General features: G+C 68.4%; 45 protein-coding genes, 1 other RNA gene and 1 pseudogene (1 of these 47 only partly in view). 31 read left to right on the top strand and 16 right to left on the bottom strand.

The features are described from left to right. The 5 genes and pseudogenes from K336_RS19275 to K336_RS18945 all read left to right on the top strand — a co-directional run. Nucleotides 1–537, top strand: a pseudogene (locus K336_RS19275) (hypothetical protein); the annotation flags it as partial. After that, nucleotides 525–941 carry a DUF6188 family protein gene (locus tag K336_RS18435; RefSeq protein WP_123825893.1) on the top strand — a complete coding sequence of 139 codons (417 nt, stop codon included), beginning with the start codon at nt 525–527 and terminating at the stop codon, nt 939–941. The pseudogene K336_RS19275 and the gene K336_RS18435, both read left to right, overlap by 13 nt. A 147-nt stretch (nt 942–1,088) precedes the next feature. Continuing rightward, nucleotides 1,089–1,439 carry a hypothetical protein gene (locus K336_RS0104870; protein ID WP_028706434.1) on the top strand — a complete coding sequence of 117 codons (351 nt, stop codon included), beginning with the start codon at nt 1,089–1,091 and terminating at the stop codon, nt 1,437–1,439. A 4-nt stretch (nt 1,440–1,443) separates the two neighbouring features. After that, nucleotides 1,444–2,160: a transposase gene (locus tag K336_RS17550; protein WP_162142564.1), complete on the top strand. Its 717-nt coding sequence runs from the start codon at nt 1,444–1,446 to the stop codon at nt 2,158–2,160. Further along, the gene (locus K336_RS18945; protein ID WP_162142563.1) at nt 2,150–2,494 is read left to right on the top strand and encodes an Imm51 family immunity protein; all 345 of its coding nucleotides are present in this window, start codon (nt 2,150–2,152) and stop codon (nt 2,492–2,494) included. The genes K336_RS17550 and K336_RS18945 overlap by 11 nt, the downstream gene beginning before the upstream one ends. Nucleotides 2,495–3,196: 702 nt before the next feature. Here the strand turns inward: K336_RS18945 and K336_RS14530 are convergent. Both K336_RS14530 and dapD read right to left on the bottom strand, forming a co-directional pair. Further along, on the bottom strand, nt 3,197–4,030 hold the full coding sequence (locus tag K336_RS14530; protein WP_043150309.1) for a hypothetical protein: 834 nt from the start codon (nt 4,028–4,030) through the stop codon (nt 3,197–3,199). 1 nt (nt 4,031) lies between these two features. After that, nucleotides 4,032–4,958: a 2,3,4,5-tetrahydropyridine-2,6-dicarboxylate N-succinyltransferase gene (gene dapD, locus K336_RS0104850; RefSeq protein ID WP_021798508.1), complete on the bottom strand. Its 927-nt coding sequence runs from the start codon at nt 4,956–4,958 to the stop codon at nt 4,032–4,034. Nucleotides 4,959–5,186: 228 nt separating this feature from the next. Here dapD and dapE point away from each other — a divergent pair, with 228 nt between their 5' ends. The 5 genes from dapE to K336_RS17540 are packed head-to-tail and all read left to right on the top strand — an operon-like array spanning nt 5,187 to nt 9,133. Next, nucleotides 5,187–6,296: a succinyl-diaminopimelate desuccinylase gene (gene dapE, locus K336_RS0104845; protein ID WP_028706433.1), complete on the top strand. Its 1,110-nt coding sequence runs from the start codon at nt 5,187–5,189 to the stop codon at nt 6,294–6,296. After that, entirely contained in the window at nt 6,289–7,035 is a 747-nt protein-coding gene (locus tag K336_RS0104840; protein ID WP_021798501.1) for an LOG family protein, read from the top strand. Before dapE ends, K336_RS0104840 begins: the two co-directional genes overlap by 8 nt. 34 nt (nt 7,036–7,069) lie before the next feature. After that, a complete protein-coding gene (locus K336_RS14525; RefSeq protein ID WP_081660597.1) occupies nt 7,070–8,533 on the top strand; it encodes a chloride channel protein in 1,464 nt (487 codons plus the stop codon). A gap of 49 nt (nt 8,534–8,582) precedes the next feature. Further along, nucleotides 8,583–8,978, top strand: a complete 396-nt coding sequence (locus tag K336_RS14520; protein ID WP_021798671.1) for a DivIVA domain-containing protein — start codon at nt 8,583–8,585, stop codon at nt 8,976–8,978. Continuing rightward, nucleotides 8,966–9,133 (top strand): DUF3117 domain-containing protein, encoded by a 168-nt coding sequence (locus K336_RS17540; RefSeq protein ID WP_081660596.1) that lies wholly within the window; start codon nt 8,966–8,968, stop codon nt 9,131–9,133. Before K336_RS14520 ends, K336_RS17540 begins: the two co-directional genes overlap by 13 nt. A gap of 109 nt (nt 9,134–9,242) precedes the next feature. On the opposite strand, the gene glgA is transcribed toward K336_RS17540, so the two are convergent. Next, entirely contained in the window at nt 9,243–10,433 is a 1,191-nt protein-coding gene (gene glgA / locus K336_RS0104820) for a glycogen synthase (protein ID WP_028706432.1), read from the bottom strand. A 136-nt stretch (nt 10,434–10,569) separates the two neighbouring features. On the opposite strand from glgA, the gene glgC reads away from it, so the two are divergent. Beyond that, the gene (gene glgC, locus K336_RS0104815) at nt 10,570–11,814 is read left to right on the top strand and encodes a glucose-1-phosphate adenylyltransferase (RefSeq protein WP_028706431.1); all 1,245 of its coding nucleotides are present in this window, start codon (nt 10,570–10,572) and stop codon (nt 11,812–11,814) included. A gap of 82 nt (nt 11,815–11,896) precedes the next feature. Here the strand turns inward: glgC and K336_RS0104810 are convergent, their stop codons facing one another. Next, nucleotides 11,897–12,565: an O-methyltransferase gene (locus K336_RS0104810; protein ID WP_081660602.1), complete on the bottom strand. Its 669-nt coding sequence runs from the start codon at nt 12,563–12,565 to the stop codon at nt 11,897–11,899. Between the two features lie 69 nt (nt 12,566–12,634). Here K336_RS0104810 and dapA point away from each other — a divergent pair, with 69 nt between their 5' ends. Together dapA and K336_RS16840 are read left to right on the top strand one after the other, a co-directional pair. Beyond that, nucleotides 12,635–13,516 (top strand): 4-hydroxy-tetrahydrodipicolinate synthase, encoded by an 882-nt coding sequence (gene dapA / locus K336_RS0104805; protein ID WP_028706429.1) that lies wholly within the window; start codon nt 12,635–12,637, stop codon nt 13,514–13,516. Nucleotides 13,517–13,626: 110 nt separating this feature from the next. Further along, nucleotides 13,627–14,142, top strand: coding sequence for a sec-independent translocase (locus K336_RS16840; protein ID WP_226906067.1), 516 nt, complete (start codon nt 13,627–13,629; stop codon nt 14,140–14,142). Nucleotides 14,143–14,213: 71 nt separating this feature from the next. On the opposite strand, the gene K336_RS0104795 is transcribed toward K336_RS16840, so the two are convergent. The 3 genes from K336_RS0104795 to K336_RS14510 form a co-directional block, all read right to left on the bottom strand. Continuing rightward, entirely contained in the window at nt 14,214–15,371 is a 1,158-nt protein-coding gene (locus K336_RS0104795; protein WP_028706428.1) for an Mrp/NBP35 family ATP-binding protein, read from the bottom strand. A gap of 155 nt (nt 15,372–15,526) precedes the next feature. After that, nucleotides 15,527–16,069 carry a DUF1003 domain-containing protein gene (locus tag K336_RS0104790; RefSeq protein ID WP_021796779.1) on the bottom strand — a complete coding sequence of 181 codons (543 nt, stop codon included), beginning with the start codon at nt 16,067–16,069 and terminating at the stop codon, nt 15,527–15,529. Continuing rightward, on the bottom strand, nt 16,069–17,394 hold the full coding sequence (locus K336_RS14510) for a magnesium transporter MgtE N-terminal domain-containing protein (RefSeq protein ID WP_021796776.1): 1,326 nt from the start codon (nt 17,392–17,394) through the stop codon (nt 16,069–16,071). The genes K336_RS0104790 and K336_RS14510 overlap by 1 nt, the downstream gene beginning before the upstream one ends. Nucleotides 17,395–17,530: 136 nt before the next feature. On the opposite strand from K336_RS14510, the gene K336_RS0104780 reads away from it, so the two are divergent. Beyond that, nucleotides 17,531–18,394 carry an HpcH/HpaI aldolase/citrate lyase family protein gene (locus K336_RS0104780; RefSeq protein ID WP_028706427.1) on the top strand — a complete coding sequence of 288 codons (864 nt, stop codon included), beginning with the start codon at nt 17,531–17,533 and terminating at the stop codon, nt 18,392–18,394. A 149-nt stretch (nt 18,395–18,543) separates the two neighbouring features. Beyond that, nucleotides 18,544–19,308 carry a YflT domain-containing protein gene (locus K336_RS16835; RefSeq protein ID WP_051245413.1) on the top strand — a complete coding sequence of 255 codons (765 nt, stop codon included), beginning with the start codon at nt 18,544–18,546 and terminating at the stop codon, nt 19,306–19,308. Between the two features lie 13 nt (nt 19,309–19,321). Here the strand turns inward: K336_RS16835 and K336_RS0104770 are convergent, their stop codons facing one another. Together K336_RS0104770 and K336_RS16830 are read right to left on the bottom strand one after the other, a co-directional pair. Next, on the bottom strand, nt 19,322–20,764 hold the full coding sequence (locus tag K336_RS0104770) for an aminopeptidase P family protein (protein ID WP_051245419.1): 1,443 nt from the start codon (nt 20,762–20,764) through the stop codon (nt 19,322–19,324). A gap of 91 nt (nt 20,765–20,855) precedes the next feature. After that, the gene (locus tag K336_RS16830; RefSeq protein ID WP_021797247.1) at nt 20,856–21,542 is read right to left on the bottom strand and encodes a 4'-phosphopantetheinyl transferase family protein; all 687 of its coding nucleotides are present in this window, start codon (nt 21,540–21,542) and stop codon (nt 20,856–20,858) included. A 104-nt stretch (nt 21,543–21,646) separates the two neighbouring features. Between K336_RS16830 and K336_RS0104760 the strand changes: the two genes are divergently transcribed. From K336_RS0104760 to K336_RS14495, 4 genes are all read left to right on the top strand, one after another. After that, complete coding sequence (locus K336_RS0104760) at nt 21,647–22,390, top strand: zinc ribbon domain-containing protein (protein WP_028706425.1); 744 nt, start codon at nt 21,647–21,649, stop codon at nt 22,388–22,390. 50 nt (nt 22,391–22,440) lie between these two features. Further along, an RNA gene (rnpB, locus tag K336_RS16845) (RNase P RNA component class A) lies at nt 22,441–22,832 on the top strand. 238 nt (nt 22,833–23,070) lie between these two features. Then, entirely contained in the window at nt 23,071–23,508 is a 438-nt protein-coding gene (locus K336_RS0104755) for a hypothetical protein (protein WP_021797246.1), read from the top strand. A gap of 217 nt (nt 23,509–23,725) precedes the next feature. Further along, nucleotides 23,726–24,517, top strand: coding sequence for a hypothetical protein (locus K336_RS14495; RefSeq protein WP_043150307.1), 792 nt, complete (start codon nt 23,726–23,728; stop codon nt 24,515–24,517). Between the two features lie 59 nt (nt 24,518–24,576). On the opposite strand, the gene map is transcribed toward K336_RS14495, so the two are convergent. Continuing rightward, complete coding sequence (map, locus tag K336_RS14490) at nt 24,577–25,485, bottom strand: type I methionyl aminopeptidase (RefSeq protein ID WP_043150306.1); 909 nt, start codon at nt 25,483–25,485, stop codon at nt 24,577–24,579. 53 nt (nt 25,486–25,538) lie between these two features. Next, on the bottom strand, nt 25,539–26,426 hold the full coding sequence (locus K336_RS17535) for a DUF2510 domain-containing protein (protein WP_081660594.1): 888 nt from the start codon (nt 26,424–26,426) through the stop codon (nt 25,539–25,541). 147 nt (nt 26,427–26,573) lie between these two features. Between K336_RS17535 and glnA (K336_RS0104730) the strand changes: the two genes are divergently transcribed. Continuing rightward, entirely contained in the window at nt 26,574–27,908 is a 1,335-nt protein-coding gene (gene glnA, locus K336_RS0104730) for a type I glutamate--ammonia ligase (RefSeq protein ID WP_028706423.1), read from the top strand. Nucleotides 27,909–27,928: 20 nt separating this feature from the next. Continuing rightward, entirely contained in the window at nt 27,929–29,026 is a 1,098-nt protein-coding gene (locus K336_RS0104725; RefSeq protein ID WP_028706422.1) for a threonine synthase, read from the top strand. 36 nt (nt 29,027–29,062) lie between these two features. Here K336_RS0104725 and K336_RS0104720 read toward each other — a convergent pair whose 3' ends face one another. Together K336_RS0104720 and K336_RS14480 are read right to left on the bottom strand one after the other, a co-directional pair. Then, entirely contained in the window at nt 29,063–29,797 is a 735-nt protein-coding gene (locus tag K336_RS0104720; RefSeq protein WP_028706421.1) for a sterol carrier family protein, read from the bottom strand. A gap of 101 nt (nt 29,798–29,898) precedes the next feature. Next, nucleotides 29,899–31,227 (bottom strand): aminotransferase class I/II-fold pyridoxal phosphate-dependent enzyme, encoded by a 1,329-nt coding sequence (locus K336_RS14480; RefSeq protein ID WP_021798591.1) that lies wholly within the window; start codon nt 31,225–31,227, stop codon nt 29,899–29,901. Between the two features lie 49 nt (nt 31,228–31,276). On the opposite strand from K336_RS14480, the gene K336_RS18940 reads away from it, so the two are divergent. The 9 genes from K336_RS18940 (at nt 31,277) to K336_RS14465 (ending at nt 42,730) form a co-directional block, all read left to right on the top strand. Further along, nucleotides 31,277–32,461 carry a hypothetical protein gene (locus K336_RS18940; RefSeq protein WP_162142562.1) on the top strand — a complete coding sequence of 395 codons (1,185 nt, stop codon included), beginning with the start codon at nt 31,277–31,279 and terminating at the stop codon, nt 32,459–32,461. After that, nucleotides 32,374–32,733 (top strand): hypothetical protein, encoded by a 360-nt coding sequence (locus K336_RS20105; RefSeq protein WP_411431118.1) that lies wholly within the window; start codon nt 32,374–32,376, stop codon nt 32,731–32,733. Before K336_RS18940 ends, K336_RS20105 begins: the two co-directional genes overlap by 88 nt. Further along, complete coding sequence (locus K336_RS17525; RefSeq protein WP_081660591.1) at nt 32,726–33,418, top strand: HpcH/HpaI aldolase/citrate lyase family protein; 693 nt, start codon at nt 32,726–32,728, stop codon at nt 33,416–33,418. Before K336_RS20105 ends, K336_RS17525 begins: the two co-directional genes overlap by 8 nt. A 439-nt stretch (nt 33,419–33,857) precedes the next feature. Next, a complete protein-coding gene (locus K336_RS20100; protein ID WP_081660590.1) occupies nt 33,858–34,334 on the top strand; it encodes a citrate lyase holo-[acyl-carrier protein] synthase in 477 nt (158 codons plus the stop codon). After that, nucleotides 34,324–35,757 (top strand): L-threonylcarbamoyladenylate synthase, encoded by a 1,434-nt coding sequence (locus K336_RS17515; RefSeq protein ID WP_162142559.1) that lies wholly within the window; start codon nt 34,324–34,326, stop codon nt 35,755–35,757. The genes K336_RS20100 and K336_RS17515 overlap by 11 nt, the downstream gene beginning before the upstream one ends. Nucleotides 35,758–35,771: 14 nt before the next feature. Continuing rightward, complete coding sequence (locus tag K336_RS17510; protein ID WP_162142558.1) at nt 35,772–36,728, top strand: triphosphoribosyl-dephospho-CoA synthase; 957 nt, start codon at nt 35,772–35,774, stop codon at nt 36,726–36,728. Between the two features lie 323 nt (nt 36,729–37,051). Next, nucleotides 37,052–38,449: an MFS transporter gene (locus K336_RS14470; RefSeq protein WP_081660587.1), complete on the top strand. Its 1,398-nt coding sequence runs from the start codon at nt 37,052–37,054 to the stop codon at nt 38,447–38,449. Nucleotides 38,450–38,891: 442 nt separating this feature from the next. Beyond that, nucleotides 38,892–41,858 (top strand): bifunctional [glutamine synthetase] adenylyltransferase/[glutamine synthetase]-adenylyl-L-tyrosine phosphorylase, encoded by a 2,967-nt coding sequence (locus tag K336_RS0104705; protein ID WP_028706420.1) that lies wholly within the window; start codon nt 38,892–38,894, stop codon nt 41,856–41,858. Beyond that, nucleotides 41,855–42,730: a decaprenylphospho-beta-D-erythro-pentofuranosid-2-ulose 2-reductase gene (locus K336_RS14465; RefSeq protein WP_226906044.1), complete on the top strand. Its 876-nt coding sequence runs from the start codon at nt 41,855–41,857 to the stop codon at nt 42,728–42,730. Before K336_RS0104705 ends, K336_RS14465 begins: the two co-directional genes overlap by 4 nt. Nucleotides 42,731–42,811: 81 nt before the next feature. Here K336_RS14465 and K336_RS14460 read toward each other — a convergent pair whose 3' ends face one another. Then, nucleotides 42,812–43,363: a TetR/AcrR family transcriptional regulator C-terminal domain-containing protein gene (locus tag K336_RS14460; RefSeq protein ID WP_043150301.1), complete on the bottom strand. Its 552-nt coding sequence runs from the start codon at nt 43,361–43,363 to the stop codon at nt 42,812–42,814. 4 nt (nt 43,364–43,367) lie between these two features. Beyond that, complete coding sequence (locus tag K336_RS0104690; RefSeq protein ID WP_021796720.1) at nt 43,368–43,895, bottom strand: hypothetical protein; 528 nt, start codon at nt 43,893–43,895, stop codon at nt 43,368–43,370. Nucleotides 43,896–44,049: 154 nt separating this feature from the next. Here K336_RS0104690 and K336_RS14455 point away from each other — a divergent pair, with 154 nt between their 5' ends. Continuing rightward, complete coding sequence (locus K336_RS14455) at nt 44,050–44,448, top strand: helix-turn-helix domain-containing protein (protein WP_043120491.1); 399 nt, start codon at nt 44,050–44,052, stop codon at nt 44,446–44,448. A gap of 192 nt (nt 44,449–44,640) precedes the next feature. Here K336_RS14455 and glnA (K336_RS0104680) read toward each other — a convergent pair whose 3' ends face one another. Beyond that, nucleotides 44,641–44,798 carry the 3' end of a type I glutamate--ammonia ligase gene (gene glnA / locus K336_RS0104680; RefSeq protein WP_021796716.1) on the bottom strand. Its footprint extends 1,264 nt past the window's final position, so the window shows 158 of its 1,422 coding nt (coding positions 1,265–1,422); its start codon lies beyond the right edge, outside the window — the gene reads right to left on this strand; it ends in the stop codon at nt 44,641–44,643.

The following is a 44,798-nucleotide window of genomic DNA, read 5'->3' as shown; positions in this document are numbered from 1 at the left end:
TATGTTGAGGATCGTGGCTACATCCCGGCCGAGCAGTTGCATGAGGGCGACATCCTCCACACCCCGGACGGGCGAGTCACCGAGGTGGTGTCGGTCCAGGCCACCGGACACGCCCAAACCGTCCACAACCTAGCCATCGGTGGCCTTCACAACTACCACGTGGTCACCGACACCGGACAGGCTATCCTCGTCCACAATGACCAAAACCCACTCACCGGCGAAAACGGAGCCTGCGGGTCCAGTGGAAAGACTTTTGTTGTAGCCCCTAGGGGCACAACATTTGATGTGCCAAGCGGTTGGGCTGGCAGAACGGCCGATAATGGTCGAGGAATTGTTTTTCAAAAACCAGGATCACTAAAAAATCAGAACTCAATTAGGATAATGGAGCCAACTCCCCAGTATCCTAATGGATACGTAAGAGTTTATAACGGCAAGGGTGGGGGGCAGTCTATCGATGTAAATGGTAAGCCAGGGGGCCAGGTGGAAACGCATATTGACGAGTTTTATAAAGGGAGGCGGCCAGGGTGGCCCAGCTAATCTTGGACAAGACGCTTGAGGGGTCATGGTCTCTCGTGGCGGTTAATTCAGTACAGACTTCTTTATCGTTTGATTGGGCTGTAACTTTTACGCTTGACGCAGATACTGCTATTCGCATCGAATGTCCTTTTACACTACTCAATCGAGTCTCGGCTCCCATTGAACTTGACCCCCAATCAAACCCAGAGTCTTTAGCTCCTGTGCTAGCCCTTGTGCGTAGATACTTTACAGAGCTGAAAATATCAAGTTTTGGTGAAATGCATATTAGTTTTGATGGGGGATATCAAGTTGCAATAAAGCCATCGCCGATGTACGAGGCTTGGGATCTATGGTATGAGAACTCGATTCATTTGATATGTCTTCCGGGTGGTGGAATGGCTGAATGGACTAGTAAAGATAAATAAGATTTGCTTGCAAAAAAATTTATTAAACCCCGTTGCTTTTTAATCTCCAGCGCAGGAGGATTATTCGAAAATCTTTTTGTATGGCTGGCGTGAAACGAAACCGTATTTTCCATGGATTTCCTGTGCCGTTTCGGATGTGTTCGGGGCATGCAGGTCGAGGTCATCCCGGAAGAAACAGCCGTCCTGATCAGATGGAAGAAGCGTTCCGACAATCATGTGCTGGTTCGGATGAAAGCAGAAGCTGTCCTGTACGCCTCCCGTGGGGTCGACGTGGGCATCTTCGCTGAACTGGTTGAGCGCACGGAGCGGGCCGTGCAGGAATGGCTGGCCGAGTGGCAGGCCACCAGGATGTGCTCGGTCCTGACTGGGCATGCCGGGAACCAGAACGCGGCGAAACTCACCCGCACCCGGAAGGAAGAACTCAAGGCCATCCTGGCCCGGCCGCCCTCCCGGACGGGCATCCGCGCCGAGTTCTGGGATGTCCCGGCCCTGCGGTGACGTCGTGAAGATCCTGTCCGACGGCCGGTACCAGTCGGGCCCCTCCCACCAGCTGCTCCCGCCCCTGTGCGGGCCGAGCCTCGAGCCGCCCGACCCGTTCGACGAGCACCGCAACGAGAAAGCCGTCACCAGACGCATGACCGAAGTGAAAACCCAAGTCAATGCCCTGTTGGACGCCGGCTGGGAGGTCTACACCGCAGACGAGGCCCGCCCCGAGCACGAGGCCTGGACCCGCCGCATGCAGCCCCCAAAAGGGGGCAGCGCACCAGGCCGGTCCGTGGACCGGAAGAAGACGTCCCAGTCCTTCTTCGGCGCCCTCTCCCCGACCAGCAAAAAAGTCAAACTGTACCCGATCGAGGGGAACCAGAACACCGAGCAGACGATCCTCGCCCTGGAACGACTCCAACGCGAAACCGAGGCCGGCAAGATCGTGGTCGTCCTGGACGACGCCCGATTCCACCATGCGAGAGCGTTGACCGGCCTCCACGAGCCGGGCCGGCTGTTGGAGCGCATCACGCCGATTCATCTGCCGCCGTACGCGCCCGACCACAACCCGGCCGGGCACGTCCGGAACACGGCCAAGAGCAACATCGCGAACATCCAGCGCGAGACCCCCGAAGAAACCTTCGGCGCATTCGTCTCACACGTCACCGGACGCACCGTCGACCACGGCTTCGAACACCTCCCACTCCGCGAAACCAGAAACGATTTTGTTTCATGACGGCCATGCTTTGTCTGAGCCGGATCCCGAGGCTGGTGATGATCAGGGGTGCCTGACGATCCAGGCCGGCACCTGTTTGAAGGAGGTCTTCGCGTCCCGGGCTGATGAAGGTGCCGAGGGAAGTGGTGACGATTGGGCGGCCTTGACCCGTGTCCTGATCGATGAACGTGCTCCCGAGCTGGCCGACCGGGTCGAGCTCGACCCTGATGCGCAGGAGCTTTTTGCCTTCAGCGCCGACACGAAGGCGCTCCGACGAATCCGGGCCCTGCTCGAGCGGCTCGTCGACGACCCCGAGGATGCGCGAACCCTTTTCAGCAGGGCGGAATTGGCATAGACGGACGTTCCCGGAGGATTGTCCAAAGTCTGTTCGTGGAGCTGTGATGCGATGGCTGTGGTGATGGTCTGGGTGAATGTGTGGAAGGAGGATTGTTCAAAACTGGCGCGTCGACAAGGGAAATACCTGGTCGGAGAAGCTTGTTCACTGCCTCGATGAACCAGGTCATGGCTAGAGGCTGCGCCTCTCGCCTGACCTCCTGTGAATAAGCCTCAGAGCCTGCTTCGCCGAGAATTTTGAATGGGCTTCCAGGATCGTGAGCCTTCCCCCGGGCCTGTCAAGAGTGGGGCACCGACCGGCGATCCGCTCGTAGCGGGCGTCTGCGACCACGACCGGGAGTCCCGTTGCAGTCTACATGTGAGGGCCTGTTCGCGACGACTGTTTCGACAATTCATTCGTCGCGCGAACAGGCCCTCCCCGCTGTCCCCACAAGAAAATCGGACGAAAGTCCCCTGAAGAGTCAAAAATGACTTTTGAACAATCCTCCCGGAGGAAAGAATTCGTGAACCGCAAGGTCCACCCGAGCAGGGTCCACGCGACCCGGGACGTGCCATCCTGGACCGAACCGGGGCACAATCCCGGACGACCCCCACTCGGCGATCGACCACCGCACACCCGACGAAATCGACACCGAACCCGGACGTCGCAAAGGCAACCTGAACCAGACGCTCACCGCCGCCCGAGAACCCGCTTCACCCCAGTTCAGGAGTGCAGGGTGGCGGTGACGATGCTGGCGTCCTCGTCCGTCCCGCCGGTCCAGTCGGTCCGCACGGTGCGGCTGGCCGTCCAGCTCGCCTGCCCGGCCTGCAGTCCCGTGAGGCCGGCGGCCGAGCCGCGGCACAGGAGCAGCTGGGCCAGCGACCAGCCCTGACGCGAGTCGGGGACCGTGAAGGTGATCGTTGTCCCGTCGATTACCGAGCCGACAGCCTCGCCCCAGACGGTGCCGACGAAACCGGTGAGCGCCTCCGCGTCGGCAGCCGCCTCCGCCCGGTCGACGAGGGTGACGGCCGCCGGGTCGTAGCCGTACAGGGCGCTCGCCCAGGTGCGGCTGACGTCCTCGTGCTCGGCGTAGCCGTCGGGCACCCCGGAGCGCTGCACGGCCTGGGCCACGTCGTTGATGCTCCCGCTGTCCCAGCCGTCGATCTTCACCAGGGCGTCGTAGAAGGCGCCCGAGGAGTACCAGGGGTCCATGATCTGCTCCTCGGTGCCCCAGCCCTGGCTGGTGCGCTGCTGGAACAGGCCGAGCGAGTCGCGATCCCCGTACTCGATGTTGTACAGCTTCGACTCCTGGAGCGCCGTGGCGAGGGCGATCGTCGCCGCCCGGGCCCGCAGGCCGCGACGGATCGCCTCGCCGACGATGATCGCCGCGTTCGCCGCCTGGTCGAGGTCGAGCAGATGGGTGAGCCCGTCGGCGCTCACCAGCGCGCCCTGCTCCGGCAGGCTCTCCACGGCCCCGCCGGAGCAGGCGGCGAGCGGCAGGGCGAGCGCCCCGGCGCCGAGACCGGCGAGCAGTCCCCGTCGGGTCAGGGCCGCCATGTCAGTTCTCGTGAAGGGCCGTGTTGAGCTCGATGCGCCGCCCGGCGCGGGCGATGACGCGCACGGCGCCGGTGACGGAGTCGCGGAGGAACAGCATGTTGGAGCCGCCGGACAGCTCGCGAGCCGGCACCACGGAGCCGTCGGGCATCGTCACCTTGGTGCCGGCGGTGACGTAGAGGCCGGCCTCGATGACGCAGTTGTCGCCCAGCGCGATGCCGCAGCCGGACTCCGCGCCCAGCAGGCAGCCCCTGCCGATGCGCACCCGCTGCGTCCCGCCGCCCGACAGGGTGCCCATGGTGGAGGCGCCGCCGCCGATGTCGGAGCCCGCCTCGACGATGACCCCCTGCGAGATGCGGCCCTCGATCATCGAGTCGCCGAGGGTGCCGGCGTTGAAGTTCACGAAGCCCTCGTGCATGACCGTCGTGCCCTCGGCCAGGTGGGCGCCCAGGCGGATGCGGTCGGCGTCGCCGATGCGCACCCCCGAGGGGATGACGTAGTCCACCATGCGGGGGAACTTGTCGACGCTCGTGATGACGAGCGAGCCGCGGTCGGCCGCCAGGGCGCGGCGGAGCTGGTCGAAGTCGCCCGGCGAGCAGGGCCCGGCGCTCGTCCACACGACGGTGGGCAGGATCCCGAAGATGCCGTCGAGGTTGATGCTGTTGGGGATGACCAGGCGCGCGCTCAGCAGGTGCAGGCGCAGATAGGCGTCGCCCACCTCCTCGGGCGGGGCGTCGAGGTCGATGACGACGCGGCGCACCTCGGTGCTCACGCGGCGCAGCTCGTCGCGGCCGGCGGCGAGCCGGGCGGGCGCGGGCCCGTCGTCGGGCTCGCCGAGGGCGGGGGAGGGGAACCAGGTGTCGAGCGTCCGGCCCGAGTCGTGCACGGTGGCCAGGCCCCAGCCCCAGGCGGTGCGGGTTGCGTCAGTCATGGCGCCCAGCCTACTGACGGGCGCCGCCGTTTCCCCGTGACGCGCGAGTCCGACCGGCGCCCCGACCGGTCCGTCCGGGCGTCCGCGGTGGTTCTCCGTGACGCGGGGCCACGGACGAGCGCCCGCGCAGGTCCGGTCCCCGGACGGTCCCATCCCACGACGACAGCCCCCGGGCGGCTCGCCGGTCGCCCGCGCCGGGCCGGCGCGGCTAGGCTTCGGTCCATGGCAATGCGCAACGAGGAGGCCGAGGGCCTGGAGCCGGGCGATCTGCACGGCCTGTTCGCCCGGATCGTCGACATCGAGTCGGTCAGCCGGGACGAGGCCCGCCTCGCCGATCTGGTCGAGCGGGCGCTGTCCGGCTGCCCGCACCTGGAGGTGCTGCGCCACGGCAACAGCATCGTGGCCCGCACCCGGCTCGGCCGCGACCAGCGCGTCATCATCGCGGGCCACCTCGACACCGTGCCGGTCGCCGACAACCTGCCCAGCCGCGTCGGGGTGCGCGACGGGCGCGAGGTCCTCGTCGGGCGCGGCGCCGCCGACATGAAGGGAGGCGTGGCCGTGGCCCTCCACCTGGCGCAGGCGCTCGACGAGCCCGTCCACGACGTCACCTGGGTCTTCTACGAGTGCGAGGAGATCGAGGCCTCGGCGAACGGCCTGGGACGCATCGCCGAAGACCACCCCGACTGGCTCGCCGGGGACTTCGCCGTCCTCATGGAGCCCACCAGCGACCGCATCGAGGGCGGCTGCCAGGGCACGACCCGCTTCAAGCTGACTACCCACGGTACCGCCGCCCACTCGGCGCGCAGCTGGCTCGGCCGCAACGCCATCCACGAGCTCACCGGCCTGCTCGAGGCCATCCGCGACTACCCGGTGCGCGAGGCCGTCGGGGTCGAGGGCCTCGTCTTCCGAGAGGGGCTCAACGCCACCATCGTGAGCGGCGGCACCGCCGGCAATGTCATTCCCGACACCGCCGAGCTGTACGTCAACTTCCGTTTCGCGCCCGACGTGTCCGCCGAGGGCGCCCTCGCCGCGATGCGCCGCACCTTCGAGCGCCCGGGCGTCGACTTCGAGGTGCTCGACCTGTCGCCGGCCGCGCGCCCCGGTCTGGACCGTCCGGCCGCCCGTCAGTTCTGCGCCGCCGTCGGCGGCGAGCCCGGCCCCAAGTACGGCTGGACCGACGTGGCCCGCTTCTCGGCCCTCGGTGTGCCGGCCGTCAACTACGGCCCCGGTGACGCCGGCAAGGCCCATGCCGTCGACGAGTGCTGCCCGCTGGACGACCTCGACGCCGCCCGCGACGCCCTCCTCGCCTGGCTCCGGCCCGGAGGCGGCCATGAGTGAGGCGGGCCGTCCCCCGGACCGGCAGGCGACGGCGGGCCCGGTCATCCGCCGGGGCGACCAGATCGACGGCCGCACCACAGACCAGCGCCTGCTCGAGGGCGGCCACAGCTGGATGCACGACGACCCGTGGCGCGTGCTGCGGATCCAGGCCGAGTTCGTCGAGGGCTTCGGCGCCCTCGACGAACTGGGCCCGGCCATCTCGATGTTCGGCTCCGCCCGCGCCGGGCGCGGCACCCCCGAGTACGCGCAGGCCGAGTACATGGCGCGGGAGCTGGTGAGCCGGGGGCTCGCCGTCATCACCGGCGGGGGCCCCGGCATCATGGAGGCCGCCAACCGGGGCGCCCACGAGGCCGGCGGCTGCTCGGTCGGCCTGGGCATCGAGCTGCCCTTCGAGCAGACGATGAACCGGTACGTGAACCTCGGCGTCAACTTCCGCTACTTCTTCGCCCGCAAGGTGATGTTCCTCAAGTACGCCCAAGGCTTCATCGCCATGCCCGGCGGTTTCGGCACCCTCGACGAGCTCTTCGAGGCCCTGACCCTCATCCAGACGCGCAAGGTGATGGACTTCCCGGTCGTCCTGTTCGGCTCCGGCTACTGGCGGGGGCTGGTCGACTGGCTGCGCACGAGCGTCACCGGCAGCGGCTGCATCAACCCCGAGGACGTCGACATCTTCCACGTCACCGACGACCCGGACGAGGCCGTGCGGATCGTCACGCGGGCCGGGGCCGGGCCGGACTGAACCCGCCGCCCCGCACCGGCCTCTCGGTGCCATAATGGCCGCCGTGTCGAAGCTCGAGCCGGTGCGGGGGAACCCGCGGTCCCGTCGCCGCGGCGCCCGGCTCAGGGGCCTCCTGCGGCTCCTCGTCCCGCGCCGCCCCAAGGCGCTGCGCGACTCCCTGACCCGGTGGCTGCTGTTCGGCGTCGCCATCGGCCTCGTCGCCGGCGCGGGCGCCGTCGTCTTCTACTGGTGCCTCGGCCGCGCCACCGGGTGGTTGCTCGTCGGTCTCGGCGGCTACCAGCCCCCGACGACCGTCGGGGAGGGTGGCGGCCTGACGGGCGGCGGCTTTACCCGCCCCTGGGCCGTGCCGCTCGTCACCTGCGGCGGCGCGCTCGTCGCCGGCCTGCTCGTTGCGGCGTTCGCCCCCGAGGCGAAGGGCCACGGCACCGACGCGGCGATCCACGCCGTCCACCACGAGCCCACCGCGCTGCGCGGACGGGTGGCGCTGGTCAAGATCGTCGCCTCCTCCCTCGTCATCGGCTCGGGAGGCTCCGGCGGGCGCGAAGGGCCCGCCGCCCAGATCAGCGCGACGGTCGTGTCGATGCTCTGCGGCCGGTTCCGGGTGCCGCGCCGGGATGCGCGGATCGCCGTCTCGGCCGGCATGGCGGCAGGCATCGGCGCGATCTTCCGCGCCCCGCTCGGCGGCGCGCTGCTCGGCGCCGAGCTGCTCTACCGCAACGACCTCGAGGCCGACGCGATCATGCCGAGCCTCGTCTCCTCGATCACCGCCTACGCCGTCTTCGGGGCGGTCAACGGCTTCCAGCCGATCTTCGGGACGATGAGCGCCCTCACCTTCACGCACCCGGTGACCCTCGTCTGGTTCGCGCTCCTCGGCGTCGCCGCCGGGCTCGCCGGACGCGTCTACGCGGGCCTGTTCCAGCGCGGCGGCGCGGCCCTGCGGCGCCTGCCGGTGCCGGCCGCCCTCCTGCCAGCCCTCGGTGGCCTGGCCGTCGGCCTGCTCGGCCTGGCCGTGCCGGCGGCCCTCGGCACCGGCTACGGCTGGGTGCAGCTCGAGATGCGCGCCGACCGGCTCCTGGCCGCGCCGCTGTGGCTCGTCCTGGTGATTCCGCTGGTCAAGGTCCTCGCCACGACCCTGTCGATCGGCTCGGGCGGTTCCGGCGGGGTCTTCGGGCCCGGCATGGTCGTCGGGGGCTGCACCGGCGGGGCGCTCTGGCGCGTCCTGGCGGCCCTGCCCTGGACCGGCGCCAGCCCCGCCCCGTACGTCATCGTCGGGATGATCGCCTGCTTCGGCGCGATCGCCCACGCCCCGCTCGGCGTCATGCTCATGGTCGCCGAGATGACCGGCAATCTGTCGCTGCTGGCCCCAGCCATGATCGCGGTGGCCATCGCCACGCTCGTCGTCGGCGAACGCACCATCTACGTCAACCAGCTCGAGGACCGGCTCGAGTCCCGCGCCCTGTACGCCGAGCAGGCCCGCTCGGGCGCCCGGTCCGAGTGAGCAGTCCGGCGGCGGGCCCGCCCCGGGCGGGCGACCTAGGATGGTGGGCATGGTCTGGGCCCTCGGAATCCTCGTCGTCGGCGTCATTGCGCTCGGTCTGTGGGCCGCGCGCGGGCACCTCGGGCAGCTCGGGCCCCAACTCCCCGAGCGTCCCGGGCCCGATCTGCCTGACGGCCCGGTGAGCGCCGAGGACCTCCGCGCGGTGCGCTTCGCCGTCGTCACCCGCGGCTACGACATGGAGCAGGTCGACGCCGTCCTGGCCCGTCTCGGCGAGCAGCTGGCGGCGGCCGGGCCCGACGCCGCGGCCAGCGCCGACCGGCCCGCCCCGGGTGCTCCCGCGCCGGCGGGTTCGGTTCCGGACGGAGCCATAGGGGATAATGGTGGCATCCGCACGGCCGATGGCGTGCAGCACGACTCAGAAACGAGGAACCAATGGCAGCAATGAAGCCACGTACTGGCGATGGCCCCATGGAGGTAACGAAAGAGGGCCGCGGCATCGTGATGCGCGTTCCGGTCGACGGCGGCGGCCGTCTGGTCGTCGAGCTCAACGCCGAAGAGGCCGCCGAACTTCTCGGATGTCTCAAGGGCGTTGTCGGCTGACCATCATCGGTCCGCACGACGGGACGGGTCGGGTCCGGCACCGCCGCGGTGCCGGACCCGACCCGTCCCGTCGTGGGGCCGCACGTGCCGCGCGTGCGGTCCCGTCCGGTCAGCGGGCGGCGCGGTAGTCGACGGCCGCCCGGTAGACCTCGACGGTCTGGGCCGCGATGGCCTCCCAGCTGAAGTGGTCGATGCAGCGCTGACGGCCGGCCTTGCCGAAGACCCGGACCTTGTCGGGGTTGCCGACGAGGTCGTTCATCGCGACCGCGAAACGGTGCTCGAAGTCGGCCACGTACTCGGCGTCCTCGGCGCGCTCGGGGTCGTAGGCGACGAGCGTCCCGGTCGTGCCGTCGTCGACGACCTCGGGGATGCCGCCGACGGCCGAGGCCACGACGGCCGCCTCGCAGGCCATCGCCTCGAGGTTGACGATGCCCAGCGGCTCGTAGACCGAGGGGCAGGCGAAGAGCGTGGCGTGCGAGTAGACCTGACGGACCCCCTCGCGGGGGGCCATCTCCTGCACCCAGATGACGTCGTCGCCGTGCACCCCCTTGAGGGCCTCGAGGCTCTCGCCGAACTCGGCGGCGATCTCGGGGGTGTCGGGCGAGCTGGCCAGCAGGACGACCTGGGTGCCGGGCTGGAGCTCGCGGGCCGCGCGCACGAGATGGACGAGGCCCTTCTGACGGGTGATGCGCCCGACGAAGACGACCGACGGGCGGCTCGTGTCCATGCCGATGCGGTCGCAGAAGTCGTGGTCCTCGGTGGGGTAGAATTCTGTGACGTCCACGCCGTTGCGCACGACGTGGATCTTGTCGGGGTCGAGGTCGGGGTAGCAGCGCAGGATGTCCCCGGCCATCGCGGTGCTCACGCCGATGATCGCCGAGGCGCCCTCGTAGGCGGTGCGCTCGGCCCAGCTGGACAGCTCGTAGCCGCCGCCGAGCTGCTCGCGCTTCCAGGGCCGCAGGGGCTCCAGCGAGTGGGCCGTGACGACGTGGGGGATCGAGCGGAACAGGCCGCCGAGATGGCCGGCCATGTTCGCGTACCAGGTGTGGGAGTGGACCAGATCGGTGTCGTCGGGCAGTGCCGAGACCATGGACAGATCGGCTCCGAGCACGCGCAGGGCCGCATTCGCCCCGGGCGGGAAGTCCTCGGCATGGGCGACCACACCGTCGCGGGGCTCACCCATGCACTGCACATCGACGTCGATGAGATCACGAAGACGCGGCACCAGCTGGGCCACGTGCACGCCCGCGCCGCCGTAGACGGACGGGGGGTACTCGCGAGTGAGAATGGATGCATGCATGCCCCGATCGTCTCACACGCCGCCTGGGGGGGATCGCCCGCCCCATGCGACCGGGGCCGCTCCGGTGGATGCTGAACGGCCCCTGATCGTCCGGACCGTCTTGCCGCCCGCCCGCCCCGGGCCGTAGGTTGAGTCCATGGCTACACCCAGCGTTCTCTCCCTCGTGCTGGCGGGAGGCGAAGGAAAACGGCTCATGCCCCTCACCGCTGATCGGGCGAAGCCCGCCGTGCCCTTCGCCGGCACCTGCCGTCTCATCGACTTCGTCCTGTCGAATCTCGCGAACTCCAACCTGCTGAAGATCGCCGTTCTGACGCAGTACAAGTCGCACTCGCTCGACCGGCACATCTCGGTCAAGTGGCGCATGTCGACGATGCTCGGCAACTACGTCACCCCCGTCCCGGCTCAGCAGCGCCGCGGCCCCCACTGGTACCAGGGCAGCGCCGACGCCATCTACCAGTCGATGAACCTCATCAAGGACGCCGACCCCGACTACATCGTCGTCTTCGGCGCCGACAACATCTACCGCATGGACGTCATGCAGATGCTCGAGGCGCACATCGACTCGGGCTTGGACGCCACCGTCGCCGGCATTCGCGTGCCGCGCTCGGAGGCCTCGGCCTTCGGCGTCATCGACTCGGACCCCGAAGGCCGCATCAAAGGCTTCCTCGAGAAGCCCAAGGACCCCCCCGGCCTGCCCGACTCGCCCGACGAGGTGCTGGCCTCGATGGGCAACTACATCTTCAGTCGCAGGGCCTTCGTCGAGATGCTCGAGGCCGACGGCGAGAACTCCGAGTCCAAGCACGACATGGGCGGCGACATCGTCCCCGCCTTCGTCGAGGCCGGCCAGTGCGGGGTCTACGACTTCAAGGACAACGTCGTGCCCGGCGCCACCGAGCACGACAAGGACTACTGGCGCGACGTCGGCACCATCGACGCCTTCCACGCCGCGCACATGGATCTCGTCTCGGTCGTGCCGCAGTTCAACCTGTACAACGAGCAGTGGCCCATCTGGGCCGACGCGATCCAGGCGCCAGCGGCGAAGTTCACCCTGCACGGCACCGCCGAGTCCTCGCTCGTCTCGGCCGGCTGCGTCATCTCCGGCGGCGACGTCGACCACTCGGTGCTCAGCCCGAAGGTCCGCGTCGAGAAGGGCGCCTCACTCGACCGCTGCGTCCTCATGGACGGGTCCCACGTCGGCGAGCAATGCATCCTGCGTAACGCCATCCTCGACAAGGGCGTCGTCCTGCCCCCCGGCACGCACGTGGGCCTGGACCGCGAGGACGACGAGGCCCGCGGCCTGACGGTCTCCTCCGGCGGTATCACGGTCGTGCCGAAGGGCTTCACGGTGACCAGGGAGGCGGCCTTCCGCGCCGACGACTGAGCGGGCCGGGCGTCGACGCCACGACGCACGTGCCGCGCGTGGCGGCCCCGCGCCCGCACGTCCGGGCCCCTCGCAGGCGGCCTCAGCGCGCCGTGACCGCGACGAACAGGCCCTCGCCCACCGGCAGCAGCGCGCTCATGAGGCCCTCGTTCTCGATGGCCGCCGTGAGCGTCTCGCGGATGATGAGGGCCTCGTCCTCCTCGTCGGAGGGGTCGGCCACCTTGTTCCGCCAGAGCACCTCGTTGAGGATCACCAGTCCGCCGGGGCGCAGCAGGCGCAGCGCCTGGTCGAGGTACTCGGCGTACTCGAGCTTGTCGCCGTTGATGAAGACGATGTCGTAGGCTCCGTCGCGCAGATTGTTCAGCACGTCCAGCGGGCTGCCGGGGATGAGGCGGAAGCGGCGCGTGGGGATCCGCTCGGCGATGAAGGCCTGGCGGGCCTGCACCTGCCACTGGGCCTGCGCGTCGATCGAGGTGAGGACCCCGCGCTCGTTCATGCCGGCGAAGAAGGCCAGCCCGGACGCCCCGGTGCTCGTCCCGATCTCGACGACGGCCTGCGCGTCGAGCGCCCGGGCCAGCATCGTGAGGGTCGCGCATGCGCCATTGCTGAGCGCCGGCGCGCCGCTCAGGACGGCCTGCTCGCGAGCGGTGCGGACCGCCTCGACGGCGGGGATGAGATCATCGGCGTAGGACAGGGAACGGGAATCCAGCCCGTCCCGGGCGGAGTTCTTGCTGCTGCGAGAGGACGACACGTGCACAGCCTAGCCGCCCGGGTCTCTACCATGGGTTGAGGCATATCGCACTGACGGAAGGCGACGACGATGAGCGAACCGATTTTCGGGCGACTGTTGACCGCGATGGTCACACCCTTCGACGACGAGGGGAAGCTCGACCTCGACAAGGCCAAGGAGCTCGCCGCCCATCTGGTCGACGACCTGCGCAACGACGGCCTCGTCATCTCCGGCACGACGGGCGAGGCGCCCACGACGACCCCCCGGGAGAAGTTCGACCTGCTGTCGGCGGTGAAGGCCGAGGTGGGCGACCGGGCGAGGCTCGTCGCCGGCGTCGGGACGAATGACACGGCGGCCAGCGTCGAGCTGGCCCGCCAGGCCGAGCAGGCCGGCGCCGACGGCCTGCTGGCCGTCACGCCCTACTACTCGCTCCCCCCGCAGGACATGATCGTCGACCACTTCGTCGCCATCGCCGACGCGACGAGCCTGCCGGTCATCCTCTACGACATCCCGCACCGCACCGGGCGCCCGATCGAGACCGGTTCGCTCCTGGAGCTGGCCTCCCATCCGAGGATCCGCGCCGTCAAGGACGCGAAGAAGGACCTCGACGCGTCCTCGCGCGTCATGGCCGAGACCGATCTGCAGTACTACTCGGGCGATGACGCCATCACCCTGCCTCTCATGGCGATCGGAGGCGTCGGCGTGGTCGGCACGAGCACCCATTTCACGGGCCGGCGCGCCCACGAGATGATCGACGCCTTCTGCTGCGGCGACGTGGCCGAGGCCCTTCGCCTCCACCGCATGCTGCTGCCGGTCTTCACCGGCGTCTTCGCGACCCAGGGCTGCATGATGGTCAAGGCGGGCCTGGCGCACCAGGGCATGCCCGTCGGCGCCTGCCGCCCGCCGCTGCGCAGCGCCCCCGCCGACCTGGCAGGGGCCTTCGGCGAGCTGCTCGACAGCACCGATCTGTAGACCCCGACCGGTCGCGGGCCCTGCGTCCGCCGGCGGGAAGGATCCGCCCGGCCCGAACCGACGGGCCGGGCGGATTTCGTCGCGGCGGCTAGCCTTGTGGCGTGGTCCCCATGAGTTTTCTCGGCATCAACGCCAGCGAATTCCTCATCCTCGTGGTGCTCGCCGTGATCTTCTTCGGGCCCGAACGCATCCCCGAGTTCAGCCGCAAGGCGGCGCGGGTGGTCTTCTACGTCCGCAACATCGCCAACGGCGCCACCCAGCAGCTCAAGGACGAGCTGGGGCCCGAGTACCAGGACCTCACCCTCGAGGACCTCAACCCCAAGACCTTCGTGCAGAAGCACCTGCTCGACGAGATCCAGGCCGACCTCGACGACGTCCGGAGCGATCTCGACGACGTCCGGCGCGAGGTGGGCTCAGCGGCGAGCGCGGCCACGAGCGCGACGGGCGCCGTGGACCGGGCCGTCCGCGCGCCGGACTCCCCGGCGCCCGGCGCTGCGGGATCCGTCGGCGCGGCGTCGGAGGCGAGGCCCCCGACCGCGGATGCGACGGCGGCCGCCGCCCTCGACGCCGCGGTGGGCGCCATGCGGGCCCGCTACGGCCTCTGCTTCGACCTCGACGCGACCTGAGACCTCGACGCGGCCCGATGCCGTCCGGCCGTCCGGCCCCGGGGCCGGACGGCCGGACGGCGCACCGCCGGTCAGTTCACCGTGAGGTTCAGCGAGGTGCCCTTGAGGCCCTTGCGGTGCGCGGTGACGATGGCGGCCAGGGTCTGGATCGCCTTGGTCGTCGGGCTGTTCTCGTCGGACAGGACGATCGGCTCGCCGGTCTCGCCGCCGGCGCTGATCCGCGGGTCGATCGGGATCTGGACCAGCAGGTTGATCTGGCGGTTGCAGCGCTCGGACAGGGCGTCGGCGGTGGCCTGACCGCCCCCGGAGCCGAAGAGCTCCACCGTGTGGCGCTCGTGGCAGTGCGGGCACTCCACCTCGAGGTGGCTCATGTTCTCGACGACGCCGAGCACGTGCTGGTGCAGCATCTCCGCCATCGTGCCGGCGCGCTCGGAGATCTCCGAGACGTTCGACTGCGGCGTCGTCACGACGAGCACGTCGGAGTTCGGGATCTTCTGGCCGATGGCCAGGGCGACGTCGCCGGTGCCCGGGGGCAGGTCGATGAGCAGATAGTCCAGGTCGCCCCAGAAGACGTCGGACAGCAGCTGCGTGACGGCCCGGTCGAGGATCGGGCCGCGCCAGGCGATGACCTGGTCGCGGGACTGCTTGAGCATGCCCATCGAGATCACGCTGATGCCCGAGACCGGCACGGGCAGGATCATCTCGTCCACGACGGTCGGCCGGGCCTCGTCGATGCCGAGCAGGCCGGGGATCGAGTGGCCGTAGATGTCGGCGTCCAGCAGCCCCACGGTCAGGCCCCGCTGGGCGAGCGCAAGGGCCAGGTTCACGGTGACGGAACTCTTGCCGACGCCGCCCTTGCCCGAGGCCACCGCGACGACGCGGGTGAGGTTGCCGGGCTGGGAGAACGGGATGACGTTCTCGGTGCGGCCGGCCTGCAGGGACTCGCGCATCGCGGCGCGCTGCTCGTCGTTCATGACCCCCATCTCGACCTCGACGCCGGTGACCCCGCGGACGGCGGACAGGACCTTCGTCACGTCCTGCCTGATGGTCGCGTGCAGCGGGCACCCCGCCACGGTCAGCAGCACCTTCACGGTGACGACGCCGTCGTCGCCGACGGAGACGTCGTCGATCATGCCCAGATCGTCGATCGAGCGGCGGATCTCGGGGTCCTGCACGGTGTGGAGGGCCGTCCGGATCTGGGACAGCATGGGGTTCTGCGCTTCGCTCATAGGCACGTGTCTACGTCACTTCCGGGGATCGATTCAAATCATCCGGACGATCATGATCCGTCGGGCCGCGCCGCACGGCCGACCGGTGCATCGCCGGGCGCGCACCGGGGCGGCCGGGGACGGCCGGGCCGTCGCCTTTCACGGGGCGTCCTCGCTCACTGGGCGTCCTCGGGGGACGGGGACGACTCGTCGTCGGGGCTGTTGCCGTGCTCGAGCTCGAAGAGGAGCTCGTGCAGCTGGTCGCGCAGCTCGGAGCGGACGAAGTCGCGGGTGGCCATGTCACCGATGCCGGCGCGCAGGGAGGCGATCTCACGCGCCAAGTAGTCCATGTCGGCGCGCGACTGGGCGTTGACCCGCCGGTCGCCGTCGAGGGAGGCCTTGTCGCGGGCCTCCTGACGGTTCTGCGCCAGGAGGATCAGGGGGGCCGAGTACGAGGCCTGGGTGCTGAAGGCCAGGTTGAGCAGGATGAAGGGGTACGGGTCCCAGTGGTGCCAGCTGCCCAGCAGGTTCAGCACGATCCAGGAGACGACGAAGACCGTCATCCACAGCAGGAAGCGCGGGCTGCCCATGAAGCGGGCGATCCACTCGGCGAACTGACCGAAGCTCTCCTCGTTGAACCGCAGGCGGCGTCTGCGGTGGAAGCCGGTGCGATCGCCGGGGGTGTTGAGACGGTCCTCGGGGCGCTGGGCGTCGGCCATCAGTCCACCTCCTGCTCGTCGGATCCGCCGTCGGGCCGCCGGTCGGGGCCGTCGTCGGCGCGCTCGCCGGGCTCGATCCCGTCCATCTGGTCGCCGCGCCAGTCGTCCGGCAGCATGTGGTCGAGCACGTCGTCCACGGTCACCGCGCCGACGAGCTGGTGCTCGGCGTTGACGACCGGCGCGATGACGAGGTTGTAGGTGGCGAAGTAGCGCGAGACCCGGTTCAGGTCGGCGTCGGGCGTCAGCGGCCGCATCGCCGTGTCGATGACCGTTGAGGCCATGAGGCTCGGCGGCTCGCGGAGCAGGCGCTGGATGTGGGCGGCGCCCAGGTAGCGCCCCGAGGGGGTGTCCGTCGGGGGGCGGGTGATGAACACCATCGAGGCCGCTGCGGGGGTCACCTCGGGGTTGCGCAGCGCGGCCAGCGCTTGGGCGATCGTCGCGTCGGGGGCGACGATGACCGGTTCGGGGGTCATCATGCCGCCGGCGGTGAGCTCCTCGTACTGCATGAGGTTCCGCACATCGGCGGCCTCCTCCGGCTCCATGCGGGCCAGGAGGTCCTCGGCGAACTCCTCGGGCAGGTCGTTGATGAGGTCGGCGGCGTCGTCCGGGTCCATCTCCTCCAGGACGTCGGCCGCCCGCTCGGCCTCCAAGGTGTTCAGCAGGGCGACCTGCTCGTCCTCGGGCAGTTCCTGGAAGGCATCGGCCAGCTGCTCGTCGGCGAGGGCACGGGCGACGTCGGTGCGCTGGGCGGGCGCCATGTCATGCAGCTCTCGGGCCACGTCGGCCGGGCGCATGTCGGCGAGCTGGGCGACCTTGCGGTCGGTGGCCTCGTCGGCCGCGGCCAGCGAGGGGGCGATCTCCGACCACGGCACCTGGAGGAGCGCGCCCCTGCGGGACGCGAAGCCGAAGCGCTTCGCGGTCGTCTCGCGCAGCGCCGCCCTGGTGATCTCCCACTGTCGGTTGCGGCTCCCGCGCATCGCCACGTCGAAGATCGTGGCCCTCTTCCCGTCGGTGGTGACGACCGCGCGGTCGAAGAGGTCCTCGAAGACGAGGGTCTCGCCCTCGCGCTGCTGGAAGCGCCGGGCGTCGATGACGCCCGCCAGCGACAGGCGCTCGGCGTCGATCGACTGGACGCGGGCCATCGGGACGAAGATGCGGCGCGCGGCGAGCAGCTCGACGACCAGGCCCTTGACCCGGGGCAGGCGTCCGGGCGCCCGGAACTGCGTGACGAAGTCGCGGACCTTGCCCACCTGATCGCCCGAGGCGTCCAGCACCGGGAGGCCCTGCAGGCGCGAGAGGAAGATCGAGGAGGAAACAGGACTCACGCATGAAGGGTACCCGCCGGGTCCCCGGGGGCGCCCCGGTGAGGCGGTTTGCCGTCGCGGTCGTCGTGGCGTACCGCCGGGCTCCGGGGGACGCCCGGACGGCGTCCGCGGGCCGGCCGGGCGTTAGCGTTGTGCCATGAGCTACCGACCCCGCCGTTCCGTGCTGTACATGCCCGCCGCCAACGCCAGGGCCCTGGCCAAGGCGAGGACGATCGACTGCGACGCGATCATCCTCGACCTCGAGGACGCCGTCGCGCCTACCGCCAAGCCGGCGGCCCGCGAGGCCGCCTGCGAGGCCGTGCGCAGCGGGCGGTACGGGTACCGCGAGCTCGTCGTGCGGGTCAACGCGGTCGGCACCGCCTGGCACGAGGACGACCTCGCCGCCGTCTGCGCGGCCGGCCCCGACGCCATCGCCGTGCCGAAGGTCGACTCGGCCGAGCAGGTGCGCTCCCTGGTCGCCGCCATGGAGCGTCTCGGCGCGCCCGCCTCGACGAGGCTGTGGGCGATGGTCGAGACCCCGCGGGCGGTCCTCGACGCGGACAGGATCCTCGGTGCCTCCGAGCGCCTCGAGGTGGCCGTGCTCGGCACGAACGACCTCGTCAACGAGCTGCGCGCGGCCTGGACGCCCGGCCGGGCCCCGCTGGCCCATGCGCTCCAGGCGGTCGTCTGCGCGGCCCGCGCCAACGGCAGGGTCGTGCTCGACGGGGTCTACAACGACGTGCACGACCGCGAGGGCCTCGTCGCCGAGTGCGAGCAGGGCTTCGAGTGGGGCTTCGACGGCAAGACGCTCATCCACCCGAGCCAGGTGGACGTCGCCAACGAGATCTGGGCGCCCGACGAGACGGCGGTCGCCGAGGCCCGCGAGCTGATCGCCGCCTTCGACGAGGCCCTCGCGGCGGGCTCCGGCGTCGCCACCTTCCACGGTCGCATGATCGAGAACCTGCACGTCGAGGCCGCGCACCGCACCGTCGACATGTTCGAGGCCGTCAGGGGCCGCTGAGCCGGCTGTCCGCGCCCAGTCCGCGCCCGGTTCACGGTCGGCGCAGGGCGGCACGGTGGCCCCGCACGCCGTGTCGACTAAACTTGAGTCCGTCAGGCTTAGGTTTCGCCCCGGCGGGCGGACCGGTTCCAGAGACACGAGGAGGGCCCATGTCCATGATGGGTGGCACTGCTTCCGTCCCCGGCCGTGGCAATTCGCGCCTGCGGCTCCGCTCGCCTGCGTCCATCGCCGTCTACGACACCTACGAGGACGCCCAGCACGCCGTTGACTACTTGGCCGACAGGAACTTCCCGGTGCAGTTCCTGTCGATCGTCGGCACCGAGCTGAAGAGCATCGAGCGCATCACGGGCGGCCTCAGCTGGGGCCGGGTGCTCGCGAGCGCCGCGATGAACGGCCTGGTCTGGGGCGCCATGGCGGCGCTCCTGTTTTACTTCTTCGTGCCCAATGTGAGCATCGCCCTCGTCTTCCTCGGCGCCATCGTCGTGTTCGTCCTGGCCAACGTGCTCACCTCGGGCATCAGCTACGCCATGACCGCCGGGCGGCGCGACTTCACCTCGAGCTCCCAGATCGTCGCGACCCGCTACGAGGTCATCGGCGAGAACGAGGTGGCCGGCCAGGCCCGCCGGCTCCTGACGGGCGGGCGCCCCGCCCGGACGGTGCGCGGCTCACCCGTCGTGTCCCGGCCCGGCGCCGGCTGGCAGGACGCCGCGCAGGGCTCCGAGCCGAGCCCCGACTGGGCGCCTCCCCGGACGCCCCCGGCCGCTCCTGCGGATCGTCCAGCGCCGATGGGCGGGTCCTCCGCCCCGGACCAGGCGGCCCCGGGCGGGGCCGGCCCGGACCAGGCCCGGGGCGGGCAGTCGGAGACCGGCCCCGGCTTCTTCGACCCCGCCGATCGCGGCGGGGGCCCCGCCTGACCGGCGGGCCGGGTCACCGGCGGGCCGTCGAGCCCATCCAGGCCTCGACGGCGGCCGACTCGCGCGGCAGCCGGTCGCTGAGCACCGAGCAGCCGTCGGCGGTGATGACGATGTCGTCCTCGATGCGCACGCCGATGCCGCGCAGCGGCTCGGGCACGAGCAGATCGGACGACTTGAGGTAGATGCCCGGCTCCACGGTGATGACCATCCCCTCGGCGAGGGCGCCCCGGCGGTACTGCTCGTCGCGGGCGTGCGCGCAGTCGTGGACGTCCAGGCCCAGGTGGTGGCTCGTGCCGTGCACCATCCAGCGGCGCCACTGCCCGCCGCCGGTCGACAGGGCCTCGTCCACCGAGACGGGCAGGATGCCCCAGTCCCGGAAGGCCCGGACGAGCACCTCGACGGCGGCGCGGTGCACGTCGAGGAAGCCGGCGCCGGGCCGTGCCGCGGCCATACCGGCCCGCTGGGCGGCGAGGACCGTGTCGTGGACCAGGCGCTGGGCGTCCGTGAAGGCTCCGGTGACCGGCATCGTGCGGGTGATGTCGGCCGTGTAGAGCGAGTCCAGCTCGATGCCGGCGTCCATGAGGACGAGATCGCCGGGGCGCACCGGACCGTCGTTGCGCACCCAGTGCAGGGTGTTGGCGTGCTCGCCCGCCGCGACGATCGAGTCGTAGCCGACGGCGTTGCCCTCGGTGCGGGCGTGCATGCCGAAGACTCCCTCGAGCAGCCGCTCGCCGCGGCGGTGGGCGACCGCGCGGTCGAGGTGGGCGACGACGTCGGTGAAGGCGTCGGCGCTGACCCGGCTGGCCTCGCGCAGCTGGCCGAGCTCCCAGTCGTCCTTGACCATGCGCAGCTCGTCGGCCGCGGTGACCAGCTCGTCGTCGGCCCGCGGATCGGCGCCGCGGGACCCGTCGACGAGCGCGGTGACCGCGGGGTCCGCCTCGCGGATGACGCGGACCGGGGCGTCGGCGCGCTCGAGGAGTGCCGGCAGCCGGTCGATGCTCTCCGTGCGCATGCCGCACAGCGACGACATCTCCGCCGGGGACTCCCGGGCGCCGACCCACATCTCGCCGTAGCGGGGGTCGGAGTAGAACTCCGGGTCGGTGCGCGGCACGCGCGGGTGGAAGAGCAGCACGCCCTCGCCGTCGGGCTCGATGACGAGCACCGCGTCGGGCTCGCGGTCGGAGCCCAGCCCGCTGAGGTGCGCGAAGGCCGAGTGCGGCCGATAGGGGAAGTCGCAGTCGTTGTTGCGTCGCTGGAGGCCGCCTGCCGGGACGACGAGGCGCTCGCCGGGAAACCGCGCCGACAGGGCCGCGCGGTGGGCCGTGGCGCTGGGTACCGACGCCAGCCGGGCCGGGGGCTCGGCGGGGTAGGGTGCCCAGTCCGCCGCGATGAACTCCTTGAACGCCTCCGAGTACGGCGACCCGCCCCGGGGGGTGTCCGTCCCTTCCCTGTTCATGCTCACCTCCATGGTTCTGAGCGTCGGTTCGACCAGTGCCGATGGTAGGCCGGTCGCGCCGACGACGGGCCGGGCGCCCGGGGCGCCGTGGTCAGGGGCCGTACGGGGTGAAGCCGGCCGGCCACTCGACGGGCCCGTCGCCCAGGACGGCGAGCGCCGCGACCGCGTCGGGGAAGGGGCGCCAGTGCGCCAGCCGCACGTCGGCCCGCCGCAGGGTGTCGTTGACGGGCAGCCCGGGGTCGGACAGGAAACCGGTGCCGCGCGCCTTCAGGAGGGCCTCCTTGGCCGTCCACAGGCGCAGGGCGTCGGCGTCCGTGCCGCGGGCCGCCCACCAGTCGCGCTCGGCGTCGGTGAACACCGAGGTGAGGGCGCGGACGTCCACGGCGCTGTCCCGCCCCTGGGTGTCGACCCCCACCACGGCCCGGGCGAGCACGGCGACCACGGCGTTGTCGTGGCTGATCGAGGCCCGCCATCCCGCCAGCCCGGTCGTCGGCCCGCCCCGCCCGTCGGCGCGCTCGTGCAGGATGACGGGCCCCGTCGTCCCGAGGAGGCCCCGTTCGGCGGCCGCGCGTCCGGCATCGGCGATGAGCTTCCGGGCGGTCACCATGCGCGCCCGGTCGATCTCGCGGCGCAGGCGGTGCAGACGGGCCAGCGTCGGCGGGTCGAGCAGCGCGGTGAGTTCGGGGCGGTCCCAGTCGGTCAGCGGACGGGACCAGACGATGACGGCCGCGGGGGTGTCGAGGACGACGAGCCCGGGGGCCGGTCCGTCACCGTCCATCGCTCTCCGATCCGTCGCCGAAGGTGCCCAGCGGGGCCAGTCTAGGGGGCGTCCGGGACCGTCGTGACGCGCGCACCCGCCGCGCGCCCGGCTAGGCTTGGCCCATGCTCGCCGATCCCGTTGCACAGCGTCGACTGCTCGATGTGGCCGCCCTCGACATGAAGGCCGTGCACCTGCGGCACAGGGCGGCGAACCTCCCCGAGGACGAGGAGCTCCGCGGGCTCCAGGCCGAGCGCGTCGCGCTGACCGAGCGCATCACCGAGGCCGACACCCGCCGAGGCGACGTCCAGATGGAGCTCGACCGCATCGACCGCGACCTCGAGACGGTCAAGGTCCGCCAGAAGCGCGACCAGGGGCGCGCCGACTCGGGCGAGGTCGTCGACCAGCGGGCACTGCAGTCCCTGCTCGCCGAGATCGAGCACCTGACCGGACGCATCAACGACCTCGAGGAGACCGAGCTCGAGGCCATGCAGGCCGTCGAGGACGCCACGGCGGCGCGCGACGAGTTCGTCGCCCGGCGCACCGGCATCGAGGAGCGGATGCGTGAGCTGCTGGCCAGTCGCAAGAGCGCCAGGGCCGAGATCGCCGAGCAGGCCGAGCGGCTGGCCGCCGAGCGGAGGGCGGTCCGCGAGCGGTTGCCCGCCGAGCTGCTGGCGCTGTACGACCGGATCGCCGGCCGCAGCGGCTCCAGCGGCGCCGCCGAGTTGCGCGCCCGGCGCTGCGGAGGCTGCGGGCTCGAGATCGACCCGACCGAGCTGCATGCCATCGCCGCCGCCGCGCCGGACGCCATCGTGCGCTGCGAGGAGTGCGGGCGCATCCTCGTCCGCACCGACGAGTCCGGGCTGTGACCCGGCGGGTGCACGGACCCGGCGCGCGCCCGCGCTAGTCTGTCCACGGACGAGTCGGCCGGACGGTCGCGGCGCCCAGGCGCTGAGGAAAGTCCGGGCTCCACAGGGCAGGGTGATGGACAACATCCACCCGGGGCGACCCGCGGGACAGTGCCACAGAGAACAGACCGCCCGAGCGATCGGGCAAGGGTGAAACGGCGGTGCAAGAGACCACCGCATCGCAGGCGACTGCGATGGCACGGCAAACCCCACCCGGAGCAAGACCAAGAAGGATGCCCCCGGCATCCGCGCAGGCGTCCGAGGGCTGCCCGCCCGAGCCTGCGGGTAGGTCGCGCGCCCGTCGCGGAAGCGGCGGGGGAAGGACGCCGGCAACGGCGTTCGCAGATGGATGACCGTCGGCTGCGTGCAGTCACAGAACCCGGCTTACAGGCCGGCTCGTCCGCTCCTCCGGATGAAGCATGACCGAGCGTGCGGAGCCGCACCCGCCGTCCGGAGTCGCCTGTGGCGGAGGCGGTGCGCGCCACGATCGGTGATGACCCTTAGGTTGTTTCCCTGATTCCTCCCCAGTTGTTTTATGCTGAGACTCGGCAGAGATGCCGCAGCAGCCACGGCCATCGCTGTCGGGGATGCACAAGTCCCCTGTAGCTCAGCTCTTGTGGTTCGAAGGAGAGCTGTCACCAATGAACGGACGTCGCCTCGCCGCTGCATCTGCGACGATGCTCGCGCTCACCGGGTGCAGTGCCGGCTCCCTCATCCCCGGGGCCTCACCGTCACCGACACCCGAAGTCACCTACGACAGCGTCACAGAGCTCCGCGATGCCGCCGTGGAGGACGGATACGACTGCCCCGACTGGCGGCAGACCAACGTCGTGAAGAACGCGGCACAGTCAGGGAACTGCTCCAGTGCGGACGTCTTCTCCATCTACCTGTCAGAAGAAGACGCGCAGCAGACCATCGACGGTGTGAAGTCGCTCGGTACCGAGGTTCACGTGCTGACTGGTGGGAACTGGATCATCAACGCTCCCACTGCTGAGTTGTCCTCCCTCAAGGAGGCGCTGGGTGGGACGATCGTCCAGTACTCGGGGACCGTGAGGCTTATTCACAGCGCCTGTGGATGACACTGTGACCAGGGGCGACGATCGCGATCTGGCCCTCCATGAATAAGCCTTCATGAACCGCCCCCGAGGGGGAGGTGCGGACCCTGCTCGCACAGGCCGGCTCGTCCGCCCCGCGGCGCGTGCTCGGCGACCGTTCGTCACCGGGTGGCACCATGGTGTGGTGGCAGATCAGGGTTCCGGGAGCGGGTACGAGCCGAGTCTCGGTTGTCTCACGTCCATGGCCGTCAGGATCCTCCTGCTGGTCGGCCTCGTCCTCGGGGGCCTGTCCTTCCTGCTGCTCTTCGTGCTGGCCCTGCTCTTCATGCTGGCCGCCAGCTACCAGACGGACGGGACCGGCACGTTCAACGACATGATCCTGTGGATCCTCGAGCGCGTCTTCCTCGACGGCCTCGATCCGCGGATGTCGCTCGGGGCCATGTTCGGCAAGGCCCTGTGGACCGGCATGTGCTCCCTCGGGCTCCTCCCCCTGGGCCTGGCGCTCCTGGCGCGCCAGGTCACCCGCCAGCTCTGGGAGGAGCCGCGGCACCATGTCCTCCGGCTCGTCGGCCTGGGCCTGTCCCTGCTGATCCTGGTCAACCCGGTCGGCCTCGTGCATGCGGGCCTGCCGTTCGGCCTCAGCCTCCAGGCCCTCACCTGGGGCCCGGCGTTCGTCCTCATCGGGAGCTGCCTCGACCGACAGCTGTTCGGCGCCGAGAAGCCGGTGTGGATGCGGTCGTGGTTCCGGGCCGGGAAGGGCTCTCCCGTCCCGGCCGGGCCCGTGCCCGCGGGCACGGGCCCGGTTCCTCAGCCCATGCCGATGGGGGCTCCCGGCCCCGTGCCGGCGCCCGTGGGACGCCCCCTCCCGCCGGCGCCCATGGCGCCGCCGCCCGGGCCCGCGCCGATCGGCCCGCCCGGGCAGTACCCCGCCCGAACGGGCCAGCAGGCCATGCCGCCGGCCCCTCACGGCGGCCGGCCCCTGCCGTACCCGCCGCCCACCTGGCCTCCGATGACCGGGCCGAATCCGCGCTGACGAGGCACGACGGCGCAGGAGGGCGGGACCCGGCGGGCTGATCGTCCGGGCCGGTCGGCTCAGTGGATGCCCGACAGGTCGATGCCGGCGGGATCGCCGCCCAGGATCGGTTCGCCGCTGCTGGGCAGGGTGAGGATCTCGGCGCCGGTCTCGGTGATCACCAGCGTCTGCTCGAACTGGGCGCAGCGCGAGCCGTCCTCGGTCACGACGGTCCAGCCGTCGTCCCACTGCTGGGTGCGGGCGCTGCCGATGGTGAGCATCGGCTCGATCGTCAGGGTCATGCCCGGCGCCATCGTTCGGTCGTAGCGCGGCTCGTCGTAGTGGAAGATGATGAGCCCCGAGTGGAAGGCGGTGTGCACGCCGTGGCCGGTGTACTCGCGCACCACGTCGTAGGCGAAGCGCCGGGCGTACCTCTCGATGACGCGGCCGATGACCGAGACCGAGCGACCGGGCTTGCAGGCCTTGATGGCGCGGTACATCGACGCGCGGGTCACCTCGGACAGCTTCCGCGACTGCTCGTCGACCTCGCCGACGTAGAAGGTGGCGCAGTTGTCGCCGTGCACTCCCTCGGCGTAGGCGGTGACGTCGAGCTTGATGATGTCGCCGTCCTCGAGCGGGCGCTTGTCAGGGATGCCGTGGCAGATGACCTCGTTGACGCTCGTGCAGATGCTCTTGGGGAAGCCCCGGTAGTCCAGGCTGGCCGGCCAGGCGTGGTGGTCGCACATGAACTCGTGGGCGACCGCGTCGAGCTCGTCGGTGGTGACCCCGGGGGCGATCCGGGCCGCGGCCACGAGGATGGCGTCCGCGGCGATGCGGCCGGCGACGCGCATCCTCTCGACGACCTCATCGCTCTGGATGTCGGAGCCCTCGTAGTCCTCCGGCTCCATCCTCCCGACGTAGGGGGGGCGGACGATGCCCGCGGGAACGGGACGCGTCGGGCTCTGAGGATACGGCTTCATGGCAGTCACGGGCCCAAGTCTAGGACCGGGCCCCGTCGCCGGACGCCCGGCTGCGGGTCCCGTCAGGAGACGACCTTCAGTCCGGCGATGCAGTCGCGCACCTTCTTGTCGCGGGCGGAGTCGCCGATCGTGACGCTGGAGATGAAGACCCCGAAGTGGTCGTCCGAGCCGACGTCGACGACGTAGACGTCCACGACGTCGCCCTCGACCTGCGGCAGATTGCTCATCGTGACGTAGACCTCGGCCTGCATGTGCCAGGCCTGGTGGCCGTTGACGGTGGTCGCCTCGTCGACGAGGTCCTTGCGGCCCGTGTAGCCCGAGTAGTAGCCGCTGGAGGCGTAGCACTCCATGGTCTGGTGGGCCGAGACGGTCGGGTCGGTGAAACCGTCGGTGGCGTTGAGGGCGCCCACGCTGACGTTCGACATCCACCCCGGGTAGACGTCGTCGATGAGCGTGTGGAGGTCGGAGACCCAGTCGAGGTAGAAGGACGGGCTGTTGTCCCAGCCCGAGATGTCCGGGGCCTGGAGCCCGCCGCCGGCGATGCCCTTGGAGGGCTGGTTCGTCTGCGTGCTGACGGTGGTGACGGGGCAGCGCTGGCTGGACTGGTGGGAGCTGGGCGTCGGCGTGGGGGTGCTCGTCTCGTCCCAGGCGGACTCGGTGGGTGCGGCGGAGTTGGTGTCCTCGGGGACGTCGCCTCCGGTGCCCTGGCCGCCGCGGGTCAGGACGATGACGACGACGAGGGCGACGGCGGCGAGGATCGCGATGATGGCGACGACGAACCCCCTGCCCCCGCCGCTCCTCCCGGCGCCGCCGGCCGCGGTCGGGGCCTCCCCCGGCGGGGGCGTGGCCGCGGGGTCCGTCGTCGTCGTCTCGGACCATGCCTGGCCGTCCCAGTAGCGATACCTGCCGGGCGTGCCGGCGGGGTCCGGATACCAACCGGGGCTGGGCATGCGGTCTCCTCGGGGACGATGAGTCGGCGGGCGGGCTCCCGAGCCCGGCCGCCGACCGGGACGGTGGACGGTGACTCGCCTTGGAGTTTATCGCCCGTGGTCCGGCCCGCCCGGCGCCGTACGGCCGGCACTGGCAGACTAGGGGTCATGGATCGCCAAACCGAGTTCGTCCTGCGCACCGTCGAGGAACGCAATGTGAAGTTCATCCGACTGTGGTTCTCCGACGTGCAGGGCTTCCTGAAGTCCGTGGCGATGGCCCCGGCCGAACTCGAGAGCGCCTTCGACGAGGGCACCGGCTTCGACGGCTCGGCGATCGAGGGCTACGCGCGCGTCTACGAGTCCGACATGATCGCGCACCCCGACCCGTCCACCTTCCAGTTGCTGCCCTGGCGCACGCACGCCAACACGGCCCGCATGTTCTGCGACATCTCCATGCCCGACGGCTCACCGGCGATGGCCGACCCGCGGCACGTGCTCGAGCGGGCCCTGGGCAGGGCCGCCGACAGGGGGTTCACCTTCTACTGCCATCCCGAGATCGAGTTCTTCCTCATCGAGAAACTGCGTCAGGGCGAATACGAGCCCAAGCCGCTCGACAACGCCGGCTACTTCGACCACACCACCATGGACGACGGCACCGACTTCCGCCGCGACGCCGTCATGATGCTCGAGCAGATGGGCATCTCGGTCGAGTTCAGCCACCACGAGAGCGCCCCCGGCCAGCACGAGATCGACCTGCGCTACGCCGACGCCCTGTCGATGGCCGACAACATCATGACCTTCCGCGTCGTCGTGCGCGAGATCGCCGCGAGTCAGGGCATCCAGGCGTCCTTCATGCCGAAACCGTTCACGGACGCGGCCGGCTCCGGGATGCACACCCACATGAGCCTGTTCGAGGGCGACCGCAACGCCTTCTTCGACGCCGCCGACGAGGTGCGCCTGTCGCGCACCGGACGCCACTTCGTGGCCGGCCTGCTGGCCCACGCCCGCGAGATCACGGCCGTGACGAACCAGTTCGTCAACTCGTACAAGCGCCTGTGGGGCGGCGGAGAGGCGCCGGCCTACGTCTGCTGGGGCCGGAACAACCGCTCCGCCCTCGTGCGGGTGCCGCTGTTCAAGCCGAACAAGCAGTCCAGCGCCCGCATCGAGTACCGCGCCATCGACTCCTCGTGCAACCCCTATCTCACCTACGCGCTGCTCCTCAACGCCGGGCTTGACGGCATCGAGCGCGAGCTGCCGCTGCCCGACGAGGCCGAGGACGACGTGTGGGCCCTGTCCCACAAGGAGCGCCACGCGCTCGGCATCGCGCCGCTGCCGCGCAGTCTCGACGAGGCGATCGAGGCCATGGAGTCCAGCGAGCTCGTCGCCGAGACCCTCGGCGAGCACGTCTTCGACTACTTCCTGCGCAACAAGCGCGCCGAGTACGTCGAGTACGCCCAGCAGGTCACCCCGTGGGAGCTCAGGCGGGGCATCGGCCGCATCTGAGGGTGAGGAAGGAGTCGGCCATGATGTTCGTCTGCTCCCGCTGCGGGGCCCATGAACCGTCCGCCACGCGCGCGCCCCGCTGCCGCTGCGGCGGCTTGTGGGGTCTCGAGCACGAGCACCCGCCGTTCGACCCCGCCGCGGTCGACCGGCGCGAGTGGAGCATGTTCCGCTACCGGGCCTTCATGGAACTCGACGACGACGCCACATGGCAGTCCGTCACCATGGGCGAGGGCATGACGCCGATCATCGACTTCGACGACGACCTCGCGCTGAAGATGGACTACCTCATGCCCACCGGCTCGTTCAAGGACCGAGGGGCGGCCGCGCTCATCGCGCACTGCGTCTCGATCGGGGTGGACCGCGTCGTCCAGGACTCCAGCGGCAACGCCGGGCACGCCGTGGCCGCCTACTGCGCCCGGGCCGGCATCGGCTGCGAGATCTTCGTCCCGCAGGGCACCTCACCGAAGAAGATCGACCTGATCCGGGCCAGCGGCGCCGCCGTCAACGTCGTGCCCGGCAGCCGCGACCACTGCGCCGACGTCTGCCGCGCGAAGGTCGCGGCCGAGGGCGTCTACTACGCCAACCACGTCTACAACCCGGTCTTCTACGAGGGCACGAAGACCTTCGCCTACGAGATCTGGGAGCAGCTGGGGCGCATCCCGGCGAACATCCTCGTGCCGGTGGGCAACGGCACCCTGTTCCTCGGGCTCGTGAAGGGCCTGGAGGAGCTGCTGGACGCCGGGCTCATCGAGGCGATGCCGCAGATCATCGCCGTGCAGGCCGCCGGCTGCGATCCGCTGCTGCGCGCGGCCGAGGCCGGGGCCTCGCAGCCTGCGGCGGTCACGCCCGAACCCACCCTCGCCGAGGGCATCGCCATCGGGGCGCCGATGCGCGGCGCGCAGATCCTCGCCTGCGCCCGCAGATACGGCGTGCGTTTCGTCCACGCCCCCGAGGACGAGATCCTGCCCGCCCGGGCGGCGCTCGATGCCCGGGGCGTCCACTGCGAGCACACGACGGCCGCGAACCTGGCCGCCTACTGGCAGTACTGCCGCCAGTGGGGCCCAACCCCGGACTGCCTGACCACCATGTGCGGGGCCGGCCTCAAGTCCGACCACTGACCCGCTCCGGGCGCTCAGGCGTTGACCGTCCTCGGGTCAGCGCGGACTGACGACCGGCAGCATCCGTGCGACCTCGGCGGCGTGCACGCCCGAGACGCGCAGCAGGTGCTTCTCGTGCGCCCGCTCCCACGTGAGGGCGCCCGTGCACAGGGCCCAGAAGGTGTCCGGGTCGGTCTCGACGACGTTCGGCGGGGTGCCGCGGTGATGCACCGGCCCGCCGCCGGGCGCCCTCAGCTGCACGGCCGTCGTCGGGGGCACCCGCAGTTCGATGCTCAGACCGCCGAAGCGCTCGCCGAGCACCTGGGAGCAGGCGCGCAGGGCCTGCGCCGCGCCCGCCCGGTCCGGGACGACGCCGCAGCGGTCGGCGAGCAGGCGCGCCTCGATCGTGAGCGCCCGGACGACGTCGACCAGCCGCACCGGGCCCTCCTCGGTGCCGACGGTGCCGCACCCGGCTCCTTCCAGGGCCCGCTCGCAGGCGTCGATCGCCTCGTCGGCACGGACGGCGAGACGATCCGGGTCCGTGCCGGCCATGAGCCCCCGTACGCGGCCGGCGCGGGCGGCACGGGTGCGCTCCCGGGCCTCGAGGTGGTCGGCGAGCGGCATCGCGGCGGCCCGCAGGGGGCTGGCGGCGGCCGCCGCCAGTTCGTCGGCGGCCAGCGTCAGCTCGGCGAGGGCACGCGGGTCGTCGCAGACCGCGGCCCGCAGCGCCCGCAGCAGCGCCACGCAGGTGCCGGCCGCCCTCCGTGCGGCGGTCTCGGAGCGAGCCGTCATGGTGTCCTCCTTCCGCTGCCCGTGTCGATGGTGCCCATCGGGGCCTGCTGACGGCATTGAGGCTACCCGCTGCTCCATCCGCCGCCGGCCATGCGGGATGGTCATGGGGCCTTGCAGCCGATGTCCATGGCGCTGTGCGCGCGGATCGCGGCGAGATCTGCGGCGAGAGCCTCCGCCTGATCGGACAGCAGGCAAGTCGTGGTCACTCGGATGGCGGGTTCGCTGTTGATTCTGAACAGTGAGCCTGGTGCGACGCTCCAGTGCTTGGCGAGCAGGTCCGTGCACAGACGCGCCTCGTCATCGGTCGGTATCCACACATGGAGCCCCGTGGTGTTCGTCCCGGTGACCGGGATCCCGTGTCTGCGGAGCGTCTGAAGAAAGATGTGTCGTCTTCTGTCATAGGTGCGTGCGGCATTCCTGAGGGCGTGGAGCGTGTGCTGGCCCGTCATGAGGGAGAGGACGAGTTCCTGCATGGTCCGAGGAATCCAGCCCGACGTGATGAGCAGCGTTCTGTCCAAGCGGTCGGCGGTCACAGGATCAGCCGACAGGGCCGCGAACCTCAGATCCGGACCGTGACTCTTGGACAACGACCGGATGCAGGCCCACCGGGTCGTGATGCCGGTCAGTGTCCTCAGCGGTGCACTGGTCAGATACGCGAGGTAGTCGTCCTCGATGACCAGCAGGTCCGGATGCTCGGAGATGATGGCGTGCAGCGCCGCATGGCGCTGCGGTGTCGTCCCGACCCCTGTGGGGTTCTGCGAGCGTGCGGTGATGATGACGGCCTTCGCGCCTGCTCGGATCGCCTGACGGAGCGATTCCGGGGAGATCCCCTCATCGTCGAGCGCGATGGGGGTCTTCCTCATGCCGAGAAGATCCACGAGGAGATGCGCGTGCGGGTATCCCGGATCCTCCACTGCGACGGCATCGCCTTGGGAGAGGGCCGATCTCAGGAGTCCTCCGACCGCTTCCATGGCTCCGTGGGTGAAGACGATGTGCTCGGCGGTCACATCATCAGCGGCGAATCCCTGTCTGAAGAGCTCTTCCAGTTCGGCCAGCCGAGTTGCGCTGTCCGGGCGGGCAGGAAGGGACACGGGCGTGTCATGGAGCGCAGGCAGGAGGGTGTAATCGGGATGGCCGCTGGACAGGTCCACTGACTCTGCGGGTCGGTCGATCGTCAGACGGCTGGGCGGATGGGCCCGGGCCGTGGACACGAAAGTTCCGCGCCGGCCCTCCGTGACGAGGAGACCGCGCTGGCGCAGGTCGCGGATGGCTGCTGAGACCGTCACAGGGCTCAGGTCCGCGAGCGATGCGAGCTCACGCACGGCGGGGAGCCGCTCGCCCGGCTGGCACTGGCCAGTGGCGATCGCGTCCTCGATGAGATGGACCAATTGTCGAGCGGAACGGATGCTGGTACTGTCAAGGGCGAACACGGATTGTATTGTATCAGATTTTATCTGATCTGTCACAGTATGGGGGGACATGGTGTTCGAGATGGACGTGGTGCTGGATGCACCGCTCGCTGCCGACTGCCTCTCAGAGGCCGCCTACTGGCTCTACTTCGCGAGTCCTAACATCGCTCGCTTCTACATTGATCCAGTCGAGCGTCGGCGTGTGCATGTCTGGAGCCTCGCAGAGAATGAGGAATCCGAGATCGATCGAAAGGTGAGGATGACGCTGGCACGGTTCGCTCAGTCGACAAATGTCATTGATGCGGTGCCACGACGTGTTGGGATCGAGTCGTCAGGTGAAGATGTGAGGGGGGCTGACCCGGCGGGTGCGGCGGATGCAGGGTTAGTACGACGACTCGGCCTCGCGGACACGGAGATCGGAGAATTGATGACGGCACTCGCAAGAGGATTCGATGATGAGTTTCGCCGTCTTGGAACAAGTATGGGGGCCTGTGAACGTGAATACTCGACGTTGCTGCCCATCGAGTTTTTCGAGAAGTGTCATTACTTCGACGCTTTTCCGCAGAACATCATGTATCCGACGATGATGCAGACGGATGTGGATGCTGCTGAAAAATTCAGCGACTACACGGTGAATCATCGTGGTCGGCCGCCGCGTGATTATTCTGGTTTTCAGGAACGTACGCATGTCCTCGCGCCAGCGGCGTGTTTCCATGTTTACATGGCGAATGAAGAAAAAACTTTGGAGGGCAACACTCTTGTGACCACGCGTGGTACCTGCTATCGGTACGAAGGGCGTAATGCGTCGACGTTGGAGCGTCTCTGGGACTTTCAAATGCGAGAAATTGTTTACTTGGGTTCGCGTCAGTTCGTTCGTGACTGTCGAGACGAGACACAGGAACGTGTTCTCCGACTAGTCGAACAGTGGGGCTTGAGCGGGGTCGTCGAAGCTGGCCATGATCCCTTCTTCCTCCGCGGTGAGCGTCCTGAGTGCGAGCTCGACCCGGACGCGAAGTTTGAGCTTCGCCTTGATCTGCCCTATCGGGATGCAGATTCAGCCTGTGCATCGTTCAACATCAGCGGGACTTTCTTCGGTTCGACTTCGAACATCATGTTGAGTGATGGTGGAACCGCATGGACAGGTTGTACGGCTTTCGGACTGGAGCGATGGGCATGGGCGGCTGTCATGCAGCACGGCACGAATCCTGCACGCTGGCCGCACGGATTGCGCGCTGTGCTGGAAGGAGCCCGCTGACGATGAGTGCTGTGAATGCAGGAAGCCAGCTGTCTGGAGACGTTCTTGTCGAGATTCGATCAAGCTCGTCCGTCTCAGTGAGGGTCATCAGTCCGCTCGGTGACCAGGCCGAACGACTGATTCGTGAACTGGTCAACGAGACTTTGACTCAGCGGGGCATTGATAATGTTCGGATCAAGATTCTTGATAACGCAGCGTCGGAATGGGCTGTGAGAGCACGGCTTGCCACAGCCTTCAGGCGTTGGAGGGAGCAGGGGGCTCCTCATGACTGACCACGTCATCTCTTTATATGTCTCAGCCACGAAGCCGGGGTACATTGAGCATGCACTGACAGTATCTGTCGACGAAGTTGTTGTCGATTTGGAAGACTCTGTGCCAAGTGACGAAAAAGATAGCGCACGAGATGTTGCCAGAGAGTTCCTGCGGGCTCATCCAGGCGTCGAGAATCTCATAATTCGGGTGAATCAACCTCGTGGTACTGCTCTGTATGATGACCTGAGTGCACTTGTTCCGCTCGGTTTGCGTGCGATTCGTCTTCCGGGGGCGCGGAGATTTGAGGATGTATCGCGATTCTTTTCGTGGACAAAGGAATTCGTGGATCAAAGTTCTGTCCGACTAGAATTGATGATCGAGAACAGGGAGATTTTTAGTGATATCACAAGGATTGTCGAAACTTTTCCGCAGGTGAAGGCACTGACATTTGGTGGTGGAGACTATCTGGCTGACATCAAAAGTGAGTCCCTTGAGTCCTTGTGGGAGGCGAAACGTCAGTTGGTCGCTGTTGCCCGTGAATGTGGACTGCCCGCATATGACACTGTATTCTCCGATTATCATTCGCGAGATCTCGTGTTCGGTGACGCATTGAGAGCCGCGAGTCTTGGTTTTCATGGGAAGAGTGTTATCCACCCTGCGCAGATTCCTGTTACGCGCGAGGCATTTTCCGACGCCTGTTCGTAGACGCTGCGCAAGGACCGGCTTCATGTGTGTCCTGTCCAAGAGGGGGCATTCTCTCCACTTGAGGCGATGCAGGGTGCGAGGGTAAGACTAAGTGAGGACATTCTGTGGGGTGGGGGCGATGGTTTTACCGTCATGGACCAGAAGAACCTATCGAACTCCACAGAGTCCTCGTGGTCGGCCCTTCACCGGTTCGGGTGATTTGTGGCGGGGCTCCTCTCAGGCGGGTCGTGGAGTATTTGGTTTCCCAGAAGCACTCAGGGTGTGTCAATGGATACCTCGGGCAAGGGGCTGCGGGTGTCTTGACCTACAAGCAATGACACCTACGAGAAGGCGTTTTATTGATGGCTGTTACGAATGAAATCAGAACTGGTGACCGGTGAAGTGGGCATATGATCACGAGTTGAAACGACGTGACTGCGTCTCGCGGAAGATTCGCGATATGGGGAGGCAACCAGGAGCGGGTGTTCTGGTTGTTGGCCGGCGAGTGCCTCACGGCGCGCTTCCGTCGCCAATCATCGACTCTTTTTGCCTTCGTGTTGTGAGAGCCATGCGCTGTCGACTCGATGGTGAATATGGGGCTGTTCACCGGGTCTGTGGCACGTACATCTTGCAGTTTTCGCCTGGACCGTTGGAGACGAAACGGATGGCAGTGCGTTTGGAGCAGGACCTATGGTATGGTTTCTTGGTCGATGTGGATGTTTATGATGGTGTCATTCCTGTCACCAGGCATTCTCTTGGTCTTCCTCCTCGTTCCTGCTATGTGTGTGGGTCACCGTCAAAAGAGTGCGTGGTGAAGAGCAGGCACTCTCGTCCGAGAACAATAGTCAAAATATGGATCTCCCTGATTGGAAGAGCGATTCTTCATAGGGCGCGTCCGAATGGGAAGATGCGAGGAGAGAACAGTAGTGAGTCCTAGGCGTGTGGTTGGAACAAGTCAGCAGGACATCAGTCTGGCGGCTGAGGCCCTTGTGCGCGGTGAAGTAGTGATATCCCCGACGGATACGCACTACACGTTGCTTGCTTCTCCTGCGCAGGAAGCTGGGTCCGCCCGAATATATGAGATCAAGAAACGGGACTCAGATTTTCCGTTGACGATCTTCTTGTCCGGCCCGGGTTTGTTGGATCAAGTTGCGCTCGTGGATGATCGCGTAAAAGCTCTGGCGGAAGATCTGTGGCCTGGAGGGCTTACGCTTATTCTTCCCAAGCGTCGTTCGAAAGTTCCTGATTATATCACGGCGGGATTGCCTACCGTGGCCGTTGCCTGTCATCGAAATCCAGTATTTGTAGAATTGTTGCAAAAAATCGGCGGCTGGGGTGTTTGTACTTCAGCGAATCTGTCAGGTCAGGGTGAGCAGTTGGTCACGTTCCGTCAGGCGGCTGATCAGCTAGGGGATAAGGTTTCTCTGATGGTTGACGGAGGCCCTGCGGTTTCTGATTCTGGTAATACCATTGTCGACCTCACTGGACGAACCCCACTGCTTGTCAGGGCCGGTCGGATCGCGCTGACGGATGTGCGGAAACACCTTCCGGATCTGGTTGACCGAACGAAAGACTACAAAACAAGGCTCAAGCGTCGGCAGCAGAGCGTTGCAACTTGGCACCCGACTCTTGCTGGAATGACGGCGCTGGTCACTGGGGCTGCGCGTGGACGTGGTTCTGAGCTTGTACGCGTTCTTGCTCAGTCAGGCGTGCGCACATTGGTCACGGACAAGAGCGAAACCGGAGAATCAGTGGCAGAGGAACTGATTGCTCAAGACTTCGATGTGGAGTTCCGTGTGCTGGATGCGACGGATCCTGTGCAGTGGGGTGATGCCGTGAAACATGTTCTGAAAAAGTGGGGGGGATTGGATCTACTTATAAATAACGCAGGGTATTTTGAGTCAAGGCAGCTTGATGAGGTTGACCGGCACGATTGGCAGCTCAGTTTTGCTGTCAATACATCGGCCGCCTTCTATGGAATTCGTGCTGCTGCGCCATACATGGGGATGCATTCATCGATCGTGAATGTTTCATCAGTGTTCGGGAAAATCAGTCGCCCTTATACGGGAGTGGCGTATGAGACCAGCAAGGGGGCACTGTTGCCTTTAACGCGTTCGGCGGCTCGTCATTTGGCTTCCAGCGGCATACGAGTGAATGCCGTTTGCCCTGGACTCATCCGTACGCCGATGACTGAGGATCTGTTCGTTGCGGGGAATCATGATGTTCTTGCTGGCATACCGCTGGGGAGAGCAGTTGATATTTTTGATATCATCGATGCTGTTTGTTTTCTCGCATCCCCGTTGAGCAGTTACGTGACTGGGACAGCCCTTCATGTTGATGGTGGTTTGCTCTGCTTATGAGCCTGTCAACATCAATGGCCACCGATGAGTCGGCTGAGTTCCTCGCTGAGGATATTGTTTATGCGCTTGCCGCGGAAGCCGCTGCAGAGTCAAAGCCAGGACTTGTCACAGCGTCACAAACGGCCAGCCACACGGATATGGATGTCTTCACGCTTCTGCGTAGCGCGTGCAGTCTTCGAGATACTTTTCGCGATGCGGCTTTGCTGTGCGCAAACCTTGATGTGGGGCAGGCTATAAATTCTTGCTCAAGCTTGTTCGCAGAACTACGTAGCATTGGGAAATATGGCGAACAGGTGATGTTCAGGGTCACTGGTGGAGTCAATACCCACAAAGGAGGAATTTTTCTCGGAGTTCTCTTGGCGGCTGCTGCGCGGATTGTTGTGGATCGTGAGCCTTTCCTCAATCCTTCGCAAGTATGTCTTGTGGCGCGGCAATTGGCGTTTCCTGCTCTGCTTTCTGACATGATCTTCTCCGATGATGACAGTGACTCCGTTGATCATCTATCGGGTGGGTTGAGAGCTTGGAGGATGTTCGGTGTGCAGGGGATCCGCGGAGAAGTAATCTCGGGTTTCTCCAGTGTGTTGAACAATGGAATTCCTGCTCTTGAGCTATCATTAAATCGTGGTGTGCGCATCGGGGCGGCTTTGACGCATACGTTGATTTCTCTCATGGCCGTGGTGCAGGATTCGACGGTTCTCAACCGTGTCAATGATCCTAAGAGGCTAGCTCTCGTGCAGGATCGTGCAAATGACATTTTGGCCAATGGAAGTATTTTCACGAAGCGAGGGAAACGACTCATCCGACGTGCAAATGGTGAGTTTACTCGATTGCGGATCAGTCCGGGGGGAGCGGCTGATCTCACTGCGGTCAGCCTGTATCTTCATTTGTGGTCGAGTCATGGCCGTGTGGCTTGCAAGAAGAATTATTCTTCTCTATGCGAGGGAGTCGATGGCCAATCTTTCTGGATCTGACCCTCTTCTTGGGCTGTCATCATGAAATAATCAAGGGGGGAAGAGGTTCAGGGGCTCACCACAGAATTGGTGCGCTTCCGTGTCGCTCGAGGATCTATTCATGGAGGCTCGGCGGAAAAACATGGTCCCCAGTGGTAGCCAGGTCTACTGTTGTTGTGAACAATCTTCTAGAAGTGTGTCCGCAAGGGATGTGGAGCCCATCCGTCGATGACGGAGACAAGTTTTCAGAGCTTTGACTGAAATGGAAATGACGTAAAATAAAATCGGTGGTTTCTTGGCGTTTTCCATGGGAGCGGATTCTTCTGTCAGAGAGTAGAGGCAAGATGACAGGACTTCTTTTTGTGCTCGTTGGTGCCTTCCTGTCCATTTTTGATCAGTTCGTGATAAACGTGTCTGCCTATCAGATAGGTCGGGATCTTGGCGCATCGTCAGTGCAGTTGGAGGCGGTGATCAGTGGTTATGCCTTCGTGTACGGGCTGGGGCTGATCACGGGAGGCAGGATCGGTGACAGGTTCGGCCGACGCAGAGTGTACCGGACTGGGCTGATGATGTTTGCGATGACCTCTCTGTGCTGTGGCTTGGCGGGGACCGCGACCCAAATGGTTGCGGCGCGCCTTGGCCAGGGGCTGTCGGGGGCAGTCATGGTCCCGCAGGTCCTGGCCCTGATCAGGGTGAATTATCTTGGGGAGGAACGCACACGGGCGCTGTCCTGGTTCGGGATTTCGTTGGGTCTCGGTCAGGTCATGGGACAGGTCTTCGGTGGCATGATCCCGAGTCTCGATGTCCTGGGTCTGGGCTGGCGGCCGATTTTCCTGATCAATGTTCCGGTGTGCTTGCTCGCTTGGCTGGGGTGTGGGCGCTGGCTGGTCCACGACCAAGGAGCGCCCGCGGTGAGGATGGACACACTCGGTGTGATACTTTTCGCGGCTTCGGTTGTGCTGCTCTTCGTCCCCCTGCTCGACCCGACCCGGCTGGAACGGTTTCCTGCGGGGGTCGTGCTGCTTGCGGCGGGGGGAACGTTCATCGGGCTGTTCATATATCACGAACATGCTGCAGCCGTGAGAGGATCGGTGCCGCTCATACCCTACCGGCTCTTCAAGTCGTCCGGGTTCGTGCTCGGTGTTTTCCTGAACGGTGCCCTGTACATAGGAATAATTCCTTTCTTCTTCCTTCTGGGGCTTTACTTCCAGTCCATCGTGCATCTCACCTCTTGGCAGTCCGGGTTGTTCTTCGTCCCGATCGGCATCGGGTTCGTCGTGGCCTCAGTGCTCGGTCCCGGGATCATGCGTGCGATCAGTGCTCCTCTGGTGCTCGTTGCCGGCTCCGCAACCAGTGCTGCGGGACTCGGAATCGTCATGGTCCTGGTGTCCCTCGGTGCTGCCCGTGGCTGGGCGTTTCTCGCACCGCTGTTCGTGTTCGGATTCGGGAACGGCTCCATTCTTCCCATCGTGACCGGAGTCGTGCTGCGTCATCTTCCGGTGCGGGACGCGGGGGCGGGCTCGGCGATCCTCACCACCGCCCAGCAGCTGTTCGGGGCGGTCGGTGTCGCCATCACTGGATCCATGATGTCGAACGCCGGCACGCTTGGGGCCACTCCCTCCGACTACGTCGAAGCGCTCTTCTTCCAGGAAATTTCGATCCTTGCTGCACTGGCGTTCGCTGCCATGCTGCTCAGATCGCAATCCAGGAGTCGTGATCCGGTCGACGGAGGAACGGGATGACGGTACGATCCTGCTGATTCGCCGGCCGTCTCCACAGGATCCGTCGAGACTCGTTCACCGGGGAGCTGACCAGATTCCTTTCTGTCGTTGGGCCGTTCTTGGGCATGAGGAACGAGTGTCTCCGGCGGTCCGTCCGACCCCGATCGGTGATCATTCGTCCTTGGCGGTCTCGCGCAGGTGGCACTTCGATCGCTGGACCGTCCCCGTGGCCACCGACAAGGTGATGGGCGGAGAGAACATACCGGCCAGACGGCCGCGCGGATCCAGCGGTGGCCGATGGTCCAACCGGGAGAGGCCATTGGCATCACGGCGGGCACGACGGATTCGTGCCAGTGATCCGGGGCCGTGCCTCCGTCCGAGGTCGCCACCCGCCCCGGCACCTCCCTCCACTAGGCTCGGTGCTGACCACCGCGGCACGGGCGCGCGGCGACCGGGAGGGGCCATGGCAGCACGCAGGATGACACTGACGGGTGTCCTGGCGCGGCGCGGGTTCACCGGCGTCGCCCATGCCGCGGAGGTGCTCGGCTCCCTTCCCGTCGACCCCGCAGGACTCATCGACGAGCTGTCCACGGCGGCCGACCCCGACCTCGGCCTGGCGGCGTTCGCCGAACTCTTCGAGCAGGCCCCCGAGCTGGTCGGCGAGATCATGGCCGACCAGGGATGGCGCCGCCGCCTCGTCGCCGTCATCGGCTTCAGCCAGGCGCTCGGCCACCACCTGGGGGCCCACCCGCAGGACGCCCGGGTGCTCGCGGCCGAGCCCCTCCGCTGGTCGGCCCGGGAGATCCTCGACGACCTGCTGGCCGACATCGGCCTGCCGGACCTGATCGGGGCCGAGCCGGGCGAGCTCGCCCGTGCCGTCGCCGGCGCCCCGGACGCCGCCGACCGGCTGCGCCTGGCCAACAGGCGCCATCTGGTGCGGATCGCCGGCCGCGACCTGCCGTCCCCCGACCCGGTGCTGGCCGTCGGCTCGGTCGCCGCCGAGCTGGCCGACCTGGCCGACGCCGTCATGGTCTGCGCCCTCACCATCGCCCGCAGCGAGGTCGTCGACCAGGCCCGGGCGAGGCTCGGCGTCATCGCGCTCGGCAAGTGCGGGGCCCAGGAGCTCAACTACCTGTCCGACATCGACGTGCTCTTCGTCGCCGAGCCCGCCGACGAGACGGTCACCACGGCGGAGGCCACCGCCATCGGCAACCTCATCGCCGCCGCCACCACGCGCATCTGCTCGGCCCATTCGACCTGCGGCACCATCTGGCAGGTCGACGCGGCGCTGCGCCCCGAGGGCAAGAAGGGCCCGCTCACCCGCACTCTCTCGGCCCACCGCGCCTACTACGAGCGATGGGCCAGGAATTGGGAGTTCCAGGCCATGCTCAAGGCCCGCCCGATGGCCGGCGACCCGGAGCTGGCGGAGGGCTTCTGCCGGATCGTCGAGCCCCTCGTCTGGCAGGTCGGCGGGCGCGACGACTTCATGAGCGAGGCCCAGGCGATGCGTCGGCGGGTCGTCGGCCTCATCCCGGCCAAGGACGCCCGGACCGAGATCAAGCTCGGCTCCGGCGGCCTGCGCGACGTCGAGTTCAGCGTCCAGCTCCTCCAGCTCGTCCACGGGCGCGTCGACGAGCGCCTGCGCCTGCGCGGCACCCTCCCCGCCCTGCACGCCCTGGCCGCCCACGGGTACATCGGCCGCGGCGACGCCTCCGAGCTCGACCGCGCCTACCGCTTCGAACGCACCGTCGAGCACCGCATTCAGCTGTTCTCCCTGCGCCGGAGCCACCTCATGCCGTCCGGCGACGACGACCGGCGCCGCATCGCCCGCTCCCTCGGCATGCACGAGGGCGAGGAGCTGTGGGATGCCTGGCGGCGCACCGCACGCGACGTCGAGCACCGCCAGCGCCGCATCTTCTACTCGCCGCTGCTCGAGGCCGTCTCGCACCTGTCCGACGAGGAGCTGCGCATGTCGCCGCAGGCCGCCCAGGACCGCCTCAAGGCCCTCGGCTTCGCCGACCCGCGCTCGGCGCTGTCCCACATCAGGGCCCTCACGACGGGGGCCAGCCGCACCGCCGAGATCCAGCGTCAGCTCATGCCCGCCATGCTCGGCTGGTTCGCGGAGGGCCCCAACCCCGACCTCGGCCTGCTCAGCTTCCGCCAGCTTTCCGAGGAGATGGGCGGCACGAGCTGGTACATGAGGGCCCTGCGCGACGAGGGCCAGATGGCCGAGCTGCTCGCCTCGATCCTGTCGAGCAGCCGCTACGTCATCCGGATGATCGGCTACGTTCCCGGCGCGGTCCAGATGCTCGCCGACGCCTCCCAGCTGGCCGTCAGGCCCCGCGAGGCCCTGGTCGAGACGATGAGCGCCGCCGCCCGCCGCCACGACGACACCGACGGGGCCGTCGAGGCGCTGCGCACCGTTCGCTGCCGCGAGCTCACCCGCCTGGCCCTCGGCGACGCGCTCGGCCTCATCGGCACCCAGGACGTCGGCGCGGGCCTGTCGTCCGTCATGGGCGCCACCATCGACGTGGCCCTGGCCATCGCCGCGCGCGAGCAGGACGGGCCGGTGCCGCCGATCGGCGTCGTCGCGATGGGCCGCTGGGGCGGCGCGGAGCTCAGCTACGGCTCGGACGCCGACGCCATGTTCGTCGTCCCCGACGGCACGGACCCCGAGGGGATCACCGTCGCCACCCGGGTCGTCGCCCGCCTGCGCGCCCTGCTCAAGGCGCCGGGCCGCGGCCCGGCCCTCGAGATCGACGCCGGCCTGCGCCCCGAGGGCAGGGACGGCGCCATGGTGCGCACCCTGTCGGGCTTCCTGAGCTACTACGAGCGCTGGTCGAGCACCTGGGAGCACCAGGCCCTCGTGCGCGCCGACCACGGGGCGGGGGACCGCCGCCTCGTCGAGGCCCTGCTGGCGGGCGTCGACCACCTGCGCTGGCCCGCCGACGGGCTGAGGCCCGAGCAGGTCGCCGAGATCCGCAGGCTCAAGGCCCGCATGGAGCGCGAGCGCATCCGTCGCGGCACCGACCCGCACCGCAACCTCAAGCTCGGCCCGGGCGGGCTGTCCGACGTCGAGTGGACCGTGCAGCTGCTCCAGATGCAGCACGCGGGCCGGATGCCCGGGCTGCGCACGCCCACGACGATGACGGCCCTCACGGCCCTGCGCGAGGCCGGTCTCGTGGACGAGCCCGACGCCCGGGCCCTCGGCCGGGCGTGGCGGCTGGCGAGCGCCCTGCGCGACCACACGATGCTCGTGAGCGGCCGCTCCAGCGACCTGCTGCCCTCCGACCCGCGCGACCTGGCCGCCATCGCCGTGCAGCTGCACCGCGACATGGCCAACGCCTCCGAGCTCATCGAGGACTGGGAGCGCACCTCCCGCAGGGCCTCGAACGTCGTCGACCGCATCTTCTGGGAGCGCGACTCATGAGACACCCGAGATTCCCGCAGCGCCCGCGCCCCGTCGGCGGGCGCGTCGTCCCCGGCATGACGCACGCCCCCGGCGGGAAGCCCGCGCCGTCCGGCGACGGCCGCGGGGCGGGCCACGGCGCCGACGGCTCCCTCGTCGTCTTCGGCGGGACGAGCGACATCGGCCTGGCCGTCGCCGCCGAGCTGCTCGCCGCGGCACCCCGCCCCGTCGTCCTCGTCTGCCGGCCCGGCGCCCCGCGCGTGCCCGCCGCGCGGCGGGCGATGCTCGAGGCCGGCGCGACCCGGGTGCGGATCGTCGACCTCGACGTCGCCGAGCTCGGCGCTCACGAGGCGGCCGTCGCCGAGGCCCTCGCCGGGCCGGTCGACCGCGTCGTCCTCGCCTTCGGCGTGCTCGGCGACCAGGAGCGGGCCTGGCAGGACGCCGGGGCCGCCGTCACCGTCTTCACCGTCAACGCCACGGCCGCCGTGAGCATCGGCGTGCTCGTCGCCCAGCGGCTGCGCGGGCAGGCCCGGGCGACCGGCCGCCGCGGGCGCATCATCGCGATCAGCTCGGTGGCCGCCGAGCGGGTGCGGCGCCCCAACTTCGTCTACGGGGCCTCCAAGGCCGGCATGGACGGCTTCTTCACCGGCCTGCGCGAAGCCCTGCGCCCCGACGGCATCGGCGTGCTCGTCGTACGGCCCGGCTTCGTGCGCAGCGCCATGACGGCCGGCCGCAGCATGCCGCTGGCCGTCGACCCGCGTCGCGTCGGGCGGGCCGTCGCCGAGGCGGACGAGCGGGGCCGCGAGCTGGTGCGGGTGCCGGCCGTCTTCGGGCCGGTCATGACGGTCTTCAGGCTGATGCCGCAGGCGCTGGCGCGCAGGATGCCCTGGTGACCGACGGGGCCGCGGTCGCCCGGTCGGGCCCGTGCCCGACGAGGGCGTCGTCGCGCGGGACGCCCCCGCGGCCGACGGGGCTCAGGGGAACTGGGCCGCGATGCCGTCCAGGAGCAGCCCCACACCGGCGCGGAAGTCCTCGGCCCCCGACGGGACCGGCGGGGCGTCCTTGCCGGCCAGCGGGCCCAGCTGGACCCGCTGCTGCTCCTCGTTGACGTGACCGATGACGAAGTGGACGAGCGTGCGGGCCCCGAGCCCCGCCCGCTCCGGCTCGAGCCCCGCCCCGGTGAGGCAGGCGGCCGGGCCGTCGGCGAGATCGGTCGCGGCCATGCCGATGGCACGCATCGTGGCGACGAGGTCGGCCGAGTCCCGGTGGGCCAGAAGCCTCGAGCGCAGCGCATCGGCCCACCCGGCCAGCCCGGCCCGCCACGGCCCTGCGGGCTCCTCCAGGCCGTCGAGGATCACGGTGACGAGCCCGGCCAGCAGGGTCTGCTTGTTGCTCACGTGCCAGTAGAGGGCGCCGGCCCTCACCCCGAGAGAGTCGGCCAGGCGCCGCATCGTGAGATCGGCCAGGCCGTACTCGTCGAGGATCGCCAGGGCCGCGTCGGTGACATCCGTGTCGTTGAGAGCCATGAGGTCAGCCCAGGGAGTCGTAGAGCCCGTTGGTGAAGGCGCCGAGCTCCTCGGCGGCAGGCCCCGTCGCGGTGACCTGGATGAGGCCACCGGTCAGCTCGCGGGTGCAGGTGACGGCCTGCGGCACGTCCTGCGGTGCACCGCAGACGGAGGCGCCGACCTCGGTCGTGTCGCTGGTCTTCTTGCGCAGCGACTCCAGGTAGCCCTTGTCGCGGGTCGCGATGAGCGTCACCAGGCGCGTGCCGGTGCCGTCGGAGTAGACGCCGGTCTGCATGACCGCCGGGGTGTTGTCGATGGTCGTCGGCGCCGGCGTGGGGGACTCCTGGGCGCTCCAGCCGTCGAACTGCGCGGGCAGGGCGAGGTCGTCGGCGGCCAGGGGGGTGGGGCTGTCCGACGTGCTCGCGGCCGGGGTCGACGGGCTCGACGAGGCGCTGGCCGAAGGCCCTGGCTCCGGCGAATCCGCGCATCCGGCGAGCCCCAGCACGGCCAGTGCCGCGCCGACGATGACGAGCGGATCCCTCCAAGAGCCCATGGGGCAAGTATGGCAGCCGTTCCGGACAGGACGAGGGACGAGCACGGACTCGCGGATACAAGTGAAAGTTCATATCGTGGCAGGTGCTCCTGCCGGACGGTTCCGCGGCGGTCCTGCCACGGCATCACGGGATGCGATGAGGCGAGGAGGATCCATGGCCATGATGATCGACGATGAACACGTCCTGACGACGGCCGAGGATGCCCGGGATGCAGGGGCCGTGGCCGAGGAGCTGCGCCGTCCGAACCCCGCGCTTCATGCGGGGAACCTGCCGCCGCGGATCGTGGAACTTCTTCTCCGGGTGCTCGACGCGACGGCCAGAGGAGGCACCCTCAGCGTGACTCCTCTTCCCGAGGAGCTCACGACGTCCACCGCGGCCAAGATCCTCGGCATCTCGCGCCCCACCCTGATGAAGATGATCCACGAGGGGCGGATTCCCGCCCATGAGGTCGGTACGCACCATCGTCTGAGGACCCAGGACGTCTTCGCCGAACTGCGCAGGCGCCGTGAACGCCAGAGCGCCGCCTTCGCGGTGGAGGGCGACGAGATCTGACATCCGTGCACGGGGTGTCCGGTGGGCTCGAGAGGACCCGATCGGGGGCGGCGTCGTTCTTGCTGGTGGGGTCCTCCATGCGGAACGCCGTGATCATGCGCGGCGGGCCCGTCCGACGAGCCGCATGAGGCCCGACGCGCCGGGGCCCGCCCCCGGTGGCAGGGGGCGGGCCCCGGACTCGGCCCGGACGGCTCAGATCTGGTAGTACAGGTCGAACTCGTAGGGGTGCGGGCGCTGCTGCAGCTCGGCGATCTCCGCGCGCTTCATCGCGATCCAGGTGTCGATGAGGTCGAGGGTGAAGACGTCACCGGCGAGCAGGTAGTCGTTGTCCTTCTCGAGGGCGTCGAGCA

Source organism: Propionibacterium acidifaciens DSM 21887 (assembly GCF_000426605.1).
GTDB classification, from domain to species: Bacteria; Actinomycetota; Actinomycetes; order Propionibacteriales; family Propionibacteriaceae; genus Propionibacterium; species Propionibacterium acidifaciens.
This window is presented reverse-complemented; position numbering and strand designations above follow the sequence as displayed.

Bases quoted from the DNA above. Each gene is read 5' to 3' on its own strand.
- K336_RS0104870 (WP_028706434.1), top strand. From the start codon at position 1,089: ATGCAGGTCGAGGTCATCCCGGAAGAAACAGCCGTCCTGATCAGATGG.
- K336_RS14530 (WP_043150309.1), bottom strand. From the start codon at position 4,030: ATGGCGGCCCTGACCCGACGGGGACTGCTCGCCGGTCTCGGCGCCGGG.
- dapD (WP_021798508.1), bottom strand. From the start codon at position 4,958: ATGACTGACGCAACCCGCACCGCCTGGGGCTGGGGCCTGGCCACCGTG.
- dapE (WP_028706433.1), top strand. From the start codon at position 5,187: ATGCGCAACGAGGAGGCCGAGGGCCTGGAGCCGGGCGATCTGCACGGC.
- K336_RS0104840 (WP_021798501.1), top strand. From the start codon at position 6,289: ATGAGTGAGGCGGGCCGTCCCCCGGACCGGCAGGCGACGGCGGGCCCG.
- K336_RS14525 (WP_081660597.1), top strand. From the start codon at position 7,070: ATGGCCGCCGTGTCGAAGCTCGAGCCGGTGCGGGGGAACCCGCGGTCC.
- K336_RS14520 (WP_021798671.1), top strand. From the start codon at position 8,583: ATGGTCTGGGCCCTCGGAATCCTCGTCGTCGGCGTCATTGCGCTCGGT.
- K336_RS17540 (WP_081660596.1), top strand. From the start codon at position 8,966: ATGGCAGCAATGAAGCCACGTACTGGCGATGGCCCCATGGAGGTAACG.
- glgA (WP_028706432.1), bottom strand. From the start codon at position 10,433: ATGCATGCATCCATTCTCACTCGCGAGTACCCCCCGTCCGTCTACGGC.
- glgC (WP_028706431.1), top strand. From the start codon at position 10,570: ATGGCTACACCCAGCGTTCTCTCCCTCGTGCTGGCGGGAGGCGAAGGA.
- dapA (WP_028706429.1), top strand. From the start codon at position 12,635: ATGAGCGAACCGATTTTCGGGCGACTGTTGACCGCGATGGTCACACCC.
- K336_RS16840 (WP_226906067.1), top strand. From the start codon at position 13,627: ATGAGTTTTCTCGGCATCAACGCCAGCGAATTCCTCATCCTCGTGGTG.
- K336_RS0104795 (WP_028706428.1), bottom strand. From the start codon at position 15,371: ATGAGCGAAGCGCAGAACCCCATGCTGTCCCAGATCCGGACGGCCCTC.
- K336_RS0104790 (WP_021796779.1), bottom strand. From the start codon at position 16,069: ATGGCCGACGCCCAGCGCCCCGAGGACCGTCTCAACACCCCCGGCGAT.
- K336_RS0104780 (WP_028706427.1), top strand. From the start codon at position 17,531: ATGAGCTACCGACCCCGCCGTTCCGTGCTGTACATGCCCGCCGCCAAC.
- K336_RS16835 (WP_051245413.1), top strand. From the start codon at position 18,544: ATGTCCATGATGGGTGGCACTGCTTCCGTCCCCGGCCGTGGCAATTCG.
- K336_RS0104770 (WP_051245419.1), bottom strand. From the start codon at position 20,764: ATGAACAGGGAAGGGACGGACACCCCCCGGGGCGGGTCGCCGTACTCG.
- K336_RS16830 (WP_021797247.1), bottom strand. From the start codon at position 21,542: ATGGACGGTGACGGACCGGCCCCCGGGCTCGTCGTCCTCGACACCCCC.
- K336_RS0104760 (WP_028706425.1), top strand. From the start codon at position 21,647: ATGCTCGCCGATCCCGTTGCACAGCGTCGACTGCTCGATGTGGCCGCC.
- K336_RS0104755 (WP_021797246.1), top strand. From the start codon at position 23,071: ATGAACGGACGTCGCCTCGCCGCTGCATCTGCGACGATGCTCGCGCTC.
- K336_RS14495 (WP_043150307.1), top strand. From the start codon at position 23,726: ATGGCCGTCAGGATCCTCCTGCTGGTCGGCCTCGTCCTCGGGGGCCTG.
- K336_RS17535 (WP_081660594.1), bottom strand. From the start codon at position 26,426: ATGCCCAGCCCCGGTTGGTATCCGGACCCCGCCGGCACGCCCGGCAGG.
- glnA (WP_028706423.1), top strand. From the start codon at position 26,574: ATGGATCGCCAAACCGAGTTCGTCCTGCGCACCGTCGAGGAACGCAAT.
- K336_RS0104725 (WP_028706422.1), top strand. From the start codon at position 27,929: ATGATGTTCGTCTGCTCCCGCTGCGGGGCCCATGAACCGTCCGCCACG.
- K336_RS0104720 (WP_028706421.1), bottom strand. From the start codon at position 29,797: ATGACGGCTCGCTCCGAGACCGCCGCACGGAGGGCGGCCGGCACCTGC.
- K336_RS18940 (WP_162142562.1), top strand. From the start codon at position 31,277: ATGGTGTTCGAGATGGACGTGGTGCTGGATGCACCGCTCGCTGCCGAC.
- K336_RS20105 (WP_411431118.1), top strand. From the start codon at position 32,374: ATGGGCATGGGCGGCTGTCATGCAGCACGGCACGAATCCTGCACGCTG.
- K336_RS17525 (WP_081660591.1), top strand. From the start codon at position 32,726: ATGACTGACCACGTCATCTCTTTATATGTCTCAGCCACGAAGCCGGGG.
- K336_RS20100 (WP_081660590.1), top strand. From the start codon at position 33,858: ATGGGGAGGCAACCAGGAGCGGGTGTTCTGGTTGTTGGCCGGCGAGTG.
- K336_RS17510 (WP_162142558.1), top strand. From the start codon at position 35,772: ATGGCCACCGATGAGTCGGCTGAGTTCCTCGCTGAGGATATTGTTTAT.
- K336_RS14470 (WP_081660587.1), top strand. From the start codon at position 37,052: ATGACAGGACTTCTTTTTGTGCTCGTTGGTGCCTTCCTGTCCATTTTT.
- K336_RS0104705 (WP_028706420.1), top strand. From the start codon at position 38,892: ATGGCAGCACGCAGGATGACACTGACGGGTGTCCTGGCGCGGCGCGGG.
- K336_RS14465 (WP_226906044.1), top strand. From the start codon at position 41,855: ATGAGACACCCGAGATTCCCGCAGCGCCCGCGCCCCGTCGGCGGGCGC.
- K336_RS14460 (WP_043150301.1), bottom strand. From the start codon at position 43,363: ATGGCTCTCAACGACACGGATGTCACCGACGCGGCCCTGGCGATCCTC.
- K336_RS0104690 (WP_021796720.1), bottom strand. From the start codon at position 43,895: ATGGGCTCTTGGAGGGATCCGCTCGTCATCGTCGGCGCGGCACTGGCC.
- K336_RS14455 (WP_043120491.1), top strand. From the start codon at position 44,050: ATGGCCATGATGATCGACGATGAACACGTCCTGACGACGGCCGAGGAT.